The organism is Lactobacillus kimbladii (assembly GCF_014323605.1).
GTDB classification, from domain to species: domain Bacteria; phylum Bacillota; class Bacilli; order Lactobacillales; family Lactobacillaceae; genus Lactobacillus; species Lactobacillus kimbladii_B.
The window spans coordinates 172,503-230,173 of the sequence record NZ_SCMB01000004.1 but is presented as its reverse complement, the minus strand read 5'-3'; the positions used below and the strand labels follow the sequence as shown (position 1 = coordinate 230,173).

Sequence of the window (57,671 nt, the reverse complement as noted above, 5' to 3'; positions counted from 1 at the left end):
GAAGTCAACGCCTTCGTTCTTCATGCCTAAAGTATAGTAGTTTGATAATGAGTCAAAACCAGCACCTACAACTTTATGATTACTCTTTTTATAAATGATTTGTGAATCTTTCTTCAGTTCATCCATTGTTGCAGGTGCTTTTTTAATACCGTATTTCTTTAATAAATCTGCATTATAGGTCAAAACTTCGATTGATTTGTTGAAAGGAATACCATATTGTTTACCATTAATCTTAGCACCATCAAGAAGTGTAGATTTAATATCTGAGGCCTTGCTGCTGCCCCAGCCAACTTCTTTACTATTAATGTATGGCGTTAAATCAACCAGCATGTTTTTGTTGGCAGCATTAAAGAGCCAGTCAGGATAGGCCTGAGTAATGGTGGGCAAGTTGTTAGGTGACTGCAAAGTTGAATTGATTTTAGCTTGTAAGTCGTTATAAGCTCCCTGACTTTCCAATTTAACTTTGATCTTAGGATATTTGCTTTCAAATTCACGTGTCAACTTCTTTAATGTAGCTTGTTGCACACCTGGCATACCATGCCAAAAGACAATATTGGTTGTCTTCTTGACTTTAGCAATTTTCTCTGAACTTGAAGATGAGGAAGAATTAGAATTGCTTCCGCCATTTGAACAAGCTGCAGTACCAACAAGAGTTAAGCCAATAGCAAACGCAGCGGCCAACTTTTTACTAAACTTCATTTGGTTAAAACCTCCCAAATATAAAAACTAAACAACATTTTTTGATTAATCAAAACGCAATTGTTTGATTGCGCTTTGGTAAAATCCTGTTTCCATAAGGGTTTTCCACCAGCTCCGGATGCAATGTGTGCACGGGAATTAGTGTTGGTGGTTGAACCCAAGCAATAATTTGTTTTAGTTCTTGCTCGTCAGCGTGACCAGAACAACGCAACGCCTGAACTTCAATATTTTGCTCAGCAAGCCTTTGCATAAAAGGCTTGTATGCTGGGTCAAAATCTCCTAATGGCTCTGCATTAGAGTGAAGATACAAACCACCTTTTTGCAAGTGGTCGAAATCAGCAACTGCCTGCCAAAGGAATTCGTGATCATCATTTAACAGCTCTTCATAAGAAACTGCCAGTTCTGGCTTTAGATCAGCGAATTTTTGCTCCCCTGGCAAGTAATAATAAGGAAAATCCTGATTAATGCTTTCTTTGAGCAAGTGAGCTCTTGCAGCATGCAAAATCACACAGCGTGGCGAATCAGAAATAACACGCAATAGCCGCTCAACATTGGTCGGATATGTGTTAAAAGTGATTTGCCGCTTAGGATTTTGCTCTTGCAGTTGCACAAATTTAGCAGTCAATTCATTTTCATTTTTTGGACCGGTAAATTCTGCGCTATTTTCCTCATGCTTTTCTTCCGGCCAAGAAAAGCCGGTTGCTTCAGTAATTAAAACATCACAGTCTTTAGCTGCTGCCAGAAATTTTTTAACCCAGTCAGGATGATAACCGTGCAGACGAATATCACCGGTATAGGCAACTGCCAAATCTGGTGTTTTAACTATCAGACCAGTTGCACCATAAGCATCGTGGTCACTGGGCCACACTGTCATCGTAATATCGCCTACTTTTATTGGTTTTTGATACTCGGCTGCAATAATTGGGCGGGTATAGTTCGTTTCATGTCCGGCAGCAGGTAGCAAAAAGTCTCCTTTTTCATTTAAAGCAGGCAGCAGCTTAGCTGTTATTGGCCCTGCATACAAAGGTATTTCTGGGGCCAAGAAATTCATGGCCTTGCTGTGATCAAGGTGCAGGTGGGACATATAAGCTGCCGCATATTCCCAATGTCCATGATCAATTGCTTTACCAGTTAATTCGGGATCATAAAAGTTTGGTACATCCCCAATTAGCTGGTTTTCGACTAAAGTTTGATACTTTTCATCAGGCAAATTGAGCTCAGGTCGATAAACTTCACCCAAATCAAACAAAACGTGCGATTTGTGATATGCCACCTCAATCATGGGTCCGCCAATGGTATTTAAGCCGTTGTAAAAGGTGATAGTGGTTTTAGCCTTTAAGGTCATTGCGCACCACCCCCTTGATAATCTGTTTTCTAAAGATTAAGTACAAAATTAAAATCGGCAAGACAGTTAGGGTCGCAGCAGCCAGTTGCAATTGCGTTTCACTACCTGCATCAGAGGCAAAGGCAGACAAACCATTATTCAGCAAACGCATGGTATCTTCATTTGTAACCAGTAATGGCCAGAGAAATGAATTCCAGCCAGAGATGAAACTTAAAAGACCAACTGTAAACAAGCCGCCTTTTGACATTGGCACTAAGATTTTCCAGATGTAGTCCCAATCACTGGCACCATCGATCATAGCTGCTTTGTAAATCGTATCTGAGATTGAACCGAAATAACTTTGTAAATAATACATGTAGAAAATCGAAGTCAAGAATGGCAAAACCAGCCCCACATAAGTATTAAGCAGGCCCATATGTGCAATCGTATTGTAGTTAGTAAAAATAATTGCTTCACCAGGTACCATTAATAATGACAAAAGCACCATTTGGATTAAGCCTTTACCCTTAAAACGCAAGTTGACCATGGCAAAAGCACCAAGTAGTGAGTTAAACAGACTGACAATCGTGGTGACGCTAGCTGTTAAAACCGTGTTGAAAAAGTAGCGAGCAAATGGAGCACGAGCGAATACTTTGGCGTAGTTAGACCACTCAAAATGATGCGGAATTAGTGTCGGCGGGATCGAGGTGGTTTCCTGGAAACTCATTAAGCCGCCCAAAATCATATAAATGAAAGGAAAAACGGTAATAACGGCAAAGATAAATAAGATAATGTAGCTGAATAAGACTCCTAAACGAATTCGTTTCATTTAATTTTCTCCTATCTTTTTCATCATTTTCCGTTGCAAGAATGTCGCAAATAAAATAATCAGGAACAAAATTACGGTTGCAGCCATCGCAACTCCGGGAGTGCCGACGATTTGGAACTTATTGTAAATGTAGAACACTGCGGTTGTTCCTGAATTGCCCACTCCGGCTTGCCCGTTGAAAAGTGCATAAACCGAAGTATAAATTTTAAAAGCCCCGATCACATTCATTGTTAGCAAAAAGGCAATAGTAGGAACAAGCTCTGGCATAGTAATGCGCCAAAACTTATCGCGACCGCTGGCGCCAAACATGTCAGCAATAGTATAAAAATTAGGATCAATATTACGCAGCGCGCCCATTAATATAACAATATTAAATGCTAAAGATGACCAGATTCCGAAAATAATAATCGTAGTTAAAGACATTGCCGGATCGTCAATCCAGTCAGGAGCCGGTAAATGCAGACACCTGAGCACGAAGTTTAACATACCGTAATCACCGTTAAAAATATAACGAAAGACAATCCCAATGGCAATTGTCGAGGTGACATAAGGCATAAAAAACGTGGTTTCAAAGAAGGACTTATGCTTAACCTTGTCAAAAATAATCCATGCCAGCATGATTGAAATTGCTAGACCCACTGGTACAGAAATAACAGCATATAGCACTGTATTTTTAATGGCCAGCCAAAATTCTGGGTCGTTAAAAATATACTGATAATTGCTAAAACCATTCCAGTGTAAGTCAATTAAGGAACCACCCTGAAAACTCATGCTAAATGCACGCAAAATAGGGTAAATACTAAATAAGGTGACAAAGATGATAGTTGGCGCTAAAAAAAGCCAAGCCTTTTTTTGATTTGTCTTCATTAGTAAACTCGCTCTCCTTCAGGGGTAAATAGAAATACCCGATTAAATCGCATTTTAAGTTTAACTTGATCGCCTCGTTTAATTGGAGTTTCGAGATTAATTAGGGAACGCACTTGCTCATTATCAAATGTAAATTTTAAAATACGTTCACGTCCAATTAGTTCAATATCGTCTACCGTAGTCTCAAACAGGCCATTAGGATCAGGAACAATATTTTCGGGTCGAACAGATAAGACATACTCACCGTCTGGTATTTCCCGTTTAAAACGTGACTGCTCCAGATCGGCAAGATTTATCGTAAATTGGCTTGACTTTAATTCATTTGCAGTTTTTGTTACTTTAAAATTATCAATTACCGGATTGCCAACGAAGTTGGCTACAAAGTAATTATTTGGTTCCAAGTAAAAGTTTTGTCCTAAATCATCTTGTTGAATAATGCCATCATTGAACAAAATAATCTTATCACCAATAGACAACGCTTCTTCTTGGTCGTGGGTTACAAAGAGGGTCGTAATCCCTACAGTTTTTACAAGTGACCTTATTTCTTCACGAATTTTCAGGCGCAATCTAGCATCCAAATTGCTTAATGGCTCATCCATTAGCAGAATTTGGGGTTCTTGCACCAAAGCACGGGCAATTGCTACACGTTGCTGCTGACCACCAGATAAATTACCCGGCTTTTGATCAGCCAGCTCTGTAATCTGTGTCAACTCCATGTATTTAGTGGCAATTTTTTTGGCTTCTGCTTTAGGCTTTTTGTTAGCACCAACAATTAGCGGAAACATGACGTTTTGCAAAACTGTCATATGAGGATATAATGCATAGTTTTGAAAAACGTAGCCAATATGGCGGTCCTTAGGTGCTACTTTAACCACCGACTTACCGTTAAAGATAATATCGCCCTCTGTGGGATTAAGTAAGCCGGCCAATATATTTAAAATTGTTGTCTTGCCACAACCAGATGGCCCTAGCAAGCAAACTAAATCTCCCTTTTTAACCGAAAAACTAACGTTTTTAATTGCTTCATGACCATTGTCATAAACTTTCCGCAGGTTTTTCACTTCAACAAATTTATTGTTATCCATTAACTCGCACCACTATAATCACTATTTCTTTTTTTACTATCTTAATTTTATGATAAAAAGTTTGAGAACACAACCTAATTCGCTTCATTAAAATTCGTAATTTTCTTATCATAAGCAAGATTTTTAACTAATTATTCGTATTTATTAGGTAAATTACTAATTATGAACTTAAAAATATTTTTATTGTTCTTGTTTTAAAATTTTGCTTTAGAGCAAAAACGATAATAAATCCTATTATCTCTTATTTTAATCTCTGTATATATTAATTAATATTTTATCCGAACATTTGACTATTTTTTATCTATTATTTTTGCCATTAGCCAAAAGCTAATAGTTATCTTTCACAAAAATCTCATGATCTACTTTGGCTCGGCCATTATTATAGTTAAATGAATATCCCGGTTGAACGTTAAACAAATAGACATTAAAATCAAGTTCACCGTCAGTCGACACCGCTTGTAAATTAATTCCTCGGGCCATTAATTCCGTGCCCCGAAAAATAGGCGTAGCTTGGTAAATCACTTTTTTATTCTGTCTCAGTGCCACACGAATACGACTCTCAAACATTGTTTGAATTCTTTGATTGGAAAAAGCAGACTGTGTGAACAGATTTTTAGGATTATTTTGGTCGCCCGATAAATTGCGGGGATTAAAATCACCTGCAAGATCAATGCCTGCAGAAACTGAATATGCTATGAGGTGTCCCCGATTATAAATTTGCGTACCATTACGGCGGTTGTAATGCCAGCCTGTTGGTTCAACGAACTGACGGACCCTTAGACTGTCATTAGCAACATTACGCTTTTGCAAAAAGGCCGTATTGGAATGAGATGTCCGATTTAAGCTATCTAAGTCAGAATAAATAACCCTGTTAACGCGCCAAGCATTTTTGATTAAAGTTGAATGGTCATTATTGACTGTTATGTAGGACGAACCACCACTCTTAAAGTTTAAATTAGCCAGTTTTTGGTAATCTTCATGTGACAAGCCACCATAAACCTTATTAGCGGGTTTGGCCTTACCAATTTTATTAGTCTTCTGCCGGTCGCTGCGGGTGATCCTGTTCATTGTCTGGTGTCCACTTGGGTCTGAGCCACCTTTAGTAGAAACAAACCACAACAAGAACAAGATAATAATGACTATTGCCCAAAAATCTCCATTAGTTGTTTTAGTGCTTCGTCTGCTCCTCCTGCGTGCCATTCACATTGCTCCTTTTTAATAATAATTAAGTATAGCTAATCGAACTGTTGTTTGCAATAGGAACAATAAAAAAGCAAGGTCAATGCTCCCTTGCCTCTAATTTTAACTTCTCGCCCATTCATCCAGCATATTCAAAAAATAGCTTTCAGACAAGCGCTTAATCTTGCTGCCTGCATGATTAAATTCTTTTGCCTTCAATGTTTCCGGATTACTTTTACTAAAAAAGCCATTATCACTCATAATTAAATAGTCTGTATCAGCTTTGACACCAGTTTGGGCTACCCCATTCATATTATTAACCATTTGAGCAGCTTCAGTGCCGTTTATTTCTACCTCAGGAGCAAAAGCAATCTTTTTATTATTAACCGGATTACGAAAGCCTAATTCCCAGACTTCCAGTTCATCCTGCAGCAAATCAATGTTTTTCAGTTTGCCTTGTGCTTCTTGCAATAGTTCAGGCGTAAAATGCTGGCGAAAATCATCATAAACTTTTTTAGTATCAAGAGAATCTGCCAAGCCATGGTGCTGTTCGACTTGTGCAATGCCTGCACGCTGAATGCAATCAAGCAAGCGATTGTGCTGTTGCGGATAATATACTCGAGCTAAACGCAACACATCGACATAATTGTTACTGAGCTCTGGCAAATGAAATTTTCGTGCTAAATCATACAAAAAATTTAGATCGAAATTGACGTTATAACCAATGACAATATCGTCACCAATAAATGTGCGAAAAGCTGTCATTGCCTCTTTTACAGGTTTTCCTTTTTCAAGAAGCAGATCTTCGGTAATACCATTTAACTTAGTGATAAAACTCGCTACATGATTTGAACGGGGATAAACAACCAGTTGACTAAACTCATCTACTACTTTGTTAGCTCGCACTTTAACAGCACCAAGTTCAGTTACATGATCCCGGTAGGGGTTTAAACCTGTAGTTTCAATATCAAGCATAGTGTAGTCAGAAATGAAGTCAGGCCATTCCTGACCCTTGCCCCGGATCTTATCTTGAACGCCAGAAACATGCAGTACGCCATTTTTTACATAAATACTCATTGAAATCAGCTACTCCGTCACTAAATTATTGATTAAACTTGCTGCATCCGCATTTGTACCGGCGCTGCGTTCCTGAATTTCTGGTAATAAATTTTCCTGCTTGAAGTCAGCAGCCACATAGGACCATTGCGGAAATTCTGCTACCAAATGTTCAATTGGCTCCCGTAATTGCGGACTCGTTTCGTCAACTCCTAATTCCAAAAAAACAGTATTTTTATCTTCATTACCGGTTAAAAACCAGCGGAAGCGAGTATTAGCATCAGTATCTGGATAAAAATGCTCATTAAGTGGCAGATGTATTTCCAGTGGCTGACCACATATATCACATTTTGGGACCAATTCTTCTATGTTAGTATCAGGCTTTTTCGCAGCGATCTTTCGAACGACAGACTGACAATCCTTAAGACCATGATTGATGCCGCTGGAACACTGCGTCTTAGTCCAATCGCCAAACACATTAAAAATGCGTTTTTCATTAAAGCCGGCAGTTTCAAAAAAGTGGCCAAATGCTGAGCTAGCAATAAAATACTGCTTGTTATTAATTAACTGCTTCAGTTTTTGCAATGTTTTACTAGGATAATAATCAACAGAATATTTTTGAATAAGGTTTGACCATAACTGCCACTTTTCTGACCAAGAAGAAATGTGCTGATCAAGCGCAAAGCCGACTGAATGGACATCATACTTTTGGACAACTCCGGGAAAACTCTGTTCAAAATCTTCCTGGCCCAAAAGGTCAAGTCCTTCGGTTTTAGCTAAGCCGTTACCGGCAACCACTATCACAGTGTCAGCATTTTGCACTAACTGTCGTGCCTTATTCAAATTTTCCATTTGATTACCTTTTCTATTTTTGATTATAACCTGTAAATGAAAGCTGGCCATCTTCAATTTCACCTAAGAAAATGTCACTGGGATCATCATAACCAGCTTGCTTTACTTGTTCTTTTAGCCAATCTTCATCCTTATTAATAGATTCAAGCACATCTTGGTTGATTTGACCATCATTAATTAAAGGAAAACGAACATTTTTTTCATCCTTTTTAATAACCGTCAGCTGACCGTTCTTTTCAAAGATGCAATTCTTCACTTTATCAACTGAATAAATGCCTTGACTGCGCAATTTAAACATTAATTCATTGGCTGAAAGCCCAGCAGACAAGCAATTGCGGGATAAAACCTGACCGTCTTTAATTATCTGAATTGGTTTGCCATCAATTAGTCCGCGAATAAAGTTGCTGTGCTCTCTAGCAAACTTCAAGATAAAGACAACTAAAGTCCAGACAATCAAAACCAGCAGAAACTGTAATACGGAAATATTGGCATTATAAATAACGCCTCCTATAATACCACCCAAAACATAGTTTTGCAGTTGATCCAGAGCCGTTGTGGGGGCAATATTGCTCTTGCCAAACACATTTATTTGAAAAATTAAAGTTAACACACCTAAGGCAAATTTAATAAAAAGCTGTGTATAATTCATTATTGCTTTCCTCCTAATTCTTCACATTGACTTCGTGATTAATTACGTGAGCCTGTTTTAAAGAATATGAATTGTTATCGTCATTTAGTTCCAGTTGATAGTCAATGTCTTTGGAATCAACTCTGACAATTAAACCGTTTTGTAAAGTGGTAGAGCTGACCATCACATCTGAAACCGGCACTTTATGATCTTTAGCAACTGATTTAATAAATGGCGCAATCTGCTCGGATTGAGATTTCACCACATTGGTTTGCACGTATTTTTCATATTGCGTTCCCATAAATAAAAGTAAAAACAAAAGTGCAATAATGCCTAGATCTCGGTAACGAGTATCGAATCTATGCCTGAGATAAAGAACTGTAAAAGCAATCATCGTTAAAGCCGCAACTGCAATCAGCACATAGAGAATGGTTTTACTTGTATTCTGATTTTGCTCAATATATTTAAGTGTGTAAAAAGTCATGACATAATTACCTCTATAAAAAACAATTTATGCTAATTTCCTGTAGTCAATACTTTTTAAGAAATTTCATATTAACTACCTTAATTATTACCAAATATAGCTAAAACATTTAATTCCTCCCATAAGCTTACTTCAACTGTGTTTATAAGCTCACCTATTAACAGTATAACAAAAAAGTAGTTAGAACCTGTCTAACTACTGCTTATCAATATTCAATTTATTTCTAGTTTTGAAAAGTACCAGTTGCTGCATCTGACTTTCGCCTTTTGCATCAAAGTCTTCTTTTAAATACTCGCTAGCAGCCACATCTTTTAACCATTTGGGTTCAGCCATTTTCATTCCCCTTAATCTTTATCTTAAATAATAAGCTAATTGTAACGTGCAAACCCTTAACTTAAGCCTTATTTTAAATTATCTCTCTTTTTTGGGATCGGTTTTTCTTTCTATTATAATGAGCTAAAATAGAAACTAACTGATAACGTGCAAAGGAGTAAAATATGAAAACAGGTACAAAAATTATTACATTGGATAACGGCTATCATTTGTGGACAAACACTCAGGGTCAAGGGGACATTCATCTGTTAGCTTTACATGGTGGCCCCGGAGGCAATCATGAATACTGGGAAGACACCGCTGATCAACTAAAAAAGCAGGGCTTAGACGTTCAGGTAACAATGTATGATCAACTAGGCTCCCTTTATTCCGATCAGCCGGATTATTCTGATCCTGCTATTGCTAAAAAGTATTTGACCTATGAGTATTTCCTAGATGAAGTTGATGAGGTACGGCAAAAACTGGGTTTAGACAATTTTTACCTAATTGGTCAAAGCTGGGGTGGCCTTCTAGTCCAAGAATACGCCGTCAAATACGGTCAACATTTAAAAGGCGCAATTATTTCTTCAATGGTTGATGATATTGATGACTATGTTAAAGCCGTGAATCGCCGGCGCCAAGAGGTTTTGCCCCAAACTGAAATTGACTTCATGCATGAATGTGAAAACAATAACGATTACGCCAATGACCGCTATCAAGAAGACGTTAATATTCTCAACATTAACTTCGTTGATCGTAAACAACCTTCTAAGCTATACCATCTAAAAGATATTGGCGGTACTGCCGTTTACCAGGCCTTTCAAGGCGATAATGAATTTGTCATCACTGGCAAACTAAAAGACTGGCATTTTAGAGACCAACTCAAAAATATTAAAGTACCAACTTTGTTAACTTTTGGCGAAAATGAAACGATGCCAATCGCTACGGCTAAAATTATGCAAAAAGAGATTCCTGATTCCCGCTTAGTTACAACTCCTGATGGTGGTCATCACCATATGGTTGATAATCCAGACGTTTATTACAAACATTTAGCTGATTTCATTAGTCAAGTTGAAGCAGGGACATTTAAAGGAGAATAACAAGTCCAACTATTTTTATACAAGTATAGCTAACAAAAAGCAAGTAGGCAACTGCTTGTTTTTTTGTTCACTTAAAAAAAGCTTATCTGCTAATTACTTTTTGCATAAATAGTGAATTTTTCACTATATTATTTTCCTGTATAAAATAACACTTTTCAAGAATATACTTTTTTTAAAAATTAGCAATAAAATATTTTACTTAACTTATAAATCAATAATAATAAATGCAAAAAATAATTTTGCATACATTTTACATGTTTAATTTTTCCCGTGAGTAAAGCAATACTTATAAAGATATATCCCTATATATTAAATTTTAAATTTACAAAGAATATATTTTTTGTCTAGACCAATTCGTGTTATTATAAAACTAAAGTATATTTAGATTAGGAAAAAATAACTAGGTGATAATAAATGAAGTTATTAATAGCCATAATATTAATTTTGGGTGGCTGTTCATACATTTTTGATTTAGTTTGGACTCTTTATCTGACATTTAGCAATAATGTAAAGCAAGATAATTACGGCGACCGCTGTCGAGATTTCGATACCATGTTCTTGTTAATCCCAGCAATGAATGAATTTCAATCCTTACGAAAAAACATTCCTTATTTAATGGAATTACAAAAACAATGTGAGAGTTTTATCAAACTCAAGCTGGTCTTTATCGATGATGATTCTAGTGATGGTACCACTACTTTATTACAAAAATATGCTTATCATCCTAATGTCATAGTTGTACACCGCGTAAAGCCTAATGCTCAGCAAGGAAAAGGCCCGGCATTAGAAGAAGCAGCCGAACGTATTGCCAAAATGAACTATTCTGAGGATAAAACTATTATTGGCGTCATAGATGCTGATAGCCACTTAGATGCAAATTACTTACGGCAAGTGGTCTATGCTTTTGACCATTCAAATTGCGACTTGCTTCAAACAAGAGTAAATATCTATAATCTGGATCATAATATTGCAGCAATGCAAAATTTTGAATTCACTATTTATAATTCTCTTTTACAAATGGCAAGAACTTATTGGGGTTCTTCTTTAGCTTCAGGTAATGGACAATTCATGACCTTAAAAATGACCAATAATGTAGGTTGGTCGTCATCATTATTGGAAGATTGCGAATTTTCATTAAAAGGCTTATTAAAAAGTTATCATGGTACCTTCTTAAATACCGTCAGCATTGGACAAGAAGGGGTTACTAAATATAAGAAACTGATCAAGCAACGTACTCGCTGGTGCCAAGGCGGTTTTCAATGCCTAGGCAAATATGGTAAAAGAATTATTAAATCTAAATTCATTCCGTCAATGGTTAAAACTTTTGTACTGCTCTTCCTGCTTATTCCAGTACTTTCAATGGTCACAACACCTGCTTCTGCAATTTCATTGATAGTTTTACTGCTTTATGTCAAAACGAATGCCTGGATTAGCATTTCAATTATTGCAAGTTTGCTGGTAATAGAATATTTGACAAATACAATGTTAATACTAAAGCAATATCGCGAAGCTAGATTTGATGAACCGCTAAAAACTTCTTATTTGCTGAAAATATTGTTTTTGATTGATTTTTACAGATGGTCGTTAGCCATAGTTCCATATAAAGCTTTGGGGAGAATTTTAGTTGGCAATCAGTCCTGGTCAAAAACTTCTCATACTTAACAAGGCAAAAAACGGAATTAACTTCTATTTTTAAATATTTACATTCAAAAAGACTAATAAATTTGTGTATTGATAACCCAATTTATTAGTCTTTTGCTTTCTGCAAATTTTATATAATTAGCCCCAGTTAATTGTACTACTGTTCTCTATTTTCAATGACTCTTCTAAATTGCAGCCAGCTCTCACTAAGATTTGAAGTCAGTGAGCCAGCTGCCTTATCTGGAGGGCAATCAGGATGTTTTTTAAGTAAATCGGTCACCTTTTCTTTTAATGCAGGAAATTTTTCCCAGTCACTGCTTTTAGCTGACCATGCTATATGTTCAAACGGACTCATATGCTTTTCAGCAAGCAATCTTTTACCCAAATTTGAGCCAATTCTGTTTTTCATTTGAGAGCGGTCATGATAAGAAATTCTGGCACATTCTGAAGCCGATTGCAGAAGCACTGGCTCAAGCCTCTCCCATGATAACAGATCATTCCCCTCAACCTCGATAAAAGGAACATGCAATATTCTTTTTTTCAGCGTTCCATACTTGGGACTTGCTTTAAGAACAGCTTTAATCAAAATTGCAATAGTTTCCATTTCCGGCTGGACGCCAGCAGCGATTCGCAAATCCAGAAAATTTTGCCAGTAAGTTGATGTTACCAGAGTTTCATGCCACATCCATGGTTCAATCAATCTGTTGCAGTCTTGTTTATGAGCATCATTCCATGAAGCTGGAACTGCATCATTTTTATATGCTTCATCATACTTGTCAGCAAATTTTTCCCAGTCACTAGCTTCAGCATCGTAAGGGACTTCTTCTTCATTCATTAGCTGTCGAAACATACCCAGAACGGCTTCATCTCGGGAGTGCAGCCAATTTGCAGTAGATCTCTTCGCCCTTTCCGAATCAGCAAATGGCCCTGTCATGCCCTTGTGATTAATAGTCCATAGTGGAATCACAGGTTGCTCCATGACTGGCTTGACGGTGGTCTTTATGCTTCTGGCTCTGGAAGAGGCACTGTTTCTGCTGAAAACCCGGTGAGTATTCCACTCAGGAAGAATAAATCTGGGAAACCTGACAATCATAGTTGTTACTCTGTCTGGTGTGATTAAGTTTTCATTCTCAGAAAACCTTCTATTGATTGAATCTTTTACAATTACAGCAGAATAGCCTCTAAGAACTGGATCCTCGTACCTTGCACAGATGGTCTTGGCACCATTTGGGGACCAGGGCATTTGCTTTTCTTCCACAATCATTGAAGACCAATCTGGTTTAACTTCACAACTATTATTGTGCACTGTAGTCATTTATATATCTCCTCATTAATTTATTAAGTCACAGACTATAATCATTATTAATCTATCTGATACTTTAAACAAATGACCTGCATATATAAACAAAAAAAGAATTTATAGTTTCCCAACCTGCCTATAAATTCTTGCTTTTTACTATTTTTGCCCAAATTTTTGATGCTAAGGCTCGTTATCGTGCTTTATTTCAGGTGCCAGTAAAAAAATACTAATTGCTGTAACTAGCAAAAGTTCAATAGCTGAAACTCCAATGCCAGATCTTGAACCTATTTTTTTAGCAACAAGACCGCCTAAAAGATAGCCCAAAGAGTTTACTCCAATCAGCACTGTTTTATAGATACTCGTAACTCGTCCAAGATATTTTTGTGCAACTTGCTGTTGCCTATTCGTGATGATACTAATATTAATAATTGATTCAATTATAGAAACAAATGCAATGGCCAGAACCATTGTTGGTACATTTTGATCCAGCGCAAAAAGGGCACGAAAAAGAGCACCTGCAAAAATTAGCGATACAAACAATAGATTAAACTTAATGTGCCTATTCAACCAATTGACCACTAAAGTACCAATTAAGGCACTGACAGCTGCAATCGCTGAAATTATTCCAATAGTTTGAGAGGAAAGTTTTAATTGCGTACGTAATATTATGAGGCTGTCATTATCAAAATTAGCTGACACAATATTAACTAGTGCAGCTAATATTAACGGATACAAAACAGAACGAAGATTAAGGGTATATTGCAGACCTTCCTTTATATCTGTTTTTACCGTTTTAAGTGCAGATTTAAGAGCTGTAAAGCCGGTAAAAGCAGTAGATTTAGTTTTCAGGCTGATACTTTTTTCCAGTAAAAGGCTAATAAAGTAGAAAACTGCACAAATACTAATTAAAAGGCTATGTGAAATATATTGATATAATATTCCGCCTATAATAGGCAATGCAAAATTAGCTGCATATTGTATGCCATAAATCAGACTGTTTAATTCTGAAAAATCCTTCTTTTCTACTAAAAAAGAAACAAAAGTAATTTCTGACACCGTATTAATTGTGTTTGTCACGCTGACGACAAGTGATACCGCATAAATAATTAAAATCATGCAATTCACCGTTAGCTGGAATGCAAATGATGCGGAAAGAATCAAGTAGCTGATTAATCTAATCAAATCACTAAAAATGAGAATCTTTTTAACATCTAATTTATCCGTTAGAGCTCCTGCCGGAAGACCTAAAACCAAAATAGGCAATGTTTCAATAATAGAAATTATTGATAAGTGAATACCATTTTTAGTGATATCAAGTACCATCAACGGCAACGCAAATGACATTAAAGAGCTGCCCAAGTTATCGGTGATCACTGACAAAATATACAGTTTGTTGTTTTTACTTTTTAGTATATTTTGCATGTGAACAAATAGCAGCCTTTCTTTAATTAGTGTCAATTTCTTAAAATATTAAAGTACTAAGTACCAAAAGTCAATATAATTTCTTTAGGGCTTGAACCCAATATTCTCTCCGGATCAGGCCTTTCATTTTTTCTTTGTTATAGGCAGCGGATTATATTCTGTAATTGCTTTAGTCAAAATATTATATTCAGCCTTCAACCTTTTTTATCGTTATAGTTTGCTTATCCTCATTAGAGTCTATTGCAACTCTGTAAATAGCTGATCTGCGTTTATTCTTTCAGCATTTTTCTATGGATAACAACCGCTCTAGAGTTGCCTCATTTCTTTAATTTGAATGACTTTTTCATTTGAAATTTTGCTTTCCATAACCCAATTAATTATGCTCTAATCATCGTTGATCTAACAATTGTCTAAAACTACAACAGTGTGGTGGTACATGTTTTTTTGTTCTAATCATCATTGATCTAACAATCATCTAAAACCTGATAACATACCTATCCAAGTTCTTCATAGTTCTAATCATCATTGATCTAACAATCATCTAAAACTAGCCCTTAAACGTTGCTTACGTGTTGCCGGTTCTAATCATCATTGATCTAACAATCATCTAAAACACCTAGTAATATTCTTATACTTTATTGTGGGTTCTAATCATCATTGATCTAACAATCATCTAAAACCTATATGGAACTTTGCCATTGTTCTGTAGCGTTCTAATCATCATTGATCTAACAATCATCTAAAACTTGCCGTTCTTCTCTGTTGACGTGTTGCCGGTTCTAATCATCATTGATCTAACAATCATCTAAAACTACTTAAGCGCCAATTTTTCATTATCATTTGTTCTAATCATCATTGATCTAACAATCATCTAAAACTTTCACTGTTGTAATAATGAATGCCGGGATGTTCTAATCATCATTGATCTAACAATCATCTAAAACTATAAGTGGTCGCTAATGTCATCAGCAATTGTTCTAATCATCATTGATCTAACAATCATCTAAAACGCAACGACAACAGGAACCGTTTTTAATTTAGTTCTAATCATCATTGATCTAACAATCATCTAAAACTTGACGTTGAAGACTTAACTGTTACTAGCTGTTCTAATCATCATTGATCTAACAATCATCTAAAACATATTCATCTACCACATAACGTATACCACCGTTCTAATCATCATTGATCTAACAATCATCTAAAACTATCAGGTAAGGCAAAGAACTCCTTATCAGGTTCTAATCATCATTGATCTAACAATCATCTAAAACCTGCATTGCGCCCTTATTATAATTATTTTCGTTCTAATCATCATTGATCTAACAATCATCTAAAACGTTGCCAATTGATGCCAAGCGCTGAATGTTGTTCTAATCATCATTGATCTAACAATCATCTAAAACGTTGCCAATTGATGCCAAGCGCTGAATGTTGTTCTAATCATCATTGATCTAACAATCATCTAAAACTTGCTTGTGTCATTGTCTTGGCTGTCAGGGGTTCTAATCATCATTGATCTAACAATCATCTAAAACCAATGTAGATACATTATGCTATTATATAGAGTTCTAATCATCATTGATCTAACAATCATCTAAAACTGCTATGCAATTCGCCCACGTAAAAATTGCGTTCTAATCATCATTGATCTAACAATCATCTAAAACTTATCTTACACCCATGCCTTTTTAAGTAACGTTCTAATCATCATTGATCTAACAATCATCTAAAACCGATATTTTATAATCTGATTTTAATATTGTTGCTAGTACCAATCGATTAGATCCTTATCAATATAGTAAAAAGGTATGTCTTTAGAAATTGCCAAATTTTCTTTTGTCGTGAATTCAATTACAACCAAAATTAAATTCATTTCTGTGACAAGACTAGCTAATTCTTGCCACTCCCGTTCTTCTAAGTAATGAGCTACATTACAAATAACAGGAACTGATTTTAAATTACACGTTTCGTGAATTTTTAAAACTGTTTCTATTATACCATATGGATTGAGCAACATTGATTTATCTAAATGAATTTCTGTAAATTTAAGCAATTTTTTTAAGTCTTCATCAAAATTAATTGCTAAGGGTAAATCTTCAAGTAAAAGTGAGTCCTGCAAGTTTGACTCTAGATTATAAAAAGACTTCATCACCTTATTACGATTTTCTTCGTCTAAATTTTTTAGGTAACTATTTACAATATGAGGCATATACTTTTTAGTAATATCTCCACAAAGCATGGGATCACTAATAAAATCAAAAGTTTTACTTACATCAAGGGGGCTATAATCATCCTCTGAACAAATTAACATCTTGTTTTTTCCTTGAAAGCCTTGAATTATATCACGGTATGCAATTGGGCTTTGTAAACCAATTACTTTTATTCCAGGATCTTTAAATACCCATTTTTTATGAGTCGCATAAGTTAAAATCATAAAATTACCGTCCTATCTGATGTATTACGCACATCATCAATTGGCTTACCGACTAAAAAATGCATGTCATTATATTGTTTTTCAGTAACCATTAATGACTGTACTAATCCCCCGTGAGGTAAAAACTTTCTAATACGATTTTCCAAAAACTTAGCGGTTTGTCTAGTAACACAGACTCTCACATATACTGAAAACTGGACCATCAGAAAACCTTCATTAATTAACTTTTTATGAAATTGGCGATATTCTTTTCGTTCTTCTGCCGTTTCAGTTGGTAAATCAAACATTATCATTTCCATTTCTGGCAATTCCTTACTATCCCCACTCAGAAACTTTAAACATTCTCTCGTATAAACTGTAATAGCATTTGTTAAAAGCGTCTTTTTACCATTAAATTTTATTTCTAAACTTAAAAGTTCAACTAGGCCATACTTAATATCTGGCGTTAGTTCTTTAATTTTTTCATGAGCCTTAACCCAATAATCAACAAATGGTCTAAATGGTTCCATTAGATCCGAGGCCAAATTAAACTGATTTTCCTGTGAACAGTGGTGAATGCCAAAATATGTTAGATAGCCATTCATTGCAATTTCTCTATTAAAACTTGAGAGTAAAATGGCATAACCATAATCTAATGCTGCATTAATGGCACTGGTATCACGCCTAACAAAATTCTTATCAAATAAAAGCATAAAATATTTACGGGCTGCAATTGCCTCTCGGTTACTTTCATCATTAATTTCTAACTGGTCCAGTTCACTCTGAACTTCGTCCTTATTCAAATGATAATTAGCTAAAACCGCAATCTGATTTTTGATCTTTTGACTAACAATTCTTGTCCACAGTAATTCTTTTAAATGATCATCCCAATTAAATTGTTGCGTTAATTTAGCCATATTCCTTGTTCCCGGATAATAAACAGCTGTTTCAACGATAGGATTACCTTTTTCATCAACAAATATAACTTTGGTTTGATTCTGCGCCAACTTACTAATGAGAGCACTAGTGATCACTGTCTGTGTGGTTGAAACGAGCAATAAATTAATATCCTCAATTGGTATTTGGTTTATGCCATCACGAGTTTGTACAATCATCATTTGCATTGAATAAGTCAATTTAGCATGCTGCGTGATGATTACTGATCTCCATCCCATATTTTCCTCCTTGTATTTTTAAAAATAAATGTTATACTATAGTTGTTGGTTAGCTACCAACGTCTAATCATTATTGATCTAACAACCAGATTTTAAAATCAAACAATGTATCTTTGATACTAAGTTTCAACGCGGTATTATTACCGTCCTGCCTCAGCTCTATAGCGGAGGTTTTTTTATGCATAAAAATAGGGAACCGGATTATTTCGCTTCCCTATTTTTGTTTACAAATCGGCTATCCTAACCCGTTTTTCGAAAAGTCCAGTTGGTGACTGAAAAATTAATAGTGCTTCTGAAGATAATTTTATTCCAGATTTTTCTTGCATCTGTCCTAATGGAGTTCCTATTCCAATGTTTTTCAAATTACCTAATACCATATTATCGTGTAAGCCATTTAGAATATTACTTAAAGTGCTTTTTTTATCATTAATGCTTAAATCTAAAAACTTATCTCTGCCTACATGCAAACCGTTTCTAAAATTACTTGTATCAAATAATGATAAATATTGATCAACTTTTTGCAAAATCTCATCATATGCTTCTACTAGTAATTGATCTTGATCCTCGCCCTTTTTCAAGTTGTCTGTCACTATTCGCATAGTCTCCTGAGAAAGCGTCAGTTGTTTGGCATTAGCTTTATATTGATCAGAATAAAGCATAAACTTTTTGTCACCGTCTAAGACCACTTGCTTAAATGGTACATGATCTTTTATTACTCTAAAGCCTTTAACACCACGTTTAGGTTTCCCTTTGTTATCAAACATAATCTGCGGCTCAAGTACTTTGTGAAGTTTTCCTTGATAGTTTCCTTGTTTTTTAGCTTGATTTAAACTTGCAAGAGTGCGCATCGGAACACCAATAACTTTATAAATAGATTTTTTTGCCTGCTCAATTTTGACAATTACCATATATGCATCACTGTTACCGCTATAGCCACCGTAAATTTTCGGATCGAGTCCATTACCTTTAGGAATCAGCTTTCTAGTCTTCGCAAGGTCACGTTCACCGCGTGGATAAATAGTTACATCAAAAAGGCCACTATTTTCAGTAGTCGTTTCTCTTGAAACCAGCATATACTTATAATTGTATGCTTTACGTAATTTATCAAAAATATCAGGATGCTTATAAAAGACTATTCGATCACTATTATTTTCTTTAATTTTTTCTGGAGCTTTACGCTCAGAATTATCCTTTTGCAATAATGGCCACATAAACGTAAAGCCCTTGAAGTGTTTGATGACTTCCTTCTGCAAGTCCGGGTCTTGACTGAACTTTTTATACTTGCCATAAACAAAGTATGGACGATACTTAGGATAAACCTGGTACAAAAAGTTGCCACAAATAATTGAGAGGTAGGCATCAATGGCATGGTGATAGTCGTTCACTTCACGACTCTTATACAAGCTTAGCCGTTGACGCAAAGCCGAGTTGTCTCCGGCTTTAACCGTAATAATTTCTGAATCTGGATATTTATTTTGCAAAATAACTGACACTAATTTGACTATTTGACTTGTTTCTACCAACTGTCTGTTAATAAACCCAGATTTTTGAAATTTATTTAATCTATCTGGATCAAGTAGCAAATTACCTAGCTTATGCTTATTAATAATGCCATCCTTCTGCCAGTGTTTCCACATTTCACCTACCGTCATCTTCAAGTCTGAAACGTAATTATTGGCAAAGCGCTTATAAGGCACATCATCTGATTTTTCTGCATTTAGCGGAGTAGCAGTTAGTACTCTGTTATCAAAAGAGTCATCTTTAATAAATGACTGTGGCAAAATATGATCGATCTGATAATTTGTTGTTACTTCATCAATATTGATTTTTTGCCCCGTATAGGCATCCCTTCCAGCCTGCATAAAGTATAAAAAGTACTTATCTTTTAGCAATTTACGACTGGTCATCGCTTCCTTTAAGCTATCCGTTAACTTCTGATCCACTAGTTCGCCGGCAGTTTCCTGATATGCCTTGAGCAATTTCGTGCCACGAATATGTGACAACTGGGGATTTTTATCCGGTTCACGTGTAAATTCAATCGCAAATTGTGCAGGTTTCTTGCCACCAGCAGCTTTTACAACATCAGCTACTACCTTGACGACCTGCCTAATAGCTTTTTTGTTAGCAGGAGAGGTATAAGCATCAGCCAGAATTTCTTCAACACCATTTGCTTGAGTAACATTTTGGTTTTCCTTAGCAATTGCATCTTTAAAGTCTGGTTCAGTCACAATTTGCATAAAATTCTTTTGGCTATCCCACATTTGTTCCATAATGTTTTGGCCATTTGTATCATGCAATTCAACAAGGAGCTTACGTGATAATCTACCCCAGCCTTGCAAGCGCCAAGTTGAAATAGCTTTAAACTGTTCAGGTGTTAACCATTTAAATTCAGCATGCAACTTATCTTGAAAGATCTTTTTATCTTCAAAAATAGACGAATACTCAATTATTTTTTCAAAGTCTTTTTGATATTGTGGATCTGCTAATTCTTTATCAAACACATGTAAACTTTTGAGGTGATAATAACTCGCAAGATTTGAATTAAATTTAGTTGGATCCGCCAGCCCCTTAATTTCTACAGTTGGCAAATGGAGATTTTGCTTCAAATAACTTGTCAAAGATTTTTCTGTGACAGTTTTCTTTTCTTCAAAAAGATCATTGAAAATTTGTTGCTTAAGGTCGACGCTGATTCTACTACCATTGATTCTAATATTATTAAGCTCATTTAGAACTTCAAATCTTTGATAAAGCAAACTATTAGCTGGCAAAACATCTTCACCTAAAAGATAAGTATCCTTAATAGTCATGCGCTTAATAAACTTGTTGGCAGATTCTTGACGGTCTACTTTTTGCTCAAAATTCCAAGGCGTAATCTGACCATCTTCTTTTCTGACCATCCAAGCAAAACTCTTACCGGAAGTTTTTTTCTGTTGATCGGCTGTAATCATCGGACCTACATAATAAGGTACTCTGAATCTAACCAGTTCATCTAACTTGTAAGGTGCTTGTTTACAGTGATCTTCTACTGGGTTTTCTGCAGCTAAGAATGGATAATATTTGCTTTGATTAGCAATAATCTTATCTAGTTCGATTTGATGCAGCTGAAACGGAATTACACCATTACTGTTTGTTCGCTGCTTAGGCATGAAGTTATCTGCAGCTATTTCTTGCCGTATTTCATGAGCAAGATCGGAATCGTCAAGATTATCCTTAACTATTTTATAAAATTCATCTTTGGTTAAAGCTTTTTTCTTTTTTTGATCTCCAAATGTTTTTTTTGCTTCCAGTAAACGACCATGACGATTATTAACGTATAAATCATAGGCTAAAAGCAACTTTTTAGCTTTGGACCAATCTTGTGAAGTTTTTATATATCTCTTTAATTTTTTATAGTCTTTTTTATGCTTTTTATATTTTCCCACCATTGATGCAGATAAACTCTTACCTTCATCAACTATAAAACTCAATGAAATCGCACTAAAAAGCTTTTCAATATCAGCAATAATAGTTTGATCACTTTCATCAAGGTCTGGCAATAAGGCATCAAGCTTATCTTCAGCATCTTTATCTTTTAGCTTGAATTCCCATTGTGCCTTATCGCTTTTATCGATCTCTTTGCCTAAGATAGTTTCAAATTGCGTTTTGTAACCCATAACGGCATTAGCAATCTGCTTGGCTACATTTTTTTCTTCCTTAGCAGTTGAATCCGTTAATAACTTGGCAATTTTCTTAACCTTGTCCATCTTATAAACAGTTTTTTCAGCATCATTGCCACGAATAACAGCCTCAATCTCGGCAGCGTTTGAGACATTTAATTCAATAGGATTTTGCTCCTCAACTATCTTTTCCGCAAAAGCGTTATTAATGCTCGTTAAAATTGAATTTACATCAATTTTAGAAGCTTCAAAGTCTTTGACAGGCGTATCCTGTAAAAAATTACCACGATATTTAACAATGTGGTGGATGGCTAAAAATATTTCCCGCAAATCAAATTGACGGTCTTGAGTCATCAGTGCGTCACGCAAATGATAAATAGTTGGATAATCATGATAAAATTCATGATCTTCCTTAGCTGTCGGAAAGACAATAGCGTGGTATTTTTTCCTGTCCTTATCTAGTGGTGACACCCAAGATTGATGTAAACGCACAAAAAAGGCTGGATCTACTTCGGCCATTGGTTCCGCAAAAAATTCCTCTAATAGCCGTAAACGCCACTTTCTGCGCTTAAGGCGCCTTCTAGTAGTCCTAAAACTTCGTCGCTTTGCAGCGGTTCTCTCTTCATCAAATAAATGTGAACCTATGGCGGTTTTTCCTCTGAGTTTTAATAAGTTATTTTTCTTATCAGTCACGGCCCAGCCACAAGAGTTGGTCCCGATATCTAGTCCTAAAATGTAATCTTTATTAATCTTGCTCATGATTTTTCCCTTCTAAGTATTCATTACTATAAGAATACCCCTTATAACAATAGAATTCACTATCTTTTTTTATATAATAAAAAAATGATGATCTTAGTGACCATCATTTTTACTAAATAAACTAGAACTATTTGTTTGCTTTTTCTTTAATTGTTTCTGCAGACGCCTTTAATTTCTTTTCTTCTTCATCAGTCAGTGTCAATTCAACGGTTTGGACAATACCATCACGACCAACAATAGCTGGGTAAGATAAGTAAGTACCATATTTTTCCTGGTAATTTGAAACTGGCATTTCAGTGTGAGCATCGCTTTGAATGGTTTCTACCAAACGAGTTACAGCAGCTGAAATACCGTAGTTAGTATATTGCTTACCCTTATAAACTGTTTGACCACCAAACTTAATTTCATCGTTTAAGTCTTCAAGCTTAAGGTGTTTTGCTTCAGCTACTTCAGTAATTGGTTTTTCCAAAACTTTAACGGTTGACCAAGCAGTAAATTGTGAATTACCGTGTTCACCCAAGTTAAAGCCTTCAACTGAACGAGGATCTACATTCATTCGTTCACCAACAGCACGCTTCATACGGGCTGTATCTAATAGAGTACCGGTACCAATGACATGCTTGCGCGGTAAACCAGTTAGCTCTTGATACATATTAGTAATTGCATCTACTGGATTGGTAATGGCAACCAAAATACCATTGAAGCCGCTCTTCTTGATTGACTCCGCAATGTCTCCAATCCGCTCACGGTTATAATTCAATTCTGCAAAGCGCTCGCCGCCTGCTTCCAACTCAATATTTCCAAAAGCACTAATGACAATGTCTGCATCCTTGAGGGCGGAATAATCATTGATCGTAATAGTAGTGTGATGCTTCAAATTTGCCATCGCGTCTTGAAAATCAAGCTGATCTGCTCTAACCTTTGCTTCATTAACATCAATCATAACGAGGTCATCTACTAAACCCGTTAATATTAACTGCTGCGCTACCGTACTGCCAACGTGACCGTCTCCGATAACTCCTATTTTATTACTCATAATTTTTCCCTCCTACTTGTTTTTCAAAATTATGTAATTTCTATTATATACAAAATAATGATAAAAATAAAATTATTTTTAAAAAAATATTAGGCTTTTTGCTATTATTGCTAAATATAAATTAAAACTCACTCATTTTTTAAATTTCTCTTCCAAGAAAGCGTATACTAAAGAAAGGAGGTACATTATGAGACAAATTAAAATTGGCAACACCAACTTTTCTGGTTCAGCTATTGCACTCGGAATTATGCGCATGAATAAACTGACAGTTGATGAAGCTGTTAAGGTATTAGAAACTGCCCATGAAACTGGTATTAACTATATTGATTCAGCTGATGTTTATGGTCATGGTAAATCTGAAGAAATTTTCGGAGAAGCATTGCAAAAATCATCCTTAAAACGCGACGATTTTTACATTCAATCTAAGACGGGGATTTATGAAAATCCTAAATTGGATTACAAGACAACCAGGTATGATTTTTCTAAAAAGTATTTGATTAATGCCGTAGATGGTATCCTTTCCCGGATGAAAATTGACTATTTAGACAGCTTGCTGCTCCACAGACCAGATGCTTTAATGGATCCAGCTGAAGTTGGCGCTGCCTTTGATGAATTGCAAAGAGACGGCAAAGTGCGACACTTTGGAGTTTCAAATTTTAATCCAATGCAAGTTGACTTATTACAAGCGGGAGTCAGTCAAAGATTGTTAATTAATCAATTACAACTAAGCGTTATGCACACTGGTCCAATTGATTTCAATATTCACACCAATATGACCGATGAGCGCAGCATTGACCACGATCGGGGCGTTTTAGACTACTCACGTTTACACAACATGACTGTTCAGGCATGGTCACCTTTCCAGTATGGTCAAATTGAAGGCAACTTCATTGGTAACCCTAAGTTTCCAGAAGTCAACGAAGCTTTACAAAAAGTAGCTGATCAAAAAGGCGTTTCTAAAAATGCAGTTGCGGCTGCCTGGATTTTGCGGCACCCGGCAAATACACAGGTTATTATTGGGACTATGACGCCAGCCCATATCATTGACAGCGCCAAAGGTGCAGACATTTCCCTTACAGCTCAAGAATGGTATGACATTTATTTAGCTGCCGGTAATGATTTGCCATAAAGCCTTGCTAACTAAAACAAAAATCCTAACGATTCTGAATTGTAACTAAAAAGTTAGACATTTTAATATTACACCAGACCCAATACACGGTTCCGATATTTAATCGGGGTCGTGTATTTTAATTTGTTTGATCTTCTAATGTAATTGAATCAGTGAACGTAATTACGCGGTACTTCCCGCATTTCTGCTAGTGAACTGATCTTAATGAGGTTAAGCTTCTCCCGTTTCATTAGGTTGAAAATTGCTTCTCCCGGTGCATTATCGTGGCAATTACCCTTGCGCTACATGCTTTGCTTAATCTCCATCTGTCTTAACTTGGCCTGATAGTCGCAATGGTGGTATTGAAAGCCCTGATCTGAATGTAAAATAGGTTGAGCTGTTTTAGGCAGTTTGCGCTTCTAGCTCTATAAACCAGCTTCATGTTAGGCGAATAGCTGACTTGACAAGCCAGTATTTCCAGTGAGGCCATATCAATGACCGGCGAAATATAAACCTTTTTGCCTGAAGTCATTGTATTCGGTAATAGCGGTATGCAAAACATGGTAGGGTCTGGTTTAATTAAGCTGCTGCTTCTTTAGCAAAAGTGCTCCATAATAGTTAGACAATAATCTGACTATTAGGAGCATTTCATTTTGCGTTAGGATTTTTTTGGTTAAATTTAATCTGTTACTTTGGCTTTTCTACTATAACTATTCGGTATATTGAGCTTTTTACGATATTTAGCAATCACTCGCCGACTTAAAGTCACATCATGTTTGGCAAAAATTTCTACCAGTTGCTGATCACTTAAAGGGGCACGGACATCTTCTTTTTTTATGATCTGTTGCAAGTCGTATTCTATGCGCGCTTGGGATAAATCAGTAGTTACTTTACGCGGAAAAAGAATTTTCAAACTGAAAACCTTATTCTGGCACTGGACGTATTTGTCTTTAATGGCTCTGCTAATTGTACTCGGTCCTAGGCTCAATGCTCGTGCAGTTTCTTTTAATCCGAGCGGCTTTAGTTCCTGCTTTTGCATTGTAGTTAAAAACGCATGTTGAAACTGGCCCACATATTCGCCCAGCCGCATGATAGTTTTCTGACGCTCTGCAATCGCATTTTTCATTTCAAGAAAACGCTGCTTTTGCTGCGAAAAATACTTACTTTCATTAGATTGATCTTTTAATTCACGATATGATTTTTCATCAAAAACCATCTCTGGTATTTGCGCTTGAAAGTTTTCTACCGTTATACGTCCATCTGTTACTTTGTAAATCAAATCGGGTAACAAATATTGAACATTACTGTCGACTATATAATCGCTGGCTGGGGTCGGGTTCAATGTTTGTATGCTGGCCAATGCATCATTTAATTGGGATATTGAAAACCTAGAGTTAGACCATTTTTTAGGATCGGCCAGCATTTCCAACTGATTATTCAGCAAAATTTCAAGTGCTACAGGATTAAAGTTGTCTTTTTGTTTTGCCTGAAGTGCTAAACATTCAGCCAGATTTGCACCCCCGATTCCACATGGATCAAGACTTTGAAGCAGGCTTTTTGCCCTTAATAATTTTGCAAGCGTAAACTCAGTTTGTTCAGAAATTTTAGCTAAATCAATTCTCAAGTAGCCATCTTCATCAAGATGGTAAATCAAAGCTTTGACTGCACTTTTTTCCCAACTGTGCCAGTCACTTAAATCCACTTGCATCAATAAATGATCTATTAAATTCTCTGTTTCAGGCGAGCGCAGCCATTCCAAATTCTGCATCTCGCCTTTAGGTTCTTTCAAAGTCACAAAGGGATTACTAGCACTCATTTCCTTCATGGCATTTATTAAGTCATGAGTATTATATGAAAGAACGGTTAAATTCTGCTTTAATTTTGGTGACAAAAAAAGCCGTGTCACTAACTGCTCTTTTGGCTTTAATACCATTTTTTGCAATCGTGTCATCGGCTTTTCCTCCTCTTACTTAAAAATGACTGTCTATTTAATTATACTACACCTATCAGTCCTAAAAAGATTGACAATACAAATATACCTAATATGACCCAATTAATGTTTACCCTTTTACGTAAAAGGTAAAAACAGCCTACTGTTATTAAAAGAGGTATTAGACCTTTAAATAATTGATCTAAGATATCCGTGAAGCAGAATTGGCTTTCCTTTACCAATACTTAAGGACAAAGTTTTCTTAAATTTAACATTCATAGCTGTCATACAGCCAGCTTTACTAAACGCTAGCAACACTTTTTTCCTAGCCCACTTAATAGCACTAACAATAAAATTAAATTAATGCTTGACTTTAATTTCTTATTTTTTTATAATTCGGTTATTGAAGTTGGAGGTAAGGATAATGATTGAGTTTAGTCAAAAAGAAAGTCAACTAAGTAATCGTTATTATCTTAGCTACTATAGATAAGAGTTTGGGTTCATCTAGGTGAATTCAAACTAAACACAAGTTTGAATTTATCTATGATGGCTAAGACTCTTTTAGTTTGGTTAGCCACATAGCTTTCTAAGTGGCTGACCACATCCAATCGTTTTTAGCAATAAAAATTTTTGTGCACCCACTTAGAAGTAAGTGGGTATTTTTTATGGAGGCAGAAAAATGCGTTTTAAGAAATTGATCACAGGAATTAGTATTGTCGGATTAATGGCATTAGGAGGCTGCAGCAGCAAAAAAGCTGGCAAGGCGCCAGATGTCAAACATGTTGGTGTTTTACAAGTAGTACAACACCCTTCTTTAGACAAGGCCTACAAAGGTTTTAAAAAGGGACTAAAAGAAAGCGGCTTTGTCGAAGGTAAAAATCTTAAGATTGATTACCAGAATGCGCAAAATAATCAGGACAATTTAAAAAGTATGAGTGAAAAACTGGTTAATGAAAAATCTGATTTGATTTTGGGCATTGCCACGCCGGCAGCACAGAGCGTTGCCAATGCGACCCAAAAAATACCAACTGTTGTTACTGCTGTAACTGACTTAAAAGCAGCCAAGTTAGTTGATTCAGATGCTAAGCCTGGCAGAAACATTACAGGAACAACAGACATGGTTTCTATTAAAAGGCAAATTAAGTTGCTGCTATCAATTGTTCCTAAAGCAAAAACGGTTGGTATTATGTACAATGCCGGTGAATCAAACTCGAAAATACAGGCCGATTTAGCTACGGCTGCACTGAAAAAAGCAGGAGTGAAAGTTTTGATTAAAACCGCAAATACTACTAATGATGTCCAGCAAGTAACTGAAACGCTTGCATCTAAAGTTGATGGTATTTTTGTTCCTACCGACAATACTTTTGATTCAGCTGCTTCTGTAGTTGGTAAAGTAGTCAAAGAAAAGAAAGTTCCCCTGGTAGCAAGTTCAGTTGATCAAGTTAGAACAGGTGGCTTGGCCTCAATCGGAATTGATTACGAATTATTAGGGGAACAAACTGGTAAAATGGCTGCTAAAATCTTATCTGGCAAAGCTAAGCCAGCTAATATGCCGGTTGAAAAAGCACATGATATGAAATTAGTTGTTAACAAGAGCATGGCTAAAGCACTGGGAATTGATCCTAAATCAATCAAAGCACCAAAATAATTTTAAGTTGATATTAAAAGGCCACTGAACAGTGAAATAAACGATGAAAGTGAAAAGCTTTGGTACTTATTTCAAACGGGTGAACTTTTTATTTTGCCTTTGCTTTAAGCGGTCATAAATATTATTATTTTTACCAGCTAAATTTATTATTTCTTGACTTTTTCTTCTTTATTTTTTATAATCTTCTCATTAAGGTTGGAGGTAAAGTTTTATGAAATGTAATCTAATACGAGTCTCACAACTGAATAACCGTTATTACTTTAGCTATTTTAGATAGGGTTTGAATTTATCTATGATGGCTAAAGTCCTTTAATTGCGGTTAGCCACATAGCTTTCTAAGTGGCTAACCACAAAAGATTATTACTGATAATACTTGTATACCCACTTAGAAATAAGTGGGTATTTTTTTACGGTCAGCAGATTTATGGAGGAACAAAAATGCGAATCAAGAAAATAATTATGGGAATGGCTTTAACCAGTCTGTTGCTACTTAGTGGCTGCAATAACAAAAAATCAGGCAGTACAGCAACTATAAAACATGTGGGCATACTGCAAGTAGTTCAGCATCCCTCTTTAGATGAGGCTAATAAAGGTTTCAAAGAAGGCCTGAAGGAAGAAGGCTACACTGAAGGAAAGAACTTGAAAATTGATTACCAAAATGCGCAAAACAGCCAAGACAATCTGAAGAGTATGAGTGAAAAATTAGTCAATGAAAAATCAGATTTAATCTTGGGAATTGCTACACCGGCAGCGCAAAGTGTTGCTAATGCGACCCAAGATATTCCTATTGTGGTCACTGCTGTAACTGATCTTAAAGCTGCAAAATTAGTAAATTCAGACGCTAAACCTGGCAGAAATGTCACAGGAACTACTGACATGGTTTCAATTGATAAGCAAATCAAGTTACTTTTATCAATTGTGCCTAAGGCTAAAACAATTGGCATTATGTACAATGCGGGCGAAGCCAATTCTAAAATTCAAGCTGATCTAGCCATCAAGGCACTGAAAAAAGCTGGCGTTAAAGTTTTAGTTAAAACAGCTAATACCACTAACGATGTTCAACAAGTAACAGAAACCTTAGCTGGTAAAGTACAAGGAATTTACGTACCAACAGACAACACATTTGCTTCTGCTTCTTCAATTATTGGTAAAGTTGTTAAGGAAAAGAAAATCCCTCTAGTAGCCGGTTCAACTGACCAGGTTAAAACTGGAGGCTTGGCTTCTATTGGAATAGATTATGAGGCGCTTGGTAAACAAACCGGTAAAATGGCTGCTAAGATTTTAGACGGTAAAGCTAAACCTAAAGATATGCCTGTTGAAAGGGCAACTGATTTGAAATTGGTGGTTAACAAGAAAATGGCAAAGGCACTTGGAATTGATCCTGCTTCAATTAAAGCACCTAAGTAAATTAAAGAAAGGCAGCGTGAATCAATAGTTATGTTGAATACATTTTGGGAGTTATTACTTTCATCTACTTCTCAAGGATTACTTTGGTCATTAATGGCAATCGGTGTTTACTTAACTTTTCGGATATTAGATCTAGCCGACATGACAGCTGAAGGCAGCTTTCCGTTAGGGGGAGCCGTTGCAACGATGTGTATTATTAAGGGAATTAATCCTGTTTTAGCAACTATTGCCGCATTTGTTGGCGGTTTGATTGCTGGCTTAGTTACTGGTATTTTGAACACCAAATTGCATATTCCTTCCTTACTAGCAGGAATTATTACAATGACTGGACTGTACTCCATTACTTCCAGAGTAATGCAAAACGCTGCTAATGTTTCATTGTTGGGCAAAGATACAGTTTTTACAATTGCGCAAAATTGGGGATTAAGTCGTAACAATGCAGTAATTGCGATGGGATTGATAATTGCACTTTTGGTTATACTATTATTAGTTGTTTTTTTCAAAACTGAAATTGGCCTAGCTATGAGAGCTACAGGCGACAATCCTCAAATGAGTGCCGCAAATGGTATCAAAACTCAAGGAATGAAAATTTTAGGCTATATGATTTCTAACGGATGCATTGCCCTGTCAGGTGGACTTTTAGCACAAAATAACGGCTTTGCCGATCTTAACTCTGGTGTTGGTACTCTGGTTATTGGATTAGCTTCAATTATTATTGCAGAAGTACTTATCAGGAATCTGTCAATTGGTGGTCGTTTACTTACTTTAGTCGTAGGTGCCATCATTTATAGGCTGATTTTAGCCCTGGTTTTCCAGATGAATGTAGAACCATCTGATGCAAAATTAGCTTCAGCTTTGGTTTTAGTTGTGTGCTTAACTTTACCGAATTTCCACTTGCCACGCAATCTTAAAGGAGGAAAGCAAAATGCCAGAAGTACTAAAGATTAAAAATTTACATCAAACTTTTGAACAAGGAACTGTCAATGAAAACCGGGTTTTACGCGGAATTGACCTTAATTTAGAAGCCGGGGATTTTGTGACTATCATTGGTAGTAACGGAGCCGGTAAGTCTACCCTGCTCAATAGTATTGCTGGTACGTTGCCTATTCAAGAGGGTCAGATTATTTTAAAAGGTACCGATATTACAAAAATGCCTGTTACTAAACGAGCAAAAAATATTAGTCGCGTATTTCAAGATCCTAAAATGGGAACAGCGGTCAGATTAACAGTTGAAGAAAATTTGGCTTTAGCGATGAAACGAGGCCAACGACGCGGTTTTCGTCCCGGCGTTAAAAAACAGGATAGAAAATTTTTCAAAAAGCAGCTGGCACAACTTAACTTAAATTTGGAAAACCGTTTGGAAACTGAAATTGGACTTCTTTCTGGTGGTCAAAGACAAGCCATTACGCTTCTAATGGCGACTTTGCAGAGACCAGACTTGATTTTACTGGATGAACATACTGCGGCTCTTGATCCGCAAACCTCGATTACAGTCATGCAATTAACTGAAAAGTTAATATCCAAACAGCATTTAACGGCTTTTATGGTTACCCACAACATGGAAGATGCTATACGATACGGTAATCGATTGATTATGTTGCATCAAGGTCGTGTGGCAATTGATTTGGCCGGTGAAGATAAACAAAACTTGACAGTGCCTAAACTGATGGAACTATTCCAAAAGCACGTTGGTTCGGGGCTTGAAGACGATGCCATTTTGTTGGCATAAAAAGTAAAACATTAATTAAAAAAACATTAAATGAGTCCCGAAGGTAATCTAACCTTTCGAGACTCATTTCTTATATTATTTCGAATTTTTTAGTTACACTTGAACCTTCAAAGCGACACTGCCATGATCATTGTTCTTTACCATCAAATTCTTTGGAGTGCTCCAATTCAACAAACTTTTGTTCATCATCACTTTCAATTGCTGCTAATTCTTCTACTCTTCTTTCATGACGACCGCCAATATATTTGGCTTCTAACCAATTTTTGACGATCATCTTGGCTAACTCTGGACCAACTACGCGAGAGCCGAAGGCTAATACATTTGTATTGTTATGCATTCGCGAGAGTTTAGCTGAATAACAGTCACTGCATACGCAAGCTCGAATACCTTTTACCTTATTTGCTGCTAAGGAAATACCTACACCAGTGCCACAAATTACAATTCCCAGATCATAATCCCCGTTGGCTACGGCTTTACCAACCTTTTGGCCGTAAATAGGGTAATCAGTTCGCTCATTACTCTTAGTCCCAAAATCATAAACTTCATAACCTAAACTTTTAACATATTCCATAATTGTAGGTTTCAGTTCCAAGCCGACATGATCTGATCCAAAAGCTATTTTTATTTTCTTTGCAACCATTTTTACTGATTTTCCTTTCTGATTTGCGTAATTGTTTCCTGATAAGAAACTGGCTTGTTGAATAGTGCCGAAGTTCCGAGAATAAAATTATCAACACCCTTTTGATACAGCCCCTTAATCTTTTCTCGCGAAACGGCTCCATCAATTCCCAAAACAAAGTTATACTTCTCTTTAGCTGCGATAAACTGCTCCAGCTTTGGCATTACAAAATCTTGAAATGGCTGTCCAGCAAATCCCGGGTGAACAGTCATTACTAAAACATAATCCACATTAGGTAAAAGCTCCTGAACTGTCATAAAAGATGTACCAGTGTTTACTGCGATTCCAGCTTTTTTACCCAAAGCGTGAATATCATCAATTGTCCTCGCAGGTTGTTTTTCAGCATCTGGGCAAAAATAAATAATGTCTGCTCCTAAATCACTAAAGAATTTAATGTAAGCACGTGGATTTTCAATCATCAAATGAGCATCCATAGGCTTCTTCGTCAAGGAACGGATTGTTTGATAATCTTCTGGTCCTAATGCAAAATTCGGAACATACCTACCATCCATTACATCCATGTGATACATATCGACTCCAGCATTATTCAGCTTTTCAACTTCTAGTTTTAAATTACTAAAATCTGCGCACATCATTGACGGGCTTAGTATTAAAGACATTTTTTCCTCATTTTTGAGTAAACGTTTACTCATATAACATACTTATATTATTACACTTAAATTTATTTTTGTAAACGTTTTTCTAAAAAATGGGTTATAAATATGAGCAATCGTTTAACTATAAAGGAACTTAAATTTTTATTTTAATGATATAATTAGGCAATAAATGAAGGAGTAGGTAATGAAGCAATATTCAATTAAAGACATTGCAAAATTATGTAATGTTTCAACTGCAACAGTTTCACGGGTAATTAATAATAATGGCAGGTTCTCTGAAAAAACCAGACAAAAGGTTTTAGAAGTTATTGAACAAACTGGCTATAAAATCGATAACAATGCCCGTAGTTTGCGTACGAATATTACATTCACTATTGGAATCCTTGTTCCAGACATTAAAAATCCCTTTTTTGCCGATTTGGTTCAAAAAATTGAAGAGTTGCTTTTTACCAAAAATTATTCCACCATTATTTGTAATACTGATAAAAATGAGCAAAAAGAAAAAGCATACTTACGTATGCTTGAAAACAAAAAGGTTGATGGCATTATTGTAATTTCCGGATCCTATCAACATGGATTTAAATTTCAAAGTTCTCTAAAAGAAATTCCATACATTTGTATTGATCGTGAACCAGAAAATTTTCATAATACAGTTTTTATTTCTTCCAATCACTATCAAGGTGCCCTAGATGCAACTAACTACTTATTTCAAAAAGGAGCAAAATCTCCAGTTGTCGTGGTCAAAAAGGTTGGCACCTCAATTATATCTAGAATTGACGGTTTTAAAGAAAGTTTGAAAAATCATTCTCTTAAATTCCTCAAGTCGCGCCATGAACTTAAATTGCAAAGTCAATCTTCATTCGCCAAATTTTTGCAAAAAAATCCCAATACTGATAGTTTATTTGCCGTCGATGACGGAATTGCAATGGAATTACTCAAATATCTTAAAAATCTTGGTTACCAAGTTCCACAACAAATTCAAGTTGTAGGTTTCGACGATGTGCCTGCTGCCAATCTGGTTACACCAAAATTAACGACCATCCAGCAAAATACCAGAAAAATAGCACAGACAGCTGTTACCAGCATGATACATGCCATCAATAAACAAAATGAAAAAGGAAGTCAATTTCTAATTCCAACTAAATTAATAATTAGAGAAACCACAAAATAGCTAAGTAAAAACTTAGCTATTTTTGTTTAAAGATGCTGTTTCATTTTATTGTTATAACTACCATTTGCGGCCAAAATATTTTCACTATCTATTTACAAGTTAACTACGCTATTCACTTCTCCACCTGAGATAATTGTTTTAGCATCGTTTAAAGCAATCTCAATACTGTTTTTAACGGCTAGTTTAGTGAAAAAGGCAATGTGCGGAGTGATTAATACCTGTGGCATTGCTTGTAGTTCTTTATAATCTTCCGGCAATGAGTTCAGCATATTCTTTTTATCATAAAAATCTGTTTCATCGGCTAAAGTATCCAAGGCTACAGCAGAAATTTGTCCATTTTTAAGAGCCGCAATTAAAGCTTGTGTGTCAACCAAGCCCCCACGAGCTACGTTAATCAAAATAGGCTTTTTCTTCATTTTATCAAAAGCAGTTTTGTCAATCATGTTTTCAGTACTTGCTAATAACGGCGTATGTAAAGAAATAATATCGGATTCAGCAAGAATCGTATCAAAGTCAGTATAAGTGAGGTAGGGTTCTAGAGACGCGTCATAAACCGGATCACAAGCCAAAACTTTAGCGCCCAATGCGCTGTACAGATGTGCACTGGCTCCACCAATATGACCGGCGCCAATTATACCGACAGTGCAATTAAAAATTTCAGTACTAATTGTACTTTTATCATAAGTAAAATCCCCATGAGCCATTCTGTCTTGGTAAATCCCAATTTTACGCAGTAAATACATTGCATCGGTCACACCGAGTTCGGCAATGGCCCTTGGTGAATACGCTGCAACATTCGTAATTTTAATGCCATTCTTTTTTGCGGCTGCTAAATCTTGGTTATCAACTCCAACTTGCCGCACGGATAATTGCTTAATACCATATTGCTTAAATTTTTCGTAGACACTGGCACCGACTGGAAGATTTCCTTCAGAACTCACTCCGTCAAAGCCTTGTGCTAAATCAGCATTATCTGCAGACAAGTCATCGTGGACGATTTTTATTTCAACTTGGTTTTTTTGAGCCCAGTTTTCAATAATTTTTTCTTCCATTTTAATTACACCATAACAAATAATTTTCACTTTTTATCTCTCCTATTCTTTTCTTAAAAAATTGGTAATCTTAGCTTTCTAGTTGGAAAAATCGGATTGATTCTAATTCACGGTATCGACAATACCAAAAGCCTAACTTTTTCATATTCAAGACCGCGAATGCAGGGCTAGAGGTATATTAGCATACCGCTTTCTCATTGCTAAAACTGCAACAGTTCCTGGTAGGATCGCTGGTTTGATAGATAATTACTTGAATTAAACGCTCATCTTTTCTGGAAATTCGCTGCTGAATTTTTCGTGCCAAAGATGTCGGCACAACTTGGTTTAGATCTATAACATCGCCTTCTGCTAGCGAGCAAATTTTAGAAGCTACACAAATAATATCGCCATCAGCAATTTGAAAATGCTCCTTTTTGATTGTTTTAATTAATATTTGTGGCAAGTCACAAACTTTAGAAATTATGGGTACGCCACGCAAACCAGTAATTGTAACCATAGGTTCTCCCAACTTATTAAATTGATTAAAAAACATAGTATCTTAATTATAAAGGTTTAGTTATACAGTGAGAAAGTAAATTTTTAAAATTGCCAACAAAAAAATGTACTGCTATCCAAAATAACAATACATTTTTATATTACTGATTAATTATTCAACTTTTACAATTTCATTTACAAATTCATCATACGTTTTACTGGCAGTTAACTTAGAAACTTTATTATCATTAATGATAACCTCAGATAGTTCATCAAAAACTTTACGGAATTTCTTCTCATCCTTCTTGCTTGAAGCCAGCGTAATAATTAAATAAACTAACTGATTTCCCCATTTTATTCCCTTAGGGTTAATATAAATAAACCACTGGCTCTTCTCGGCATCATAATCAATAGGGTGCGGAATTGCAACTGATCCAAAAGCTGTACTAGAAAGCTTTTCTCTTTCTAAAATCTTTTTTTCAAAATCCTGACCAACAATTTTTTCTTTAATAAATTGCGTAGAAATGCAGTGAATAATTTCTGAAGCACTCCGACTGCCACTTTCTCTGACAAAGTTATTTTTAGATGTAAATTTTGCCAGACCACGTTTTAATTCTTGAGATAAATTTGCATCCTTAATCTGCTTAATTGCTTTTTGAATTTTATTAATGTCATTAGGTAACAGAAAACTAGAGATTTGCACAAAATTATGATTTTTTATAATTTGTTTTGAGTCTGCCACAATTACCAGTTGCGTTTCATCTAAAATATCAGATTCATCGGTAATAGTATTAAGTAAAGCCATATCATTATTAAATTTTTGATCAATAATGTCTACAGTGTCTTTAGCATTACCATGATATTCCGGCATAAACAACTGGCCAATAACTTTATTTTCATTCCTGATTTGCTCGGTAACGATATTACCTACATGCAAAGCAATAAAAGCAATTTCTTCTTCACTAACTGAAATACCTAACACATTATTTATTTCATATGCTATTAAAGTAGCACATTCATATATTGTAGGTGAAGAGTTTTTTATATTTTTTGCCAAGGGATTATGAATTGTATCATTATTTTTAAAACGATCTATTAAACGTAATAAATGTGGCAAAAATCTTTTCTTAAATAATTCTTCGTCGAGATCTAAGTCATACGTTTTTCTCACAAACAACACGATTCTCTTAAATAACTTATTAATTTGTGACTTTTCGGGTACTTCAATCTTATGATTGCCTATTAATAATTCCGACATATTTACCAGTTGCTTAATATCATCTGCGGACAAACAATAATTAGTTTTATTATTAATCTCTTCTACAAGCCGATGTACTAAAACATTATCAATTCTATTGACATCGGGCTTTTCAATTGTTTTATCAGAACGATCAATCATAATTACCAGGTGTAATAAGAAGTTGCTAAAATTAAAAGAATCTAATTTTGTCTTAGTTTCAATAATACTTTGACTTAAAATTTTACTAATTGTATGAACTTTGACATCGGGAAAATATTCTTGAATTGCTTTTTCATTCAACAGCGTTCCATTTAATTCATGATATATGATTGACGACAATATTTTCCTTTTATTTTCTTCTTTTCCTTCAACATGATAAAAATCACCGGAACGAACTAATTTTAGATCAAAATTGGAAAACTCATTGCTTAAATTTTTTATTTCTTTTCTTAGCTCCACATCATTAATGTAAAGTTGACCAGACAAATCATAAATATTAATTGGTTCTTCCGCCATAATCAATTTTCGTATCAACCAGGAACTTCTTTGATTGACAGTCATCGGTAAGTTACTTTTCTTTATCTGGATTTCATTACTACCTTTAAATTTATAACCTTTTGGTCCACTTTCAATTTCAATATTGTTTTGACGTAACTGAGCTATTCTATTTTTCACCGTTCTTTCCGAAATTGCCAGTTTCATTGCAAGAGTTTTCGCAGTGATCCAAGATTCATTATTTTGTCGTAAAAAATCTAATAAATCTCTGTTGCCACCCATCATTTATCTCCTCACCTATTCAAGATTAGAGTGTACTGAACGTAATTGACTTGCTGTAACCAAATTAGTATGAAGAGCTCTTAATATCAAGCTGTCAAATAATAGTAAAGAAGATTGTTCATACAAACTTCCCATAGGTTGAATTGAAGAACCAGTTGTATCCTTGTCTTGGGCTTCAATTAATACAGTAACATCACATTTTTGCTTAAGCGGTGCCTTTTTATTAGCTGTAAAAACTATAATTTTTGCTTTGGCTTTTTTAGCACTTTCTTCTTGCGAAATAAGAGTTGATGATTTACCACTAGCAGAATTAAAAATTAATAAATCATCTTTACCAATTGCTGGTGCTGTTATTTCAGTGACTAAATGTACTCTAAGGCCAAACTGCGTTAATCGATTTGCAAGAGCATTTATCATTAAGCCACTTCTGCCTTCTCCCGAAAGAAAAATACTTTTGGCATTAAAAAACATTCTTAAAATTTGGTCAGCTGTTTCACTTGTGAGATCACAATGTACATTGCTAAGTTCATTAATAATTTGATCAAATTCGTCAATCATTTCTGACATCCTTTGCTAGTCGCTGTCCCACTTTACCAGAAGGATGATTTAATAAAAAGGCCCTTTTGGTAAAATTTTCATCTTTCATTAGTATTGTAGCAATAACATCAAATAGAGAAATTACTGCCAATGTACTGGTGGTAGCCAACATATTAAACTCATCCAGTTCTTTTTCAACTTTAACTTTTACAACCAAATCTGCATTTTTGGCCAAAACAGAATCAACATTTTCAGTTATAGCGACAATTTTTGCTTGTTTCTCTTTAACATTTTGGTCAAAACTGGTTAATTCTTTAGTAGAACCGCCTTTTGATATAAAGATGACAGTATCGCCTTTTTTCACTTGCCCTAAACCACCATGAACTGCATCGGACGGATTAAGATAAAAAGCTGAGATACCTACAACATTTAATGTGTGGGTTGCCTTGCGAGCTGCCATTGCTGAAGTACCACAACCAGTGAGAAAAACATTATTAGTATTTTTTTCTATGGTTTTTAGTAAATGAGTAAAATCTTCTTCACTAATGCTTTGGCCAAGCTTAATAATTTCTTCGCCTTCAGCTTGGAAAAGTGCCGAATAATTATTCATCTGTTTCACCTAGAATTGTGATTTCAATTTTTCTTTTTCTTGCTCTAGTTTGGTCAAAATCTGCAAAAAAGATCTGACCAACTGAACCTAAAAGTAGTTTATGCTGCTTAACTCCCAAGGTAACGCTTGACCCAAGGAAATCTGATCTCAAATGACCATCTGTATTTAACATCGTCCATTTAACTGCCGGATAATTAGGATCAGTCTTTTTCATTCCATAGGCAATATGCTTTGGACCAGGACTAAGATAGGGATAATTCTCTGATAGCTGACGAGGAATTATCTTGTCTAATACATTAGTTAGATCAACTTGCAGGAAATCATCATCATAGTAATTTTTGTCATGCATATACTCGTCAAAATAGACAGAACATGTTGTATGCGTAGTTTGCACTAAGCAAATGCCATTGGCAATATTACTTTTGTTAACAGCGTCCTTTACTTGCTCCGTAATCATATGATAAGAAGGTCTGCCTTGAACTGTTTCTAGCTCTAATTCATCAAAATAGAAACTCATGATTCAATAGCTGCCTTTACTTTGTCCCATACTTGATCTGTACCAATGCCTGTCAAAAGAGCTACGCCATTAATTACCTTGTCCTTAATTTCATCAGGAACTATTGTAGTTGAAATAACAATATCATAATTGCCATTTTGAATGTTCTCAACTTCTTGACTGACAGCCGATTGCTTAATTTCAACGTCATTTTCGAAGCCATTCTCTTTTAGCCAGTCATTAACTTTTGCGTGGACAATGGTTGAAGTAGCATGTCCAGCACCACACATAATTAACATTTTTTTCATGATTATTCACCTTTCTCTGCACTTGGACCAGCATTAAATTTCTTAATTACATTTAAGTAGTAAAGAAGGCCAAGTAAAACAACTATCAAAATACCTAAACCAATAACACCGAAGTTTTGCGTCATCCAAACGAAAATTGAATTTGTCCATAATCCAGACAGTTCAAATGAAAACGCGCCTTTGGTATTAATGCTGTAGTTGGCCAACTTGAAACTCTTCATCACTAATGGTGAGAGCCAAGTAGACAAATATAGCATTGGTACCGAATAGATAACTGCTCCTATTAAACTTCTGATAATATTGCCTTTAAAAGCACCAACTAATAGAGTAAATACATAAACATAAAGTGTTAAATCTCCTAGAGGCAAAACTTTATTACCAGGTAAAATTGTGGCTAAGAACAGTGAGATTGGAATCATTAAAACACTAGTAGCAATCACAGCTGGATGACCAACAGTTAATGCAGCATCCATACCAATGTTGACTTTTTTACCGTGTAAATGCTTCTTAGTAAACTCTTGGGTTGCCGAAGAAATCGGGGTTAAGCTTTCCATAAACATCGAAATCATTTTTGGCATAATCTTCAATGTGGCACCCATTTCAACTCCAAGTTGTAAAATACCAGAAACATCAAAGCCAGCTAGTAATCCGATACCAACTCCTACAATGAAACCAATAACTAATGGATCGCCCAAAACGCCAAACCGTTTTTGAATTTTTTCTGGACTTGCATCTAATTTATTAAATCCTGGAATTTTATCAAACAACCAGTTTAATGGTATAGCTAAAATCGTAGCTGAAAGAGCCATTGTATGGGTTACTGCAATACCAGGCAAGTTGAAAAACTTTTCTGTAATTGGCTGCATCAAGTCTGCTAACAACAATTCCAGTAGAAAGCCACCAGCTAAAGCTATTATGCCATATACATAATTACCTGAAACTGCCCACACCAGCAAACCAATAAATGTTGGTTGCCACAAATTCCAAATATCAACGTTTAGTGTTCTCGTTAAACCAATCCATACTAAAACCAGATTTATTAAAATAGTTAGCGGAATTGCTAAAACACCTAATGAGCTGGAAAAGGCAAGTGGTCCTCCAACTCCACAACCAACATCCATAATACTTAATGACAAATGATATCTTGCAACCATCAATTTAATTGCAGGCTGCAAGTTAGTAGCCATCATGTTGACTACCATATTCATTCCAATAAAACCAGCACTTAAGGTCAACCCAGATATCAGTGCTTTAGATGGTTTTAAACCCACAATGAGACCCAAAATAATGATAATAATTGGTATACCAACTGTTGAGCCTAAGTCTAAGAACCAATGTATGGCTTGTACAAACATTTTTACCACTCCTTTAATTCAATCCGTATTTCTTCAATATTTGATCTGCTTGATCAATATCAGATGCTGACATTAGCGCTTTAATAGCCGTTTTATTTTGGCAAAAATTCATTAAATTGCTTAATAACTGTGCCTGTTCATGCGGCTTGCTCATTGCAATCATAAAGACAATGTTAACTTTGACATTCACAGATTTATTTACCATGCTTTTAAACAGAACGGGTTTTTTTAAAGTTGCTAGAGCTATTTGTGAAGTATTGACATATGCCGAATCCGTGTGAGGGATTGCCACTCCAAATCCCTCTTCAAGTTCTAACCCAGTTGGAAAGTCGGTTTCCCGTTTTAAAACATGTTCCAAATAACTATCTTTAATTACATCCCTTTCTTTCAGTGCCTTAGCCATTTTGGTGATTATTTCTGTGCTATCTCGTGCATCAACATCTAGCTTGATTATTCTTTTATCGAAGAACATTCCTTCATCCGCCTTTCTTTATGTTCCAATATTAAGCGCTTTATTTAATAAAGGAAAAAGCAATTTTGCACCTCAAGGTGAAAATAAAAAGAGCATAGCTTTCACTCTCACTGGGCAAAAATTATTTTGCAATAAAAGAATACGCTGGTTATAAATTGTATTAAGGAGGAGATAAAATGGTCGAAATAGCCGTATCTTTACATAGTGGTCCAAAAATCAATTTAGCAAAAACATTAACTTTATTAGAAAAAGGAGGAGCTGACTATTTTCATATTGACGTAATGGATGGTAATTTTGTTTCTGAAATTGATTTTGGCGAGAATCTCGTTAAGGAAATAAGTAATTACTCTTCAATCCCACTCGATATTCATATGATGGTCAACAATCCTGAGAAATTAATTAGCCATTATTGTTGCAAAACCACGAAAGTAATTGGCATACATGTAGAATCAACACAGCATATTCATCGTGCCCTGACTTTAATTAAACATGCAGGCAAAAAAAGCGAGGTTATCATTAATCCTGGTACCCCAGTCACTGCCGTTAAACCTGTTCTCAATATCGTTGATCAAGTGATGGTCATGTCAGTTGATCCGGGAACAAGCGGTGCCAAATTTATTCCCAACGCTGTTAACAAAGTTAAAGAACTGGATGATTTGAGACAAATTAATCATTATCATTATCAAATTGAAGCTGATGGCAGCATTAGCAATCAAAATATTAATGAACTTAAAAAAGCGGGACTGGATATTGCAGTTTCCGGTTCTTACATTTTTAAAGGCAATTTTAAAAAACAAATTCAAACTTTAAAAAACATATAAAAAAGCCATTTCCTTAATGGAAATGGTCTTTTTATCCCTTTTGAAAGCCAATTTTAAATACAATTTAATTTTGCATATCGAAAAAGGTCGTTTCAAGTAAAAGAAATGACCTTTTGTGTTACTTTTGGTGTCAGCAAAATTTCTACATGTTACGCTTCTCATTATACAAAACGAAAGCGTGGCAAAATTGGACAATAATAACTTTCTCAGCCGTAATCAAATATTATTACCACTAATCAATTTTTTGACTAATTTTAGCAGCATCTTAGTTGGAATTGGTGGTTCACTAATTATCCGTGAATATTCAGATAATATCGTTATTAACGGCTTAATTTCGAGTATCAGTTCGTTAGCACTTATTTTGAGTGTTTTATTTATCGGCTCTAAGCTTGACAATACTGATAAACGGCGCGTGCTTATCCGGATGTATATTTTACTGAGTTTATTTTTATTACTACCTTTTACTTTCCCGCAAAAATACTTTGTGCCCTTATACATTATTGTTGACCTTTGTATAAAAATGTTTAGCTTAGTAGAAGGGCTATCATTTACAGGAAATTTAAAGTCTCTTCTTGTAGAAAATGTTCTGGAGTCAACTATTAACCATAATTCCGTTGCTGGTCTGATCGGTAATATTGTCAGTGTGGCAGCGATGGCAGTTCTAATTTTTACTACCCGCAACTATTTGTATTTTCTATTAGTAGCAAGCGGCGGCTTTTTTATAAACATCTTTCTCTCTATTGCTTTACACCAGAGGCACTTTACTAAAAACCAAAATAGTTTTAAAATTTTAACCCATTTCGTGACAGTTTGGCACAAAATAGCTGCTAGCAAAGGCTTACGCGCCTCAATTATTGTCACCATCTTCACTAGTGCTCTCCAATCAGTATTTAACGGGTTGATGATCTATTTCTGGAAAACGATTGATCCTAACTACAGTCATGTTTACTGGCTACTAATTGCAGTGGTCAGCGGTCTTTTCTTAGGTGCTGTTCTTATTCGCTTTGATAATACATTTTGGCTACTTAGTACTTTAGTATTTATTTCCACGCTGGCTTTAGGAATTTTCTTTTTAAACCAAACAATCGTTACTATGAGCGTTATTACTGTACTGATATATGGCGAAACTTTACCAATTGCAAATTGGTGCAATAAAACTAGAATTAAAAGAACCGGTAAAGAGGTCCAGTCTTCACAATCAAGTTTTTTGCAACTGGGAAGTTCTCTATTGAATATCTTTTTTACTGTCGGAGTATCTGCAATTGCCAATGCTTGCCACCACCCAGCTCTTACTTTACTTGCTGCAGGAATTGCCCTTTTACTCGTTTTTAGCCTTCTTGGCAATAATGTGCAACGATACCGCTTAGAAGAGATTAATTAAAAACATTGACGTAAAAATATAAAACACCACCTCTATTTCTAGAGATGGCTTTTTTGCATTATTAGTGGCGCTTAATAACTACAATGCACTTAATTAATCTATAATTTTTTAATTTGTTCTTCTATATTTAAAACTTCTAACACATCTGTTGCACATTCTGCACCTTTGTTGCCAGATTTGCCGCCGGCACGATCAGTTGCTTGTGCAACTGTATCGGTCATTAACACGCCAAACATCACTGGTACTGACCCATTAGCTGATGCAGCCGCTAATTGTGAGGTAGTGCCTTCACAAACATAGGTAAAGTGAGCTGTTTCACCCCGAATTACTGCTCCTAATGCAATGATACCGTCAACCTTACCACTTTTTGCCAAGCAGTTTACCGTACGGGCAATTTCAAAGGCACCAGGTACCCGTATTACCACAATATTTTCATCTTTCACGCCCGATTTTTTTAATTGTGACACAGCTCCAGAAAGGAGACGATCCGTTACCACACCATTAAACTGAGCAACAACAATACCAATCTTTTTATCTTGTCCTTGAGCAATGTTTCCGTTAATTTCTTTCATAATTAATCCACCTCATTTAAAATATGATTCATTTCATGCTTTTTAGTAGCCAAGTATTTCTTATTCTCTGCCGTCATGCCCACTTCAACTGGAATGCGTTCAGTAACTTTGATGCCATAGTTTTCTAATTGCGCTACCTTATCCGGGTTATTAGTCATTAATTTAACTTCGCTAACACCCTTTTGTCGTAAGATTCCGGCTGCGACATTGTAGCGGCGAGCATCAACTGGCAAGCCTAGATGCTGGTTAGCTTCTACTGTGTTCATACCCTCATCTTGCAGTTTATAAGCTCGTAACTTGTTTTCCAGACCAATTCCTCGACCTTCTTGACGCAAGTATAAAACCGCTCCTGAACCATTTTCTTCAATTTTAGTTAGTGCTTCAGCCAACTGAGCGCCGCAATCACAACGCTTAGAACCAAACACATCTCCCGTTAAGCATTCACTATGAAGCCGCAATAAAAGCGGCTCACCTTTTTTAACTTCACCTTTGCTAATTAATAAAGTAGGCTGCTTTTCAGGGTGCTTGGTATCTCTGAAACCTTCAAGTTGGAAGTGACCATATTTTGTAGGAAAGTCAACCTTAGTAAAAGATTCAATCCCCAAATCTTTGTTTTCCTGATTTTTACGGTACTCAATTAACTCCTCAATGGTCAAATAAGGTATGCCAAGTCCTTCTGCTAAAGCTTTCAAATCTTTGCGTCTAGCCATTGTTCCGTCTTTTTTAATACACTCACAGATAAAGCCAACAGGAGCAACACCAGCTAGTCTTGCCAAATCTAAGGCTGCTTCCGTATGACCAGCCCGTTCCAGCACGCCACCTTCTTTAGCTACCAGCGGAAAAACATGTCCAGGATGATAAAAATCAGCCCATTGACTATTAGGATCAGCTAACTTTTTAATTGTTTTCGCACGATCAAAAGCTGAAATTCCCGTCGTAGTTTCAGTGGAATCAACACTAAGAGTAAAAGCCGTGCCAAAAGTATCGTTCGAACCCGTTTCAATTGGCTTCAACTGCAAACGGTCGGCATAAGCTTTGCTCATCGGCACGCATAATAATCCACGAGCTTTAGTGATCATCATGTTAACAGCTTGTGGCGTAACTTTTTCTGCTAAGCCAATCATATCCCCTTCAGACTCGCGTTGCGGTGAATCAGCCACAATTACCAAACCACCATTTAGCATGTGCTGCAATACTTTATGCATTTTTTCATTCAATTTTTCTGTCATTTTTTCCTCCATCAAAATTCTTTTTTCCAGGCCAGAATTTGCTTGACTGCATAGCGGCCAATCATATCCACTTCAATATTTGCTTTATCGCCTACTTGGTAGTGAGCCAAAGTAGTATTTTGTATGGTATAAGGTATTAAACTTACCCCGAAATGATCATTTTCTGCCATCGTGACAGTTAAACTGATACCATCAATAGCGATTGATCCTTTTTCAACAATAAAGGAATCATACTTATGTGGTACTTGAAATTCCAATTCAATAGAATTTTCGTTTTCATCTCTTTTTACCAGTTCAGCTGTAGTATCAATGTGTCCTGCAACAATATGACCATCAAGTTTGCCGTTTAACGCCAATGACGGCTCCAAATTAACCAAACTACCTTTTTGCAACTTGCCTAGATTAGTTCTTTTCATTGTTTCTGGCATTACATCAACTTCAAAGTCTTCTTCGCTCCAGTCAGTAATGGTTAAACAAATGCCGTTAACGGCAATACTTGCTCCTAAAGGCAAATCTTTTTGCAACAATTTTGGAGCACAAATACCTAGTCTTGCATGTTGCTCACTAATTTCCAAACGGGTAATCGTTCCCGTTGTTTGAATTATTCCTGTAAACATTCTTTTCTCCTCACGCGAATTCTTACGTCTTGGTTTAAACTTTTAACATCCAATAATTGGTAGTGACTTATCCCTGTTAAAGCCTGGCCGAACACAGCAGGCAGTGCTGTGCCGCCCAAAACGATAGGTGCAACATATGCCACTATTTCATCTACTAAATCTGCTGCTACAAACTGAGCTTGTATATTGCTACCGCCCTCAACTAACAGCGATTGAATTTCATGTTCAGCTAGCAGCTGCACTATTTTTGAAGGTGTCCATTTGCTAGCAGTATAGCAACACACATTTTCTCCAACATTTTGTGTTAATTTAGTTTCACTCAGTAGCCAGATTTGACCGCGAGCTTTAAATAATTGACTAGTAAAATCCAGCTGATTGGCATCCTTAGTTAACACAATCCTAATAGGAGGATGTGGTAAGTTTTTTATTCTGACCGTTAAAAGCGGATTATCGATGCGTAAAGTATTTGCGCCAATTAAAATAGCTTGATTTTTCAACCGCAATTTTTGTACATCTACTTGAGCCGCATCCCCAGTCAACATTGTTCTTCTTTTGCCTGCAGCATTAATTTTGCCATCAATGGACATTGCATATTTAAGCGTTACAAACGGTCTTTTTTGCTGATAAAAAAAGTTATACGCAACATTTAAATTTTCAGTGCCACCAATAACCTCAGTCTGCATCCCATGATTTTTAAGATATTTAATGCCTTTGCCTGCTACAATTTGATGAGGATCGACCTGACCGATAATAACTTTTTTTATTCCAGCCTCGGCTACTTTTTCGCAACAAGGTGGCTGTTTACCATAATGACTGCAAGGTTCCAAGGTAACATACAAAGTTGCTCCTTGAGCTTGTTTGGGATCTGCTAAGTGCGACAGTGTATTTACTTCCGCATGTTCTTTGCCAAATTGGTGGTGGTAGCCAGTTGCTAAAACCTGATCATCTTTAACCAAAACTGCACCAACTAATGGGTTTGTCCAAGTCATTCCCTGGGCTTTTAAAGCTTCTTGGACTGCCATTTGCATATAATCTCTATCCTGCACTATTTCACTTCCTAAGCATTAAAAAAGCCTCGTTGATAAAATCAACGAGGCTTATTTTTTATTCATCAAATAAGATTTCAGCGAAGTTTAATAACGACGCGAGTTTTCTGTCTAATCTTGTTTGTTCTTCTCCCATCCAGACTTTAACTGTCGGTACTAGACTTACACTAGTTCCACCGCAAAACGCGGGTCACGGACTTCAATCATTAATTGTCACCGTCGGTAAGGAATTACACCCTGCCCCGAAGAAACCGTATTCAACTGTTTTTAGTATAATATAGTTATGCTCTATCGGCAATAGTAAATTTATTGTTTTATATAAATTATATATATATAATAAGATCAAACTTGAATAAAATTATTTCTTAAAGCTTCCAATCAGACAAATGGAGGGGAATATTATTGTTTTTACCAAAATATTTTTTAAAGGCAATGAAAAATGACAAATGCTCTTTAAGATGATTGCGATAAGCGTCTCTGATACTCAAAATTGCTGTCACTGCCAAATTAGTAGTCACAATTATCAGTATGCCAATAAATATATATAAAAGATATAACATTTAGCCCTCCTATTTTCTGTATTACTTTTCTAATACACTACTATCTAATGGTAACATTGTCAATACTTTTTGGAAAAAATAAATAGACTAACAATCAAATTGATTACTAGTCTATTTTAATTTAATATGTTAAACCTTACGTTTTATTTAATACATATATTTCTTTATAGCTGTTTTTGGATCCATTCCCGCACGTATCTTCAGTTCTAGTTCAATTGCCACGTCAGCCAAGATGACCTGTGGATCGATAACATTATAAGGATGATCTGGAGCTTTTTCCTGAGCCAGAGACAATTCAGTACAGCCAAGTAAAATCACATTGCAACCGTATTGATCATGCATTGTTTGCAATATGTGGTGGTAAAGTTCGCCATTAACCACACCTTTTTCCTTGATATTTGAATAAATCAGTTCAGTAACCATTGGCTGAATCTCAGATCCTCCAAGTTCAACCTCGCGTCCAGCTTCTTTAATCTCATCTTCATACAAATGATCGTAAATTGATCCTTCGGTGGCAATTAAACCAATTTTTTTCTCTTGTGGATAATCGGTTATAAACTTATGCACAGCAATACGCATCATATGCAAAAAAGGTATGTCTGTCAGTTTGGCCAAGTCATCATAACAATAATGAGCTGTGTTACATGGCATTACAAAAAAATCAGGCTTTAGTTGTGCTTGCTGGAGCACATCTTCACGCAAAGCAGTGAAGAAATTAGGCTTGCTGGGATCTTTGATATATGCTGTACGATCAGGAACTTGTGCATCATTAACTAAAATATAATTTAAATAATCCTGATCTTTAGTAATTTTGATACGATGATTAATCATTCGGACATAACTTTCAGTCGCAATAGTGCCCATACCGCCAATAATACTAAAAAAATGTTTCATTATACCTGCTTTTCTAACTTCTAAAGTGTTCTTTTTTGCCTTCAAGCTCATCAATTACCTGTTGAGCAACCATAATATCAGATGGATATGGCGTGTCTACACCGCGTATTTTTTGAAAACCGTCTGCACCTTTACCGCAAATCAGGACAATATCACCTTTTTTCGACAAATTAATGGCATCATATATGGCCTTCTTACGATCTAGTTCTATTGTTACATCAACTTTAGAATGATCAATTCCGGCATCAATTTCCTGTGCAATTTCTTTTGGATCTTCAAATCCCGGGTCATCAGTAGTTAAAAAAGCCTTATCCGCATAAGTATTTAAACTGTGACTAAAACCGGGACGGCGAGAGACACCCTTATCACCTGGAGCACCTACAACAACAATGATTTTTGGATTATTAAATTCACGTTGCATAAAGCCCATAAGTGCCATCATGGAAGCTTCGTTATGTGCATAATCTACAACCACTACACCATGTTCTTTGGTAACCTCTGTCTGCATTCGTCCCGGAACAGTTACTTGGCTAATACCTTTAGCAGCAGCGTCATGATCCATGCCAGCAAGCCCAGCTCCAATTACTGCAGCTGTACCGTTTGATTCATTAAAGTCACCCAGCATCTTTAACTGATAATCACCGGCTATTTTAAGCTTCTTTGCTTTGTCACTAATACATAATACCTGGAATTTAGTCTGAGCCATATCAAGTTCTTCGGTTGCAAAACGAAAATCAATGGTCTGTTTTAAGTTAGGGTTAGTAAATTTTTCAGCAGCAAATAAGTAGATACTGTCTGGATCGGTAGTAGTCGTAGCAGCAGCATAAACTTCGTCAAAGTGGTCAGTCTGAGCGTTAATAATACACTTGCGTGCATTAACTAATAATTGCAGTTTGCAATGCAGATAATCATCAAAGTTAGGATGCTCATTAGGTCCAATATGATCGGGTGAAATGTTTAAGAAAAAGCCTAAGTCATAAGTTAGTCCAAACACCCTATTTTTCTTATAAGCCTGGCTGGAAACTTCCATAACCATATGCGTCATACCATTGTCCACAGCCGTTCGCATATCACGGAACAAATCAAGTGATTCAGGAGTGGTTAAGCTGGATTTAAAAGTATCATCTTTTTTCTGGCCTACAACTGTGTTGACAGAAGAAATCAGTGCAGTTTTACCGCCATTGACTTGATCTAGCATTCCTTTTAGGAAATAAGCGGTCGTAGTTTTACCTTTAGTACCAGTAACTGCGATTAAATATAAATCATCTTGAGGAAAGCGAAAAAATGCTGCAGACAATAAAGCCATTGCCTTAGAAACATTGCGCACAATCAGTGCATGCATTCCCTTGCCTTCTGGGTATGGTTGCTCTGCTACATAACAGTTGGCACCGTTTGCTTTTGCCATTGACAAAAATGTAGGACGAAAACCAGCACCTTTACAAAAGAACAGTGTATTGGTTTGAACATCCCGTGAATCATATGACACATATTCCATTTTAGATGGGACGGTGTCCTGAACAGCACTCGATTTAAGCAGATGGTGCTCTTTTAAAATTAAAATACAGGTATTTAAAGAAATACTCATGCTATACTCCTCTATTTAATATCTCAGTCAAAATTATACCACAGCTATGCTGGAGTTTTTTCACTCTTTAGGTTCAAAGGCAGACAAATAATGAAACGTGTCCAATCTTTATCAGATTCACAACGAATTTTGCCGTGATGAAGATCAACAATGCTTTTGGTAATTGATAGACCCAGTCCTGTACCACCTGTTTTAGTATTCCGAGATCCTTCTACTCTATAGAACCGTTCAAATATTTTTTTTAACGACTCTTCAGGAATTTGGGCACCATTGTTTTCTACCCGTAATTCCACTTCATTGTTGTTGACCAAATTAGCAATCAAATTAATTTGTGTTGCCCCTATACCATATTTCAAAGCGTTAGTGATGAGATTATTGTAAACACGTACTAACTTTTCTGCATCGGCTTCAATCGTTAAATTCTTAGGTCTTGCTTCAATATTAAATACTATCCCTTTTTCTTGACCTTCAAATTCAAATCCCGCCGCCACTTGTTCCAACATAGAAAAAATATGTAAAGAAGACAGATTTAGTTTGGTACTTGTTGATTTTAACGTTGTATACTCAAGCAGATCATGAGCCAGAGACTTCATTTGTTCAGCTTTCATATACGCGATATTAAGATATTTTTGCTGATCTGCTGGATCTGACACCCCCGATTTAAGTAATCCTAAATATCCAATGATAGAAGTTAACGGCGTTCTGATATCATGAGAAACATTACTGATCAGTTCATCTTTAGATTTTTCAATCGCCTTTTCTTCATTGATTGCGTTGACTGTACTATCAACTAATGAATTAATCGAATCAATTACTTTTTGTAAGTCTGTTTTGACTTTAAAAGAAATTGTATGATCAAAATGTCCCTTTGCAATATAATGCAGTTCAGAAATAACGTGTCTTAACTGCATTTGATGATAACGCCGAATTAAGCGCCAGTAGAGCACGATTAAATCGCCAATACCCATAAAAATAATAAAGGTATTTTGCCAAGACCATAAATGGCGTCCACCAGCAAAAGTAATGGTCTTTTTTAAAAAATAAATACCGTTAACCAGGTTTTTATTTTGTAAAATTGTCAAGTTGATTAAAATAATCACCGATAGGTTTAACAATAACAGCAAAATAACCGTTATAACGCCTTCAGCAAACAACTCGCTTTTTTCAGCAGCTGTCAGCTTGACCCTTTCTTTTTTCATCTAGCTAAGCCTCAACTTTATAGCCTACACCCCAAACAGTCTGAATAATATCTTCGCCGCCTGTGGCCGTTTGAATCTTGTCACGCAAGTGCGAAACATGCACCATAACTGTTTTAGCAGAAACTATCGATTCCTGTTGCCAAACCCGTTCAAAAATTTCATCAGCAGAAAATACACGATTAGGGTGACTGGCAAGAAGATACAGAATACCGAATTCCAAAGCAGTTAACTGAATATCTTTGCCATCAATTGTTTTAACTTCATGTGAATCACGGTTAATAATAAGCGGTCCAACTTCAAGAATGTCAGGTTCATCATCTTTGACCTGTTTTTGACTACGACGTAAAAGCGAACGAACTCGCGCCATAACCTCTAATGGATTAAATGGCTTTGACACATAGTCATCCGCACCCGTAATCAAACCCTGGATTTTATCCATGTCTCCTGTTTTAGCAGACACAATGATAATAGGAATGTCAGAATCTTTACGAACTTCCTTGATAACATCAATCCCACTCATATTAGGCATCATGACATCTAAGATCATCAAAGCAATATCCGGAGTGGTAGTTAATTTCGTAATTGCTTCCTTGCCACTGTATGCAACAACCGGGGTATAACCTTCATTTTTGAGATAAATACTTAACAGTTCGACGATTTCTTTATCGTCGTCAACAACTAAAATTTTCATAGGGCTAATTTCCCTTCTTTTTACTTATTGATTATATTCGTTTTGTTTTTCTATTCTACTAAATATAGTGTAGCAGAATCTATGTCTAATATTTTAGACAATTTTGTAACAAACTACTAATATTCAAGCATAACTTTATTATTTTATTAAAAAAGCTGGATTTTTCCAGCTTGCTTTCTTAGTTTAAATTACTAATACCATTTAAATACTCCACTATCCACTGCCGATCAATATATCCTAAAAGTTCCTTATTTTGATTTTGCACTGCCACTGCTTCATGATCGCACAACAGCTGCAACAACCTGGCGATAGTTTCTTTTTCACTAATTACCATCATATCAGGTAGTGACTTTAAAGCATCTTTTTTATATTTATTAAATAAAGCCGCCTGCCTCAAAGGCGTTTCGTATAAGTTATTGCCCAAACTGCCTTTAAAAAAGTCTCTCACAAAGTCATTTGCTGGGTGTCTTAGAATTTGTTCCGGTTTGTCCACCTGCAATAATTGCCCATCTTTCATAATACCAATCCTGTCCGCCAAAAGCAGCGCTTCATTCATATCATGAGTGACAAATATAATGGTGTTACGAAGCTGTTGATGCAAGTCAACGACCAGTTTTTGCAAATTTGCCCGTGAAAGTGGATCAAGGGCACTAAACGGTTCATCCATTAAGACAATTGGCGGCTCAGAAGCAATTGCCCGCAAAATTCCAATCCTCTGCTGCTCCCCACCAGATAATTCATGCGGATATCTTGAGGCATATTCTTGCGGATTCAGCCCCACTTTTTCTAATAGTCGTGCAGCTGTTTCATCAAGGTTTTTGCTCTTACCCTGGGTCGCCAGAATCAGAGTAATGTTTTGAGCAACTGTCATGTTGGGAAAAAGTGCAATTTGCTGCAAAACATAGCCAATTTGCCAGCGCAATTTTTGCACATTGTATTCTGTAGTGGGCCGTTCATTAACTAAAACCAGGCCAGAATTTGGGTCTTCCAAACGGTTAATCATTTTAACAGATGTAGTTTTCCCACTACCGGAGTTGCCAACTAAAACAAACAATTCACCTTGCTGAACATCGAGATTAAGGTTATTTACTACTACTTTATCAGCAAACGATTTTTTTACGTGATCAAATTTTATCGCTGAAGTCATCTTACTTCTCCTTAAGCAAATGCTGTTTTACTAAAAAATTATGTGCAACTTGTCCCGGATCCATATTTTTAACGTTTACTTCATAGTTCATTTCCTGCATTTGCTTTTCAGTAATTCTGCCTGCTAATTTATTCAAACTATGCACAATATGGGGATGCTTATTTGCAAAGTCATTACTCATTAAAGGAGCACCCTGATAAATAGGGAAGTTATGTTTATCATCTTTTAAAATACTTAAATGATACTGCCGCAACTCACTGTCAGTTGAATAGGCATCAACGATGTTAACTTTATTCTGGTTTATTGCTTGGTAGCGCAGAGCCGGCTCCATTGATTTAACAGGAAAATCGATTTTGTATAGTTTCTTGATCCCTTTAAAACCATCCCCACGGTCAATGAACTCTAAAGTCATGCCGCCCTTTAACTGATTAGTAATATTAGCCAAATCACTGATTTTCTTTAAATGATTTTTATTTTTAAAAGAGGTTTTGACAGCCAAAGCATAAGTATTATCATACGCCATGGGTTTAAGCAAAGTTAGTTTATCTTGCTCATACATTAATTTTTTAGCTTTTTCATAAGTCTCTTTTTCGCTTAGTCCTGCTGTTTTTACTGGAGATTTGGCAAAAGTTTCCAAAACGGTCCCTGTAAATTCAGGGTAAATATCAATCTTGCCATTTTTCAAAGCACTGTATAAAAAGGTCGTTTTACCAAAATTGGGTTTCAGAGTCACCTGCACATGTGAATCGTCTTGCTCGATTAAATCTTTATACATATTGATCAAAATCTCTGGTTCAGAACCCAACTTGCCGGCAATAATAATAGTCTCCTTTTGACTGGTAACTGCTTGGTAAATGCCGCTTCCAGCCAAAAATATAATGCTGACACTTAAAATTCCTAAAGCAGTTTTAACCGACGCATGCTCCAGCCACTTAATCAAAGCACTTAACGTGATTGCTAAAATACCTGAACATACTGCTCCTATAACAATTAATGCGGTATTATTACGGTCAATTCCCAATAGAATAAAACTACCAAGACCACCAGCACCAATTAAAGCCGCCATAGTGGCAGTTCCAATAATTAAAACCAGTGCTGTCCTAATACCGGAAATAATTGTTGGCATAGCTAAAGGCAATTCTACTTTAAGCAACTTTTGCAAACGAGACATGCCAAATGCGTCTGCAGCTTCTTCAAGAGCAGGGTCAATTTCAGTTAAACCCAGATAAGTATTCTGAAAAATTGGTAATAAGGCGTATACAACTAAGGCAATCACAGCAGGTACTGTTCCTATTCCTACAAGTGGAATTAGCAAACCCAACAGTGCCAATGAAGGGATTGTCTGCAATATACTGGCAATTTGTAATAAAAATTCCGCAGCCCTGGTGTGTTTTACTGCCCAAAAAGCCAGAGGCATTGCAATTACCATTGCAATTAGTAGCGAAACTAATGAGATTTGCAGGTGCTGCAATAGGGCTACGCCCAAATCGCCCCTGCGCTCACTTAAGATTTGGAAAATTTGATTCATCGTTTAATTCCTTTTGTCTAGGCCAATTTTTTAATTATCCTAAATTACATAAAGCACTATGCTAATAGCTTTAGACCTAGCTAATTTCTTAAACCTTACCATAACACAAACCTGAGTTCTGCAAGCAATTATTGCTTGCAGGTCTTTTGAAGTAAAAAAATTCCCAGCACCATAATGCTGAGAAAATTTTATCAAAATTACTGTATTTCTTTTTTACCAGTATATAACTCGTAGTAGTAACCCTTTTGCTTTAGAAGCTGCTCATGGTTGCCAGCTTCAATAATATGACCATGATCAAGTACTAAAATCAAGTCCGAGTTAACAATTGTTGAAAGACGATGGGCAATAACAAAACTTGTACGTCCTGCAAGCAGATTATCCATACCAGCCTGCACTAGCTTTTCAGTTTGCGTATCAATGCTGGAAGTTGCCTCATCTAAAATCATGACTGGCTCATCCGCAATCATCGCCCGCGCAATACTGAGCAGCTGCATTTGACCCTGAGACAGGTCTCCGCCATTACCATCAATAATAGTTTTATAGCCTTCATCCAAATGATGAATGAATTCATCGGCATGCGATAAGTGAGCTGCTTGGTACACATCATCATCACTTGCTTCAGCATTACCAAAACGGATATTATCCATAACTGTACCGGTAAACATGTGTGTGTCCTGCAATACTATTGATAACGACCGCCTTAAATCATCTTTTTTAATTCTATTAATCGGAATACCGTCATAAGTTATAGTACCAGAATTAATTTCGTAGAAACGATTAATCATATTAGAAATAGTGGTTTTGCCCGCTCCAGTTTCACCAACCAGCGCTACTTTCATACCAGGTTTGGCATCAATCGAAATATCATACAAAATTTGTTTATTTGGCGAATAACCAAAGTTAACATGATCAAAAACAATATGACCATTGACAGTAACTTTCTTCACTGACCCATCTTTTTGCGGTACATTCCAGTGCCATGCACCCTTTACATCTTCGTCTTTAGTGATGGTTACATCACCATCATCAACTTCAACTATCTGATCTTCTAATTTAAAAATTCTTTCCGCACCGGCTAATGCCATTACGATAGAATTTAACTGTTGCGAAATCTGAGCTATCGGCATTGCAAACTGTTTTGATAACTGCAGAAAGGCACCAATAACACCTAATGAAATAGGTGCAATATGATTGATGGCCACCGCACCACCTAAAACTGCAATTAACACATAAAGCAAGTTGCCCAAGTTACCCATAATTGGGAATAAAATCGTGGCATAAGTATGAGCCTTGCCAGATGCTACCTGCAATGAATCGTTATAAGCATTAAAATCTTGCTCAACTTCAGGCTCATGGCTAAAGACTTTAATTACCTTAAGGCCATTAAGCATTTCTTCATTATAACCGTTAACTTGTCCTAATTCTTTTTGCTGCAGCTTAAAGTAATGAGCTGAACGTATCGTTAAAAAGCGTACAACGATAATAGAAAGAGCAAAGACTATTAAAGTAAAAATAGTTAGCTGCCAGCTTAAAACCAACATCGCACCTAAAACGAAAATAAGGTTTAAAGTTGAGTTCATAAACTGTGGAATCGATTGTGAAATCATTTGTTGCAACGTATCAATGTCGTTTGTATAACAGCTCATGATGTCGCCATAATCATTCTCATCGAAATAAGAAATTGGCAATTTTTCCATGTGCTCAAACATTTCCATCCGCACTCTGAATTGGACTTTTTGAGCTAAAACTGCCATTAACATTGCAAAAAGATAATTAGAAATGAATCCAATAGCGTAACAGCCAAACATTACTGCAATTGCGTGCAAAAGTGGACCGAAGTCTGGTCTGGCCTCTTTAGTTAGCGGAATAATGTAAGTATTTATCAAGCGCTCGATAAACAAGGATCCTAAAACATTCGCAGCAGCCGTGAGAATTATGGCAACCGTAGAACTGATAAGCATCCAAGGACTGGTACTAGCAACTAATTTAAGCAGACGCCACAGTATTGCAGAACGTTTACCAGAGATTTGGCTATTTTGTTTTTCCACTGCTTTATTCAAATTAATCACCTACTTCTTTTGTTCTTCTTGAAACTTGGCAATCGAGCTGTACAGATCATTGCGTTTCATTAACTCTTCATGTGTACCAATATCTTGAATTTTACCATCATCCATGACAATTATTCTGTCTGCATCCTTAATGGATACGATTCTCTGCGAAATAATTATTTTAGTGGTATCCGGCATATTTTCTACCAGTGCTTCGCGGATTTGACGCTCAGTTTGTGTATCAACCGCTGAAGTAGAATCATCCAAAATTAAAATCTTAGGCCTCTTCAGCAATGCCCGTGCAATTGTAATTCTTTGCTTTTGGCCACCGGAAACGTTAGTCCCCCCTTGTTCAACCATAGTTTCATATTGGTCAGGCATTTCACGAATAAAATCATCTGCATGAGCAATTTTGGCAGCAGCAACAATTTCTTCATCAGTGGCATTTTCGTTACCCCATTTCAGGTTCTCCTTAATGGTTCCTGAAAACAGAACATTATTTTGCAAAACCATTGCCACGTTGTCGCGCAGTGTTTTTAAATCATATGATTTTACATTGTGTCCAGATACCCGAACGGCTCCTGAGTCTGTATCATAAAGCCGTGGAATCATGGATACTAAGGTTGATTTAGATGACCCGGTTTTCCCAATAATACCAATTGTCTCACCCGGTTTAATGGTTAGATTGATATTGTTTAAAGCCAGGTTCTTATCATCTGGATCATATTTAAAATTAACGTGATCAAAAATTACTTCACCATTGTTTACATGCTTTAAAGGTTTGCGTGGATTTTCAATTGATGGCTTTTCATTGATAACGTCAGCAATTCTGTGACCACTAGCAGCAGAGACAACCAGCTGTGTAAAGATCATTGCCAACATATTCAAACTGCCTAAGACAGAGTTTGAATATGAAAACATTG

At 36.0% G+C, this 57,671-nt stretch carries 52 protein-coding genes, 2 pseudogenes, 1 CRISPR repeat array and 1 riboswitch (2 of these 56 cut by a window edge); of the genes and pseudogenes, 10 read left to right on the top strand and 44 right to left on the bottom strand.

From position 1 onward, the window contains the following. The 11 genes and pseudogenes from ERK18_RS07575 to ERK18_RS09585 form a co-directional block, all read right to left on the bottom strand. Positions 1–699: the 5' portion of an extracellular solute-binding protein gene (locus tag ERK18_RS07575; RefSeq protein WP_187154945.1), read on the bottom strand. Its footprint begins 612 nt before the window's first position; only the first 699 of its 1,311 coding nucleotides appear in the window; it begins with the start codon at positions 697–699; its stop codon lies off the left edge, out of view. A gap of 49 nt (positions 700–748) precedes the next feature. After that, on the bottom strand, positions 749–2,044 hold the full coding sequence (locus ERK18_RS07570) for an MBL fold metallo-hydrolase (RefSeq protein WP_187154944.1): 1,296 nt from the start codon (positions 2,042–2,044) through the stop codon (positions 749–751). Then, positions 2,028–2,852, bottom strand: a complete 825-nt coding sequence (locus ERK18_RS07565; protein ID WP_187154943.1) for a carbohydrate ABC transporter permease — start codon at positions 2,850–2,852, stop codon at positions 2,028–2,030. Before ERK18_RS07565 ends, ERK18_RS07570 begins: the two co-directional genes overlap by 17 nt. Beyond that, complete coding sequence (locus ERK18_RS07560) at positions 2,853–3,719, bottom strand: carbohydrate ABC transporter permease (RefSeq protein ID WP_187154942.1); 867 nt, start codon at positions 3,717–3,719, stop codon at positions 2,853–2,855. After that, complete coding sequence (locus tag ERK18_RS07555; protein WP_187154941.1) at positions 3,719–4,804, bottom strand: ABC transporter ATP-binding protein; 1,086 nt, start codon at positions 4,802–4,804, stop codon at positions 3,719–3,721. Before ERK18_RS07555 ends, ERK18_RS07560 begins: the two co-directional genes overlap by 1 nt. Before the next feature lie 327 nt (positions 4,805–5,131). Then, positions 5,132–6,004 (bottom strand): DNA/RNA non-specific endonuclease, encoded by an 873-nt coding sequence (locus tag ERK18_RS07550; RefSeq protein ID WP_187154940.1) that lies wholly within the window; start codon positions 6,002–6,004, stop codon positions 5,132–5,134. Positions 6,005–6,106: 102 nt separating this feature from the next. Next, positions 6,107–7,060 (bottom strand): exonuclease domain-containing protein, encoded by a 954-nt coding sequence (locus ERK18_RS07545; RefSeq protein WP_187154939.1) that lies wholly within the window; start codon positions 7,058–7,060, stop codon positions 6,107–6,109. Positions 7,061–7,069: 9 nt separating this feature from the next. Next, the gene (locus ERK18_RS07540) at positions 7,070–7,891 is read right to left on the bottom strand and encodes a Sir2 family NAD-dependent protein deacetylase (protein ID WP_187154938.1); all 822 of its coding nucleotides are present in this window, start codon (positions 7,889–7,891) and stop codon (positions 7,070–7,072) included. Positions 7,892–7,904: 13 nt separating this feature from the next. After that, complete coding sequence (locus tag ERK18_RS07535; RefSeq protein ID WP_046331610.1) at positions 7,905–8,540, bottom strand: DUF421 domain-containing protein; 636 nt, start codon at positions 8,538–8,540, stop codon at positions 7,905–7,907. Between the two features lie 13 nt (positions 8,541–8,553). Beyond that, positions 8,554–9,003: a DUF3290 domain-containing protein gene (locus ERK18_RS07530; RefSeq protein WP_046331609.1), complete on the bottom strand. Its 450-nt coding sequence runs from the start codon at positions 9,001–9,003 to the stop codon at positions 8,554–8,556. A 252-nt stretch (positions 9,004–9,255) separates the two neighbouring features. Continuing rightward, positions 9,256–9,336, bottom strand: a pseudogene (locus ERK18_RS09585) (PAS domain-containing protein); the annotation flags it as partial. 164 nt (positions 9,337–9,500) lie between these two features. Between ERK18_RS09585 and ERK18_RS07520 the strand changes: the two are divergent. Together ERK18_RS07520 and ERK18_RS07515 are read left to right on the top strand one after the other, a co-directional pair. Then, positions 9,501–10,415 (top strand): proline-specific peptidase family protein, encoded by a 915-nt coding sequence (locus ERK18_RS07520; protein ID WP_187154937.1) that lies wholly within the window; start codon positions 9,501–9,503, stop codon positions 10,413–10,415. Between the two features lie 414 nt (positions 10,416–10,829). Then, on the top strand, positions 10,830–12,077 hold the full coding sequence (locus ERK18_RS07515) for a glycosyltransferase family 2 protein (protein WP_187154936.1): 1,248 nt from the start codon (positions 10,830–10,832) through the stop codon (positions 12,075–12,077). A gap of 136 nt (positions 12,078–12,213) precedes the next feature. Here ERK18_RS07515 and ERK18_RS07510 read toward each other — a convergent pair whose 3' ends face one another. The 6 genes from ERK18_RS07510 to ERK18_RS07485 form a co-directional block, all read right to left on the bottom strand. Beyond that, a complete protein-coding gene (locus tag ERK18_RS07510) occupies positions 12,214–13,371 on the bottom strand; it encodes an FAD-dependent thymidylate synthase (RefSeq protein WP_187154935.1) in 1,158 nt (385 codons plus the stop codon). Positions 13,372–13,536: 165 nt separating this feature from the next. Continuing rightward, entirely contained in the window at positions 13,537–14,778 is a 1,242-nt protein-coding gene (locus ERK18_RS07505) for an MFS transporter (RefSeq protein ID WP_222710128.1), read from the bottom strand. A 381-nt stretch (positions 14,779–15,159) separates the two neighbouring features. Further along, positions 15,160–16,514: a CRISPR direct-repeat array (repeat unit 36 nt; unit sequence GTTCTAATCATCATTGATCTAACAATCATCTAAAAC). Between the two features lie 32 nt (positions 16,515–16,546). Beyond that, positions 16,547–17,215, bottom strand: a complete 669-nt coding sequence (csn2, locus tag ERK18_RS07500) for a type II-A CRISPR-associated protein Csn2 (RefSeq protein ID WP_187154933.1) — start codon at positions 17,213–17,215, stop codon at positions 16,547–16,549. Next, positions 17,212–18,369 carry a type II CRISPR-associated endonuclease Cas1 gene (gene cas1, locus ERK18_RS07495; protein ID WP_187154932.1) on the bottom strand — a complete coding sequence of 386 codons (1,158 nt, stop codon included), beginning with the start codon at positions 18,367–18,369 and terminating at the stop codon, positions 17,212–17,214. Before cas1 ends, csn2 begins: the two co-directional genes overlap by 4 nt. 224 nt (positions 18,370–18,593) lie before the next feature. Then, entirely contained in the window at positions 18,594–22,784 is a 4,191-nt protein-coding gene (gene cas9, locus ERK18_RS07490; protein WP_187154931.1) for a type II CRISPR RNA-guided endonuclease Cas9, read from the bottom strand. 127 nt (positions 22,785–22,911) lie between these two features. Continuing rightward, positions 22,912–23,820 (bottom strand): L-lactate dehydrogenase, encoded by a 909-nt coding sequence (locus tag ERK18_RS07485; RefSeq protein WP_187154930.1) that lies wholly within the window; start codon positions 23,818–23,820, stop codon positions 22,912–22,914. 187 nt (positions 23,821–24,007) lie between these two features. Here ERK18_RS07485 and ERK18_RS07480 point away from each other — a divergent pair, with 187 nt between their 5' ends. Next, positions 24,008–24,949 carry an aldo/keto reductase gene (locus tag ERK18_RS07480; RefSeq protein ID WP_187154929.1) on the top strand — a complete coding sequence of 314 codons (942 nt, stop codon included), beginning with the start codon at positions 24,008–24,010 and terminating at the stop codon, positions 24,947–24,949. Between the two features lie 68 nt (positions 24,950–25,017). On the opposite strand, the pseudogene ERK18_RS09540 reads toward ERK18_RS07480, so the two are convergent. From ERK18_RS09540 to ERK18_RS07470, 3 genes and pseudogenes are all read right to left on the bottom strand, one after another. Then, a pseudogene (locus ERK18_RS09540) lies at positions 25,018–25,503 on the bottom strand (transposase); the annotation flags it as partial. 104 nt (positions 25,504–25,607) lie between these two features. Next, positions 25,608–26,879 carry an RNA polymerase factor sigma-54 gene (rpoN, locus tag ERK18_RS07475; protein WP_187154928.1) on the bottom strand — a complete coding sequence of 424 codons (1,272 nt, stop codon included), beginning with the start codon at positions 26,877–26,879 and terminating at the stop codon, positions 25,608–25,610. A gap of 41 nt (positions 26,880–26,920) precedes the next feature. Beyond that, a complete protein-coding gene (locus ERK18_RS07470) occupies positions 26,921–27,100 on the bottom strand; it encodes a PTS system mannose/fructose/sorbose family transporter subunit IID (protein WP_261982453.1) in 180 nt (59 codons plus the stop codon). A gap of 482 nt (positions 27,101–27,582) precedes the next feature. Between ERK18_RS07470 and ERK18_RS07465 the strand changes: the two genes are divergently transcribed. The 4 genes from ERK18_RS07465 (at position 27,583) to ERK18_RS07450 (ending at position 31,642) form a co-directional block, all read left to right on the top strand. Continuing rightward, on the top strand, positions 27,583–28,506 hold the full coding sequence (locus ERK18_RS07465; protein WP_390885864.1) for an ABC transporter substrate binding protein: 924 nt from the start codon (positions 27,583–27,585) through the stop codon (positions 28,504–28,506). A gap of 438 nt (positions 28,507–28,944) precedes the next feature. After that, complete coding sequence (locus ERK18_RS07460) at positions 28,945–29,913, top strand: ABC transporter substrate-binding protein (protein ID WP_187154926.1); 969 nt, start codon at positions 28,945–28,947, stop codon at positions 29,911–29,913. Positions 29,914–29,943: 30 nt separating this feature from the next. Beyond that, positions 29,944–30,861: an ABC transporter permease gene (locus tag ERK18_RS07455; protein ID WP_187154925.1), complete on the top strand. Its 918-nt coding sequence runs from the start codon at positions 29,944–29,946 to the stop codon at positions 30,859–30,861. Then, entirely contained in the window at positions 30,839–31,642 is an 804-nt protein-coding gene (locus tag ERK18_RS07450; RefSeq protein ID WP_187154924.1) for an ABC transporter ATP-binding protein, read from the top strand. Before ERK18_RS07455 ends, ERK18_RS07450 begins: the two co-directional genes overlap by 23 nt. 127 nt (positions 31,643–31,769) lie before the next feature. Here ERK18_RS07450 and rpiB read toward each other — a convergent pair whose 3' ends face one another. Then, on the bottom strand, positions 31,770–32,267 hold the full coding sequence (gene rpiB / locus ERK18_RS07445) for a ribose 5-phosphate isomerase B (RefSeq protein WP_187154963.1): 498 nt from the start codon (positions 32,265–32,267) through the stop codon (positions 31,770–31,772). Positions 32,268–32,284: 17 nt separating this feature from the next. Then, positions 32,285–32,941 (bottom strand): ribulose-phosphate 3-epimerase, encoded by a 657-nt coding sequence (locus ERK18_RS07440; protein WP_187154923.1) that lies wholly within the window; start codon positions 32,939–32,941, stop codon positions 32,285–32,287. 181 nt (positions 32,942–33,122) lie between these two features. On the opposite strand from ERK18_RS07440, the gene ERK18_RS07435 reads away from it, so the two are divergent. Then, the gene (locus tag ERK18_RS07435) at positions 33,123–34,109 is read left to right on the top strand and encodes a LacI family DNA-binding transcriptional regulator (protein WP_187154922.1); all 987 of its coding nucleotides are present in this window, start codon (positions 33,123–33,125) and stop codon (positions 34,107–34,109) included. 92 nt (positions 34,110–34,201) lie between these two features. Here the strand turns inward: ERK18_RS07435 and ERK18_RS07430 are convergent, their stop codons facing one another. The 9 genes from ERK18_RS07430 to ERK18_RS07390 form a co-directional block, all read right to left on the bottom strand. Beyond that, complete coding sequence (locus tag ERK18_RS07430) at positions 34,202–35,191, bottom strand: D-2-hydroxyacid dehydrogenase (protein WP_315984355.1); 990 nt, start codon at positions 35,189–35,191, stop codon at positions 34,202–34,204. A 148-nt stretch (positions 35,192–35,339) separates the two neighbouring features. Then, complete coding sequence (locus ERK18_RS07425; protein WP_187154921.1) at positions 35,340–35,657, bottom strand: coenzyme F420-0:L-glutamate ligase; 318 nt, start codon at positions 35,655–35,657, stop codon at positions 35,340–35,342. A gap of 150 nt (positions 35,658–35,807) precedes the next feature. Continuing rightward, positions 35,808–37,652: a BglG family transcription antiterminator gene (locus tag ERK18_RS07420; protein WP_187154920.1), complete on the bottom strand. Its 1,845-nt coding sequence runs from the start codon at positions 37,650–37,652 to the stop codon at positions 35,808–35,810. Positions 37,653–37,667: 15 nt separating this feature from the next. Further along, on the bottom strand, positions 37,668–38,210 hold the full coding sequence (gene hxlB / locus ERK18_RS07415; protein WP_187154919.1) for a 6-phospho-3-hexuloisomerase: 543 nt from the start codon (positions 38,208–38,210) through the stop codon (positions 37,668–37,670). After that, positions 38,203–38,799 (bottom strand): KpsF/GutQ family sugar-phosphate isomerase, encoded by a 597-nt coding sequence (locus tag ERK18_RS07410; RefSeq protein WP_187154918.1) that lies wholly within the window; start codon positions 38,797–38,799, stop codon positions 38,203–38,205. Before ERK18_RS07410 ends, hxlB begins: the two co-directional genes overlap by 8 nt. After that, a complete protein-coding gene (locus ERK18_RS07405; protein WP_187154917.1) occupies positions 38,792–39,316 on the bottom strand; it encodes a YjbQ family protein in 525 nt (174 codons plus the stop codon). The genes ERK18_RS07410 and ERK18_RS07405 overlap by 8 nt, the downstream gene beginning before the upstream one ends. After that, a complete protein-coding gene (locus ERK18_RS07400; protein WP_034978874.1) occupies positions 39,313–39,603 on the bottom strand; it encodes a PTS sugar transporter subunit IIB in 291 nt (96 codons plus the stop codon). Before ERK18_RS07400 ends, ERK18_RS07405 begins: the two co-directional genes overlap by 4 nt. A 2-nt stretch (positions 39,604–39,605) precedes the next feature. Further along, a complete protein-coding gene (locus ERK18_RS07395) occupies positions 39,606–40,958 on the bottom strand; it encodes a PTS galactitol transporter subunit IIC (RefSeq protein WP_187154916.1) in 1,353 nt (450 codons plus the stop codon). A 13-nt stretch (positions 40,959–40,971) separates the two neighbouring features. Beyond that, positions 40,972–41,430, bottom strand: coding sequence for a PTS sugar transporter subunit IIA (locus ERK18_RS07390; protein WP_187154915.1), 459 nt, complete (start codon positions 41,428–41,430; stop codon positions 40,972–40,974). Positions 41,431–41,606: 176 nt separating this feature from the next. On the opposite strand from ERK18_RS07390, the gene ERK18_RS07385 reads away from it, so the two are divergent. Both ERK18_RS07385 and ERK18_RS07380 read left to right on the top strand, forming a co-directional pair. Further along, entirely contained in the window at positions 41,607–42,251 is a 645-nt protein-coding gene (locus ERK18_RS07385; RefSeq protein ID WP_187154914.1) for a ribulose-phosphate 3-epimerase, read from the top strand. Between the two features lie 187 nt (positions 42,252–42,438). Further along, positions 42,439–43,632 carry an MFS transporter gene (locus ERK18_RS07380; protein WP_187154913.1) on the top strand — a complete coding sequence of 398 codons (1,194 nt, stop codon included), beginning with the start codon at positions 42,439–42,441 and terminating at the stop codon, positions 43,630–43,632. Positions 43,633–43,730: 98 nt separating this feature from the next. Here ERK18_RS07380 and ribH read toward each other — a convergent pair whose 3' ends face one another. From ribH to ERK18_RS07315, 13 genes are all read right to left on the bottom strand, one after another. After that, complete coding sequence (ribH, locus tag ERK18_RS07375) at positions 43,731–44,204, bottom strand: 6,7-dimethyl-8-ribityllumazine synthase (RefSeq protein ID WP_187154912.1); 474 nt, start codon at positions 44,202–44,204, stop codon at positions 43,731–43,733. A gap of 2 nt (positions 44,205–44,206) precedes the next feature. Next, positions 44,207–45,433: a GTP cyclohydrolase II gene (gene ribA / locus ERK18_RS07370; RefSeq protein WP_315984354.1), complete on the bottom strand. Its 1,227-nt coding sequence runs from the start codon at positions 45,431–45,433 to the stop codon at positions 44,207–44,209. Positions 45,434–45,444: 11 nt separating this feature from the next. Beyond that, on the bottom strand, positions 45,445–46,050 hold the full coding sequence (locus tag ERK18_RS07365; protein WP_187154911.1) for a riboflavin synthase: 606 nt from the start codon (positions 46,048–46,050) through the stop codon (positions 45,445–45,447). Then, complete coding sequence (gene ribD, locus ERK18_RS07360; protein WP_315984353.1) at positions 46,035–47,096, bottom strand: bifunctional diaminohydroxyphosphoribosylaminopyrimidine deaminase/5-amino-6-(5-phosphoribosylamino)uracil reductase RibD; 1,062 nt, start codon at positions 47,094–47,096, stop codon at positions 46,035–46,037. Before ribD ends, ERK18_RS07365 begins: the two co-directional genes overlap by 16 nt. Positions 47,097–47,216: 120 nt before the next feature. Continuing rightward, positions 47,217–47,350: riboswitch (FMN riboswitch) on the bottom strand. 111 nt (positions 47,351–47,461) lie between these two features. Further along, positions 47,462–47,656, bottom strand: coding sequence for a hypothetical protein (locus ERK18_RS07355; protein WP_187154910.1), 195 nt, complete (start codon positions 47,654–47,656; stop codon positions 47,462–47,464). A 147-nt stretch (positions 47,657–47,803) separates the two neighbouring features. Beyond that, a complete protein-coding gene (locus ERK18_RS07350) occupies positions 47,804–48,550 on the bottom strand; it encodes an aspartate/glutamate racemase family protein (RefSeq protein WP_187154909.1) in 747 nt (248 codons plus the stop codon). 13 nt (positions 48,551–48,563) lie between these two features. After that, positions 48,564–50,135 (bottom strand): UDP-N-acetylmuramoyl-L-alanyl-D-glutamate--2,6-diaminopimelate ligase, encoded by a 1,572-nt coding sequence (locus ERK18_RS07345; protein ID WP_187154908.1) that lies wholly within the window; start codon positions 50,133–50,135, stop codon positions 48,564–48,566. Between the two features lie 44 nt (positions 50,136–50,179). Beyond that, positions 50,180–51,334 (bottom strand): sensor histidine kinase, encoded by a 1,155-nt coding sequence (locus ERK18_RS07340; RefSeq protein WP_187154907.1) that lies wholly within the window; start codon positions 51,332–51,334, stop codon positions 50,180–50,182. A 4-nt stretch (positions 51,335–51,338) separates the two neighbouring features. Then, positions 51,339–52,025 carry a response regulator transcription factor CroR gene (gene croR / locus ERK18_RS07335; protein ID WP_187154906.1) on the bottom strand — a complete coding sequence of 229 codons (687 nt, stop codon included), beginning with the start codon at positions 52,023–52,025 and terminating at the stop codon, positions 51,339–51,341. Between the two features lie 178 nt (positions 52,026–52,203). Further along, the gene (locus ERK18_RS07330; RefSeq protein ID WP_187154905.1) at positions 52,204–53,172 is read right to left on the bottom strand and encodes an ABC transporter ATP-binding protein; all 969 of its coding nucleotides are present in this window, start codon (positions 53,170–53,172) and stop codon (positions 52,204–52,206) included. Position 53,173: 1 nt separating this feature from the next. Further along, complete coding sequence (locus ERK18_RS07325; RefSeq protein ID WP_122051888.1) at positions 53,174–54,700, bottom strand: ABC transporter permease/substrate-binding protein; 1,527 nt, start codon at positions 54,698–54,700, stop codon at positions 53,174–53,176. 197 nt (positions 54,701–54,897) lie between these two features. Next, entirely contained in the window at positions 54,898–56,769 is a 1,872-nt protein-coding gene (locus ERK18_RS07320) for an ABC transporter ATP-binding protein (RefSeq protein ID WP_390885862.1), read from the bottom strand. Then, on the bottom strand, positions 56,770–57,671 hold the 3' portion of the coding sequence (locus tag ERK18_RS07315; RefSeq protein WP_045927482.1) for an ABC transporter ATP-binding protein. Its footprint extends 823 nt past the window's final position; only the last 902 of its 1,725 coding nucleotides appear in the window; its start codon lies off the right edge, out of view — the gene reads right to left on this strand; its stop codon occupies positions 56,770–56,772.

What these genes read in the sequence shown, in the direction of transcription:
- ERK18_RS07565 (WP_187154943.1), bottom strand. Translation starts at nt 2,852, where the DNA reads ATGAAACGAATTCGTTTAGGAGTCTTATTCAGCTACATTATCTTATTT.
- ERK18_RS07550 (WP_187154940.1), bottom strand. Translation starts at nt 6,004, where the DNA reads ATGGCACGCAGGAGGAGCAGACGAAGCACTAAAACAACTAATGGAGAT.
- ERK18_RS07505 (WP_222710128.1), bottom strand. Translation starts at nt 14,778, where the DNA reads ATGCAAAATATACTAAAAAGTAAAAACAACAAACTGTATATTTTGTCA.
- cas9 (WP_187154931.1), bottom strand. Translation starts at nt 22,784, where the DNA reads ATGAGCAAGATTAATAAAGATTACATTTTAGGACTAGATATCGGGACC.
- ERK18_RS07420 (WP_187154920.1), bottom strand. Translation starts at nt 37,652, where the DNA reads ATGGGTGGCAACAGAGATTTATTAGATTTTTTACGACAAAATAATGAA.
- ERK18_RS07450 (WP_187154924.1), top strand. Translation starts at nt 30,839, where the DNA reads ATGCCAGAAGTACTAAAGATTAAAAATTTACATCAAACTTTTGAACAA.
- ERK18_RS07425 (WP_187154921.1), bottom strand. Translation starts at nt 35,657, where the DNA reads ATGGTTACAATTACTGGTTTGCGTGGCGTACCCATAATTTCTAAAGTT.
- rpoN (WP_187154928.1), bottom strand. Translation starts at nt 26,879, where the DNA reads ATGACACGATTGCAAAAAATGGTATTAAAGCCAAAAGAGCAGTTAGTG.
- croR (WP_187154906.1), bottom strand. Translation starts at nt 52,025, where the DNA reads ATGAAAATTTTAGTTGTTGACGACGATAAAGAAATCGTCGAACTGTTA.
- ERK18_RS07515 (WP_187154936.1), top strand. Translation starts at nt 10,830, where the DNA reads ATGAAGTTATTAATAGCCATAATATTAATTTTGGGTGGCTGTTCATAC.
- ERK18_RS07485 (WP_187154930.1), bottom strand. Translation starts at nt 23,820, where the DNA reads ATGAGTAATAAAATAGGAGTTATCGGAGACGGTCACGTTGGCAGTACG.
- ERK18_RS07480 (WP_187154929.1), top strand. Translation starts at nt 24,008, where the DNA reads ATGAGACAAATTAAAATTGGCAACACCAACTTTTCTGGTTCAGCTATT.
- ERK18_RS07325 (WP_122051888.1), bottom strand. Translation starts at nt 54,700, where the DNA reads ATGAATCAAATTTTCCAAATCTTAAGTGAGCGCAGGGGCGATTTGGGC.
- cas1 (WP_187154932.1), bottom strand. Translation starts at nt 18,369, where the DNA reads ATGGGATGGAGATCAGTAATCATCACGCAGCATGCTAAATTGACTTAT.
- ERK18_RS07410 (WP_187154918.1), bottom strand. Translation starts at nt 38,799, where the DNA reads ATGAATAATTATTCGGCACTTTTCCAAGCTGAAGGCGAAGAAATTATT.
- ERK18_RS07365 (WP_187154911.1), bottom strand. Translation starts at nt 46,050, where the DNA reads ATGTTTACAGGAATAATTCAAACAACGGGAACGATTACCCGTTTGGAA.
- ERK18_RS07330 (WP_187154905.1), bottom strand. Translation starts at nt 53,172, where the DNA reads ATGACTTCAGCGATAAAATTTGATCACGTAAAAAAATCGTTTGCTGAT.
- ERK18_RS07395 (WP_187154916.1), bottom strand. Translation starts at nt 40,958, where the DNA reads ATGTTTGTACAAGCCATACATTGGTTCTTAGACTTAGGCTCAACAGTT.
- ERK18_RS07535 (WP_046331610.1), bottom strand. Translation starts at nt 8,540, where the DNA reads ATGAATTATACACAGCTTTTTATTAAATTTGCCTTAGGTGTGTTAACT.
- csn2 (WP_187154933.1), bottom strand. Translation starts at nt 17,215, where the DNA reads ATGATTTTAACTTATGCGACTCATAAAAAATGGGTATTTAAAGATCCT.
- ERK18_RS07545 (WP_187154939.1), bottom strand. Translation starts at nt 7,060, where the DNA reads ATGAGTATTTATGTAAAAAATGGCGTACTGCATGTTTCTGGCGTTCAA.
- ERK18_RS07455 (WP_187154925.1), top strand. Translation starts at nt 29,944, where the DNA reads ATGTTGAATACATTTTGGGAGTTATTACTTTCATCTACTTCTCAAGGA.
- ERK18_RS07435 (WP_187154922.1), top strand. Translation starts at nt 33,123, where the DNA reads ATGAAGCAATATTCAATTAAAGACATTGCAAAATTATGTAATGTTTCA.
- ERK18_RS07345 (WP_187154908.1), bottom strand. Translation starts at nt 50,135, where the DNA reads ATGAGTATTTCTTTAAATACCTGTATTTTAATTTTAAAAGAGCACCAT.
- ERK18_RS07465 (WP_390885864.1), top strand. Translation starts at nt 27,583, where the DNA reads ATGGCATTAGGAGGCTGCAGCAGCAAAAAAGCTGGCAAGGCGCCAGAT.
- ribA (WP_315984354.1), bottom strand. Translation starts at nt 45,433, where the DNA reads ATGACAGAAAAATTGAATGAAAAAATGCATAAAGTATTGCAGCACATG.
- ERK18_RS07400 (WP_034978874.1), bottom strand. Translation starts at nt 39,603, where the DNA reads ATGAAAAAAATGTTAATTATGTGTGGTGCTGGACATGCTACTTCAACC.
- ribH (WP_187154912.1), bottom strand. Translation starts at nt 44,204, where the DNA reads ATGAAAGAAATTAACGGAAACATTGCTCAAGGACAAGATAAAAAGATT.
- ERK18_RS07350 (WP_187154909.1), bottom strand. Translation starts at nt 48,550, where the DNA reads ATGAAACATTTTTTTAGTATTATTGGCGGTATGGGCACTATTGCGACT.
- hxlB (WP_187154919.1), bottom strand. Translation starts at nt 38,210, where the DNA reads ATGATTGACGAATTTGATCAAATTATTAATGAACTTAGCAATGTACAT.
- ERK18_RS07510 (WP_187154935.1), bottom strand. Translation starts at nt 13,371, where the DNA reads ATGACTACAGTGCACAATAATAGTTGTGAAGTTAAACCAGATTGGTCT.
- ERK18_RS07355 (WP_187154910.1), bottom strand. Translation starts at nt 47,656, where the DNA reads ATGTTATATCTTTTATATATATTTATTGGCATACTGATAATTGTGACT.
- ERK18_RS07540 (WP_187154938.1), bottom strand. Translation starts at nt 7,891, where the DNA reads ATGGAAAATTTGAATAAGGCACGACAGTTAGTGCAAAATGCTGACACT.
- ERK18_RS07390 (WP_187154915.1), bottom strand. Translation starts at nt 41,430, where the DNA reads ATGTTCTTCGATAAAAGAATAATCAAGCTAGATGTTGATGCACGAGAT.
- ERK18_RS07555 (WP_187154941.1), bottom strand. Translation starts at nt 4,804, where the DNA reads ATGGATAACAATAAATTTGTTGAAGTGAAAAACCTGCGGAAAGTTTAT.
- ERK18_RS07560 (WP_187154942.1), bottom strand. Translation starts at nt 3,719, where the DNA reads ATGAAGACAAATCAAAAAAAGGCTTGGCTTTTTTTAGCGCCAACTATC.
- ERK18_RS07460 (WP_187154926.1), top strand. Translation starts at nt 28,945, where the DNA reads ATGCGAATCAAGAAAATAATTATGGGAATGGCTTTAACCAGTCTGTTG.
- ERK18_RS07520 (WP_187154937.1), top strand. Translation starts at nt 9,501, where the DNA reads ATGAAAACAGGTACAAAAATTATTACATTGGATAACGGCTATCATTTG.
- ERK18_RS07385 (WP_187154914.1), top strand. Translation starts at nt 41,607, where the DNA reads ATGGTCGAAATAGCCGTATCTTTACATAGTGGTCCAAAAATCAATTTA.
- ERK18_RS07340 (WP_187154907.1), bottom strand. Translation starts at nt 51,334, where the DNA reads ATGAAAAAAGAAAGGGTCAAGCTGACAGCTGCTGAAAAAAGCGAGTTG.
- ERK18_RS07530 (WP_046331609.1), bottom strand. Translation starts at nt 9,003, where the DNA reads ATGACTTTTTACACACTTAAATATATTGAGCAAAATCAGAATACAAGT.
- ERK18_RS07405 (WP_187154917.1), bottom strand. Translation starts at nt 39,316, where the DNA reads ATGAGTTTCTATTTTGATGAATTAGAGCTAGAAACAGTTCAAGGCAGA.
- ERK18_RS07440 (WP_187154923.1), bottom strand. Translation starts at nt 32,941, where the DNA reads ATGTCTTTAATACTAAGCCCGTCAATGATGTGCGCAGATTTTAGTAAT.
- ERK18_RS07570 (WP_187154944.1), bottom strand. Translation starts at nt 2,044, where the DNA reads ATGACCTTAAAGGCTAAAACCACTATCACCTTTTACAACGGCTTAAAT.